Annotated in this window: 51 protein-coding genes, 1 tRNA gene and 4 pseudogenes (1 of these 56 only partly in view); 32 read left to right on the forward strand and 24 right to left on the reverse strand. The window is 58.6% G+C overall.

The features are described from left to right. Positions 1 to 16 precede the first annotated feature (16 nt). The 12 genes from CUJ84_RS02240 (at position 17) to CUJ84_RS02290 (ending at position 12311) form a co-directional block, all read left to right on the forward strand. On the forward strand, positions 17 to 1408 hold the full coding sequence (locus CUJ84_RS02240; RefSeq protein WP_105005012.1) for an O-antigen ligase family protein: 1392 nt from the start codon (positions 17 to 19) through the stop codon (positions 1406 to 1408). 223 nt (positions 1409 to 1631) lie between these two features. Next, positions 1632 to 2807 carry a glycosyltransferase gene (locus CUJ84_RS02245; protein WP_245457511.1) on the forward strand — a complete coding sequence of 392 codons (1176 nt, stop codon included), beginning with the start codon at positions 1632 to 1634 and terminating at the stop codon, positions 2805 to 2807. A 28-nt stretch (positions 2808 to 2835) separates the two neighbouring features. Next, the gene (locus CUJ84_RS02250; protein WP_199788761.1) at positions 2836 to 3951 is read left to right on the forward strand and encodes a DegT/DnrJ/EryC1/StrS family aminotransferase; all 1116 of its coding nucleotides are present in this window, start codon (positions 2836 to 2838) and stop codon (positions 3949 to 3951) included. Then, a complete protein-coding gene (locus tag CUJ84_RS37820; protein WP_158686889.1) occupies positions 3948 to 4730 on the forward strand; it encodes a hypothetical protein in 783 nt (260 codons plus the stop codon). Before CUJ84_RS02250 ends, CUJ84_RS37820 begins: the two co-directional genes overlap by 4 nt. Further along, positions 4727 to 5362: an acyltransferase gene (locus tag CUJ84_RS39150; protein WP_281069958.1), complete on the forward strand. Its 636-nt coding sequence runs from the start codon at positions 4727 to 4729 to the stop codon at positions 5360 to 5362. The genes CUJ84_RS37820 and CUJ84_RS39150 overlap by 4 nt, the downstream gene beginning before the upstream one ends. A gap of 11 nt (positions 5363 to 5373) precedes the next feature. Further along, entirely contained in the window at positions 5374 to 6231 is an 858-nt protein-coding gene (locus CUJ84_RS02260; RefSeq protein WP_105005016.1) for a class I SAM-dependent methyltransferase, read from the forward strand. Between the two features lie 4 nt (positions 6232 to 6235). Further along, positions 6236 to 7525 (forward strand): DegT/DnrJ/EryC1/StrS family aminotransferase, encoded by a 1290-nt coding sequence (locus CUJ84_RS02265; protein WP_105005017.1) that lies wholly within the window; start codon positions 6236 to 6238, stop codon positions 7523 to 7525. Next, entirely contained in the window at positions 7522 to 8649 is a 1128-nt protein-coding gene (locus CUJ84_RS02270) for a glycosyltransferase family 4 protein (RefSeq protein WP_105005018.1), read from the forward strand. Before CUJ84_RS02265 ends, CUJ84_RS02270 begins: the two co-directional genes overlap by 4 nt. Positions 8650 to 8749: 100 nt before the next feature. Continuing rightward, a complete protein-coding gene (locus CUJ84_RS02275; protein ID WP_105005019.1) occupies positions 8750 to 8986 on the forward strand; it encodes an acyl carrier protein in 237 nt (78 codons plus the stop codon). Positions 8987 to 9019: 33 nt separating this feature from the next. Beyond that, positions 9020 to 10912 (forward strand): HAD-IIIC family phosphatase, encoded by a 1893-nt coding sequence (locus CUJ84_RS02280; RefSeq protein WP_105005020.1) that lies wholly within the window; start codon positions 9020 to 9022, stop codon positions 10910 to 10912. An 8-nt stretch (positions 10913 to 10920) separates the two neighbouring features. After that, on the forward strand, positions 10921 to 11868 hold the full coding sequence (locus CUJ84_RS02285) for a class I SAM-dependent methyltransferase (RefSeq protein ID WP_105005021.1): 948 nt from the start codon (positions 10921 to 10923) through the stop codon (positions 11866 to 11868). Continuing rightward, complete coding sequence (locus CUJ84_RS02290) at positions 11868 to 12311, forward strand: VOC family protein (protein WP_158686891.1); 444 nt, start codon at positions 11868 to 11870, stop codon at positions 12309 to 12311. The genes CUJ84_RS02285 and CUJ84_RS02290 overlap by 1 nt, the downstream gene beginning before the upstream one ends. Here the strand turns inward: CUJ84_RS02290 and CUJ84_RS02295 are convergent. From CUJ84_RS02295 to CUJ84_RS02335, 9 genes and pseudogenes are all read right to left on the reverse strand, one after another. After that, positions 12306 to 13601, reverse strand: coding sequence for a hypothetical protein (locus CUJ84_RS02295; protein WP_158686892.1), 1296 nt, complete (start codon positions 13599 to 13601; stop codon positions 12306 to 12308). The two genes, CUJ84_RS02290 and CUJ84_RS02295, sit on opposite strands and share 6 nt — an antisense overlap. Positions 13602 to 13604: 3 nt before the next feature. Continuing rightward, positions 13605 to 14468: an AAC(3) family N-acetyltransferase gene (locus CUJ84_RS02300; protein ID WP_245457564.1), complete on the reverse strand. Its 864-nt coding sequence runs from the start codon at positions 14466 to 14468 to the stop codon at positions 13605 to 13607. Further along, positions 14468 to 15979, reverse strand: a complete 1512-nt coding sequence (locus tag CUJ84_RS02305; protein WP_105005025.1) for a hypothetical protein — start codon at positions 15977 to 15979, stop codon at positions 14468 to 14470. Before CUJ84_RS02305 ends, CUJ84_RS02300 begins: the two co-directional genes overlap by 1 nt. Before the next feature lie 40 nt (positions 15980 to 16019). Next, on the reverse strand, positions 16020 to 17114 hold the full coding sequence (locus CUJ84_RS02310; protein ID WP_105005026.1) for a DegT/DnrJ/EryC1/StrS family aminotransferase: 1095 nt from the start codon (positions 17112 to 17114) through the stop codon (positions 16020 to 16022). After that, positions 17107 to 17574: an acyltransferase gene (locus tag CUJ84_RS02315; protein ID WP_105005027.1), complete on the reverse strand. Its 468-nt coding sequence runs from the start codon at positions 17572 to 17574 to the stop codon at positions 17107 to 17109. The genes CUJ84_RS02310 and CUJ84_RS02315 overlap by 8 nt, the downstream gene beginning before the upstream one ends. Next, positions 17571 to 18635: a Gfo/Idh/MocA family protein gene (locus tag CUJ84_RS02320; RefSeq protein WP_105005028.1), complete on the reverse strand. Its 1065-nt coding sequence runs from the start codon at positions 18633 to 18635 to the stop codon at positions 17571 to 17573. Before CUJ84_RS02320 ends, CUJ84_RS02315 begins: the two co-directional genes overlap by 4 nt. A 244-nt stretch (positions 18636 to 18879) precedes the next feature. Beyond that, positions 18880 to 19719 (reverse strand): glycosyltransferase family 2 protein, encoded by an 840-nt coding sequence (locus CUJ84_RS02325; RefSeq protein ID WP_158686894.1) that lies wholly within the window; start codon positions 19717 to 19719, stop codon positions 18880 to 18882. Positions 19720 to 19776: 57 nt separating this feature from the next. Beyond that, positions 19777 to 20371: pseudogene (locus tag CUJ84_RS02330) on the reverse strand (NAD-dependent epimerase/dehydratase family protein); the annotation flags it as partial. 38 nt (positions 20372 to 20409) lie between these two features. Beyond that, the gene (locus tag CUJ84_RS02335; protein WP_105005030.1) at positions 20410 to 22425 is read right to left on the reverse strand and encodes a polysaccharide biosynthesis protein; all 2016 of its coding nucleotides are present in this window, start codon (positions 22423 to 22425) and stop codon (positions 20410 to 20412) included. 332 nt (positions 22426 to 22757) lie between these two features. Between CUJ84_RS02335 and gmd the strand changes: the two genes are divergently transcribed. The 3 genes and pseudogenes from gmd to CUJ84_RS02350 all read left to right on the forward strand — a co-directional run. Next, complete coding sequence (gene gmd / locus CUJ84_RS02340; RefSeq protein WP_105005031.1) at positions 22758 to 23819, forward strand: GDP-mannose 4,6-dehydratase; 1062 nt, start codon at positions 22758 to 22760, stop codon at positions 23817 to 23819. Then, on the forward strand, positions 23820 to 24770 hold the full coding sequence (gene fcl, locus CUJ84_RS02345; RefSeq protein WP_105005032.1) for a GDP-L-fucose synthase: 951 nt from the start codon (positions 23820 to 23822) through the stop codon (positions 24768 to 24770). Between the two features lie 494 nt (positions 24771 to 25264). Then, positions 25265 to 26011 (forward strand): annotated as a pseudogene (locus tag CUJ84_RS02350) (SAM-dependent methyltransferase); the annotation flags it as partial. A 51-nt stretch (positions 26012 to 26062) separates the two neighbouring features. Here CUJ84_RS02350 and CUJ84_RS02355 read toward each other — a convergent pair. Together CUJ84_RS02355 and CUJ84_RS02360 are read right to left on the reverse strand one after the other, a co-directional pair. Further along, positions 26063 to 26272 (reverse strand): annotated as a pseudogene (locus CUJ84_RS02355) (integrase core domain-containing protein); the annotation flags it as partial. Between the two features lie 176 nt (positions 26273 to 26448). After that, positions 26449 to 27321 (reverse strand): SGNH hydrolase domain-containing protein, encoded by an 873-nt coding sequence (locus tag CUJ84_RS02360; protein WP_158686895.1) that lies wholly within the window; start codon positions 27319 to 27321, stop codon positions 26449 to 26451. 119 nt (positions 27322 to 27440) lie between these two features. Here CUJ84_RS02360 and CUJ84_RS02365 point away from each other — a divergent pair. Continuing rightward, positions 27441 to 28204 (forward strand): annotated as a pseudogene (locus CUJ84_RS02365) (IS5 family transposase). An 8-nt stretch (positions 28205 to 28212) separates the two neighbouring features. On the opposite strand, the gene CUJ84_RS02370 reads toward CUJ84_RS02365, so the two are convergent. From CUJ84_RS02370 to CUJ84_RS02375, 3 genes are all read right to left on the reverse strand, one after another. Beyond that, positions 28213 to 29178 (reverse strand): acyltransferase family protein, encoded by a 966-nt coding sequence (locus tag CUJ84_RS02370; RefSeq protein ID WP_158686896.1) that lies wholly within the window; start codon positions 29176 to 29178, stop codon positions 28213 to 28215. 105 nt (positions 29179 to 29283) lie between these two features. Next, complete coding sequence (locus tag CUJ84_RS38195; RefSeq protein WP_199788762.1) at positions 29284 to 29421, reverse strand: hypothetical protein; 138 nt, start codon at positions 29419 to 29421, stop codon at positions 29284 to 29286. 813 nt (positions 29422 to 30234) lie between these two features. Continuing rightward, positions 30235 to 30308 (reverse strand) — tRNA-Gln (locus tag CUJ84_RS02375). Positions 30309 to 30550: 242 nt separating this feature from the next. On the opposite strand from CUJ84_RS02375, the gene CUJ84_RS02380 reads away from it, so the two are divergent. From CUJ84_RS02380 to CUJ84_RS02390, 3 genes are all read left to right on the forward strand, one after another. Next, entirely contained in the window at positions 30551 to 32119 is a 1569-nt protein-coding gene (locus tag CUJ84_RS02380) for a Ppx/GppA phosphatase family protein (protein WP_105005035.1), read from the forward strand. Between the two features lie 14 nt (positions 32120 to 32133). Then, positions 32134 to 32853 (forward strand): RlmE family RNA methyltransferase, encoded by a 720-nt coding sequence (locus tag CUJ84_RS02385; RefSeq protein ID WP_105005036.1) that lies wholly within the window; start codon positions 32134 to 32136, stop codon positions 32851 to 32853. A gap of 158 nt (positions 32854 to 33011) precedes the next feature. Then, positions 33012 to 33395, forward strand: coding sequence for a VOC family protein (locus CUJ84_RS02390; RefSeq protein WP_105005037.1), 384 nt, complete (start codon positions 33012 to 33014; stop codon positions 33393 to 33395). A gap of 109 nt (positions 33396 to 33504) precedes the next feature. Here CUJ84_RS02390 and CUJ84_RS02395 read toward each other — a convergent pair whose 3' ends face one another. Next, the gene (locus CUJ84_RS02395) at positions 33505 to 34929 is read right to left on the reverse strand and encodes a DHA2 family efflux MFS transporter permease subunit (protein ID WP_105005038.1); all 1425 of its coding nucleotides are present in this window, start codon (positions 34927 to 34929) and stop codon (positions 33505 to 33507) included. Between the two features lie 242 nt (positions 34930 to 35171). Between CUJ84_RS02395 and CUJ84_RS02400 the strand changes: the two genes are divergently transcribed. The 5 genes from CUJ84_RS02400 (at position 35172) to CUJ84_RS02425 (ending at position 39936) form a co-directional block, all read left to right on the forward strand. After that, positions 35172 to 36164, forward strand: coding sequence for an MBL fold metallo-hydrolase (locus CUJ84_RS02400; protein ID WP_105005039.1), 993 nt, complete (start codon positions 35172 to 35174; stop codon positions 36162 to 36164). Positions 36165 to 36443: 279 nt separating this feature from the next. Continuing rightward, the gene (guaB, locus tag CUJ84_RS02410; RefSeq protein WP_105005040.1) at positions 36444 to 37928 is read left to right on the forward strand and encodes an IMP dehydrogenase; all 1485 of its coding nucleotides are present in this window, start codon (positions 36444 to 36446) and stop codon (positions 37926 to 37928) included. A 2-nt stretch (positions 37929 to 37930) separates the two neighbouring features. Then, positions 37931 to 38485 (forward strand): hypothetical protein, encoded by a 555-nt coding sequence (locus CUJ84_RS02415; RefSeq protein ID WP_105005041.1) that lies wholly within the window; start codon positions 37931 to 37933, stop codon positions 38483 to 38485. A 168-nt stretch (positions 38486 to 38653) separates the two neighbouring features. Then, positions 38654 to 39070, forward strand: coding sequence for an MAPEG family protein (locus CUJ84_RS02420; RefSeq protein ID WP_105005042.1), 417 nt, complete (start codon positions 38654 to 38656; stop codon positions 39068 to 39070). Between the two features lie 224 nt (positions 39071 to 39294). Continuing rightward, the gene (locus tag CUJ84_RS02425) at positions 39295 to 39936 is read left to right on the forward strand and encodes a TetR/AcrR family transcriptional regulator (protein ID WP_075224352.1); all 642 of its coding nucleotides are present in this window, start codon (positions 39295 to 39297) and stop codon (positions 39934 to 39936) included. 6 nt (positions 39937 to 39942) lie between these two features. Here CUJ84_RS02425 and CUJ84_RS02430 read toward each other — a convergent pair whose 3' ends face one another. After that, entirely contained in the window at positions 39943 to 40899 is a 957-nt protein-coding gene (locus CUJ84_RS02430; protein ID WP_032986695.1) for a LysR substrate-binding domain-containing protein, read from the reverse strand. Positions 40900 to 41114: 215 nt separating this feature from the next. Here CUJ84_RS02430 and CUJ84_RS02435 point away from each other — a divergent pair, with 215 nt between their 5' ends. Then, the gene (locus CUJ84_RS02435; protein WP_105005043.1) at positions 41115 to 41414 is read left to right on the forward strand and encodes a DUF1127 domain-containing protein; all 300 of its coding nucleotides are present in this window, start codon (positions 41115 to 41117) and stop codon (positions 41412 to 41414) included. A 312-nt stretch (positions 41415 to 41726) separates the two neighbouring features. Here CUJ84_RS02435 and CUJ84_RS02440 read toward each other — a convergent pair whose 3' ends face one another. The 5 genes from CUJ84_RS02440 to CUJ84_RS02460 all read right to left on the reverse strand — a co-directional run bounded on the left by CUJ84_RS02440 (position 41727) and on the right by CUJ84_RS02460 (position 47354). Continuing rightward, positions 41727 to 42593, reverse strand: coding sequence for a DUF937 domain-containing protein (locus CUJ84_RS02440; RefSeq protein ID WP_105005044.1), 867 nt, complete (start codon positions 42591 to 42593; stop codon positions 41727 to 41729). Between the two features lie 307 nt (positions 42594 to 42900). After that, complete coding sequence (locus CUJ84_RS02445) at positions 42901 to 44274, reverse strand: glutamate--cysteine ligase (protein WP_105005045.1); 1374 nt, start codon at positions 44272 to 44274, stop codon at positions 42901 to 42903. Positions 44275 to 44420: 146 nt separating this feature from the next. Beyond that, a complete protein-coding gene (locus CUJ84_RS02450; protein ID WP_105005046.1) occupies positions 44421 to 45158 on the reverse strand; it encodes a 16S rRNA (uracil(1498)-N(3))-methyltransferase in 738 nt (245 codons plus the stop codon). Positions 45159 to 45279: 121 nt separating this feature from the next. Next, positions 45280 to 46779: an inorganic phosphate transporter gene (locus CUJ84_RS02455; RefSeq protein WP_105005047.1), complete on the reverse strand. Its 1500-nt coding sequence runs from the start codon at positions 46777 to 46779 to the stop codon at positions 45280 to 45282. Between the two features lie 62 nt (positions 46780 to 46841). Next, on the reverse strand, positions 46842 to 47354 hold the full coding sequence (locus tag CUJ84_RS02460) for an NUDIX hydrolase (RefSeq protein WP_105005048.1): 513 nt from the start codon (positions 47352 to 47354) through the stop codon (positions 46842 to 46844). Positions 47355 to 47587: 233 nt separating this feature from the next. Between CUJ84_RS02460 and CUJ84_RS02465 the strand changes: the two genes are divergently transcribed. Continuing rightward, a complete protein-coding gene (locus tag CUJ84_RS02465) occupies positions 47588 to 48496 on the forward strand; it encodes a LysR substrate-binding domain-containing protein (protein ID WP_105005049.1) in 909 nt (302 codons plus the stop codon). 98 nt (positions 48497 to 48594) lie between these two features. Continuing rightward, a complete protein-coding gene (locus tag CUJ84_RS02470) occupies positions 48595 to 49752 on the forward strand; it encodes an adenosylhomocysteinase (RefSeq protein WP_105005050.1) in 1158 nt (385 codons plus the stop codon). 18 nt (positions 49753 to 49770) lie between these two features. Here the strand turns inward: CUJ84_RS02470 and CUJ84_RS02475 are convergent, their stop codons facing one another. After that, complete coding sequence (locus CUJ84_RS02475; RefSeq protein ID WP_105005051.1) at positions 49771 to 50766, reverse strand: zinc-dependent alcohol dehydrogenase family protein; 996 nt, start codon at positions 50764 to 50766, stop codon at positions 49771 to 49773. Between the two features lie 138 nt (positions 50767 to 50904). On the opposite strand from CUJ84_RS02475, the gene CUJ84_RS02480 reads away from it, so the two are divergent. Beyond that, complete coding sequence (locus CUJ84_RS02480; protein ID WP_105005052.1) at positions 50905 to 51756, forward strand: LysR family transcriptional regulator; 852 nt, start codon at positions 50905 to 50907, stop codon at positions 51754 to 51756. A gap of 13 nt (positions 51757 to 51769) precedes the next feature. Here the strand turns inward: CUJ84_RS02480 and CUJ84_RS02485 are convergent, their stop codons facing one another. Further along, positions 51770 to 52666, reverse strand: coding sequence for a LysR family transcriptional regulator (locus CUJ84_RS02485; RefSeq protein ID WP_105005053.1), 897 nt, complete (start codon positions 52664 to 52666; stop codon positions 51770 to 51772). A gap of 161 nt (positions 52667 to 52827) precedes the next feature. Between CUJ84_RS02485 and CUJ84_RS02490 the strand changes: the two genes are divergently transcribed. The 4 genes from CUJ84_RS02490 (at position 52828) to CUJ84_RS02505 (ending at position 57348) form a co-directional block, all read left to right on the forward strand. Continuing rightward, on the forward strand, positions 52828 to 54267 hold the full coding sequence (locus CUJ84_RS02490; protein WP_105005054.1) for an FAD-linked oxidase C-terminal domain-containing protein: 1440 nt from the start codon (positions 52828 to 52830) through the stop codon (positions 54265 to 54267). Next, complete coding sequence (glcE, locus tag CUJ84_RS02495; protein WP_105005055.1) at positions 54264 to 55463, forward strand: glycolate oxidase subunit GlcE; 1200 nt, start codon at positions 54264 to 54266, stop codon at positions 55461 to 55463. The genes CUJ84_RS02490 and glcE overlap by 4 nt, the downstream gene beginning before the upstream one ends. 68 nt (positions 55464 to 55531) lie before the next feature. Further along, the gene (glcF, locus tag CUJ84_RS02500) at positions 55532 to 56842 is read left to right on the forward strand and encodes a glycolate oxidase subunit GlcF (RefSeq protein ID WP_105005056.1); all 1311 of its coding nucleotides are present in this window, start codon (positions 55532 to 55534) and stop codon (positions 56840 to 56842) included. Positions 56843 to 56907: 65 nt separating this feature from the next. After that, positions 56908 to 57348, forward strand: a complete 441-nt coding sequence (locus CUJ84_RS02505) for a hypothetical protein (protein WP_105005057.1) — start codon at positions 56908 to 56910, stop codon at positions 57346 to 57348. Between the two features lie 116 nt (positions 57349 to 57464). Here CUJ84_RS02505 and CUJ84_RS02510 read toward each other — a convergent pair whose 3' ends face one another. Further along, positions 57465 to 57671: the 3' end of an outer membrane protein gene (locus CUJ84_RS02510; protein ID WP_105005058.1), read on the reverse strand. 468 nt of this gene lie beyond the right edge of the window; the window shows 207 of its 675 coding nt (coding positions 469-675); its start codon lies off the right edge, out of view — the gene reads right to left on this strand; the stop codon is at positions 57465 to 57467.

A 57671-nucleotide genomic window follows, 5' to 3' on the forward strand; every position in this document is an offset into this window, starting at 1 on the left:
ACAAAGGCAATGTATCTTGAACCTTGAGTTAGCAATAGTCGCCGACGTGCGTCGAAAGATAAAGGCATTGGCATACCAAGTAATGGGGCCGGCTTTTGCGGCATTTGCCTCGGTGTTGGTGTTTTTTAATTACCTTTTTTTCTTAAAATGGTTTCCCCTCACTGAAGGAAGGTGGTGGGTATGCTTAATTATCATTGTAACATTTCCATTTGCTATCTTTTTCATCCAATATATCTTGCGTGCGCGGTTTTCGTTCGGTGCGCTTATATTGTTTTGCGCCGTTATTTTTGTAAACTTCTATGTAAGTAGAAATGAAAGTTATAATTCAACTTATTTATATGGTTTTTTACTTTTATCGGTGCCTTTTTTTGTTCTAGGGGCGGTAGCCGGACATTGGCCGAAGGCAATAATTCTCGTTTTATATGTCGCCGTCGGTTCGTTCAGCGTCGCCATCCTGGTTGGCTATTTCCACTACGGCAACCTTTGGGACGCACTAGGATTTCGCGACATACTTTACATCCCGCGAAAGGCGGGGCGTCCTCCTTTCCAAACTGACTACCAATTGGTTGCCTATGGCCTAGCTTTCGGCGCGATCGTGGCCTGGGCTGCGCTGTCAAAGAAGATGCCCGGATGGGCTCACCATCTATTTGGCGCTGTAATAGCGGTCGCACTGACGCAAATTGGTTCGCGTGGAGCATTGTTGCTCTTCGTCTTGTGCTACCTCCTCCTCCTGGCGAAAACGCAAACTATTCGAATGGCAATTTCTGTAGGTCTGTTGATCATCGCCTTGATGTATGTTGTCGCGGTGGAACTTCCTAATAGCGCGACCTTTGCGCGTGCTGAGTATACCGAAGAGTTTAGCGTCTTGGTGGGGAAGTGTGAGGAGGAAAAAGAAACCAACTGCGTGGGCCATCGTGGCCTGAGTTGGGGAAGGGGCACATTGTATACGTATGCAGTTTTGGGTTGGTTTGAAAGCCCGTCAACTGTACTTTTCGGCCATGGTTTCGGCAGCTACTCAATGAATCTCGCCGATGTATACCCGAACTGGATATTTAAGCCTGCCGATGGCGGCGTATATCCTCACAATATTGTTTTGGAGGCCGGTTACGAACTTGGAATTATTGGCGTAATATCGCTAGTGGCAGTGATTGGCCCTCCTCTTTTCCGCTTGTTACTCGCAAGTTGGAGGCAGGCGACTGCATTCGAGACCGCAGTCGCCGTTCTTTACATTATGGCCTGCGGCCTAGCCATGATTTCCGGCGCAATAGCATACGAATATCAGCTCTATTTTCTTCTGGGGACAGCCAGCGTGTCGGGGATTCCACAGGCACGCTTCCGTAAACCGAACGGGGCGCCAGAGGAAGAAGCAATATTACAAAGCCCAAACCACCTTACAGCAGGCCCGTAGGAAGCGAGCCATCCGCGAACCTCTGAGCCGTCAAACAGGACATTGTCAACGTGAATTGAGGATTTAGTCACGAAGACAAGGACCGCAGCAAACGCTAACGAAATTATCGGAATGAACCAGAGGGGCAACCTTCTTGCAAACTTGCCAATTTGCGGTAATTGCGCAGCTTCAACTTTTCGATGCGGGTGATGATTTATACGGGCACGCCTGTAAGAGCATATAGATGGAATTTCCAAGCGATGTTGTTACGCGGCTGGGTGACAGACTCGACTTCAGATCCCTCGCTACGGAACTCCGAGCCGCAGGTAAGAACATGAAATTGTTTCAGTGCTTTTCCTACTACCCCTCCTACAAATCAGCTCTTCATCTTCTGACGCGACCTTCCGACAGTTTTGAAATCCAAAAAAAGGCGTTTCTGGATGACAGGTTTGGGGCGGCCCATGTTCTGCTGCCCATCGATCGCAAGGACCCTGACGCATTCTTTACGAACTGGGACGATGAGAGGCTGCAGAGAGCCTGGGCGCGGCAAAACGGGATAAAGCCTGCAGCGACGCTGGAGAGTATCCTCCTCGCGCAGATCGAAGCTCATGGAACCGAAGTTTTCTATACGATTGATCCAGTCCGTCTGAATTCGACTTTTCTTAAGAAATTGCCGGGAACAGTCAAGAGAACCATAGCCTGGCGAGCAGCCCCGGGTGATGCCGGTATTTTTGCCAATTACGATCTCATCGTGGGAAATTTCCCGGCGATCCTGCAGCGGATGGCCAAGGAAGGATGCCGCACCGCAGAGTTTTTTCCGGGGCATGATCCGGTGATGGATGAATATGCGGCCAATCATGAGCGAAAGATCGACGTTCTCTTTGTTGGTGGTTATTCGCGCCATCACAAGCAACGCGCGCTCGTTCTCGAACAGGTAGCCCGTCTTGCCAAAGACAGGACAGTTGTCATGCATCTTGATCGCTCGAGGCTGACGGCGATCGCTGAATCCCCTGTCGGTCGTTTGCTCAATCTATCGGCACATCGTCGTCCCAAATCGCTTCGCGCCGTCTCCAGGCCGCCGATTTTCGGTCGCAAGCTATACGCGGCCCTTGGTGCCGCCAAGATTGTGCTCAACGGCGCCATCGATATCAGCGGCATGGAACGCGGAAACATGAGGTGTTTTGAAGCGCTTGGCTGCGGTTCGCTTCTGCTTTCCGACGCCGGGATTTATCCCAAGGGCATGCTGGACGGGGACACTTTAGTCACGTACAAAACCGCCACCGAAGCTGTCAACAGAATCGAAGATCTGTTGGGAAGCCATGAACATCGTCTGGCTATAGCCAGTCGCGGAAACGCGATGGTACGAGATGTTTACGCAAAAGAGCAGCAGTGGGCACAATTCCTGACCCTCGTTGGTTGACGGGTCAGGCTTCAGTAAGAGGCATTTAATGGTTATGCGTCCGATTCCGATTTCCCAGCCTGCAATTGGCGCGCGAGAAGAAGAACTCGTCCTTGAAGCGGTGCGATCCGGCTGGGTTTCTTCCATCGGTAAATATATCGATGCCTTTGAGGAGAGCTTTGCCAGATTCTGCGATGTGAAATACGCCATCGCCGTCAGCAATGGCACGACAGGCCTGCATCTTGCGCTCGAAACTCTGAATATCAAGGCAGGTGACGAAGTCGTCGTGCCGGATCTTACATTTGTCGCTACCGCCAATACGGTCGCTCAGACCGGTGCCGTTCCGGTACTGGTCGATATCGATCCGGAAACGCTCTGCCTCGATCCCGCCTCCGTTGCCGCCGCCATCACTGCGCGCACCAAGGCGATTATGCCTGTTCATCTTTATGGACATGCGGCTGATATGGATGCCCTGCAGGCGATAGCTGACGAGCATGGGCTGGCGATTATCGAGGATGCTGCGGAAGCCCACGGTGCTGAATACAAGGGTCGACGCGTCGGCGGTCTCGGCAACTGCGGCGTATTCAGTTTCTATGGAAACAAGATCATTACGACAGGCGAAGGTGGCATGATCACCACCAACGATCCGGAATTCTACCAACGGGCGCGAAACCTCCGCGACCATGCGATGAGCCCCGAACGCCGCTACTGGCACCACGAGCGCGGCTTCAATTACAGGATGACGAATCTGCAAGCAGCTCTGGGTGTGGCGCAGATGGAGCGCATCGATACATTCATCCAAAAGCGTATCGACATCATGAACTGGTATCGGAAGTCGATTCATACCGATGGTGAGGTGCGCCTCAATCGAGAGATGAACTGGTCTAGAAGCGTCTTTTGGATGGTGTGCCTGGAGGTGGACTGGTTTACCGAAAAGACCAGAAACGACTTCATGGCCGCAATGAAGGCGTGTGGCATCGATAGCCGGCCCTATTTTTGCACGCTTTCGTCAATGCCGATGTATGCGCGCGACCCGTTGGCGGTATCGAAGCGGAAGTCCGACAGCGGCCTCTGCCTTCCTTCCTTCTACGATTTGACTGAGGCGGAGGTTGTAGGTGTTGCGGACACAATCAATGATCTTCTCGAGGAAATGCGCCCACGATGAAGGATGCGCCCGCCGGTCTTCTGTTTCGGATATTTCGTAAGCTGACGATCTTCAAGATGCGGCCGCGTCTTCGAAGCTATCTTGCCTCAATGTCGGCCGATCATCCGTTGCGCGGCATTCCGACTCGGATCGTTGGCGATGCAGCAGCGGATCCGACTGAGTTTTTCACCCACTATGACGCTTTCGGATTCTGGCTGATGGATCGCCTGGCCAGATCCGGCAAGCGTCACCGCGTCCTGGATGTTGGTAGTCCGAAAACGCAAAATGCTATGGTCTCCGCATATCACGACATCACTGCCGTCGTGCTTGCCGATTGCTTCGACCGAATCAGCAATGTGAACTACGTAAGGCACGATATTTCGCGACCGCTGCCGTTTGCTGATGGTTCGTTCGATGTATTCTCGTCGACTGTCACACTCCCGCTGATCGGGCTTGGTCGATATGGAGATGATGTCGATGCCAACAGCCTTCCGAATTTTATCACGGAACTCGGACGGGTGATGACCGAAGACGCGGAACTCGTTATCAGCCTGACGACCGGACCCGATATCCTCAATTTTAACAACGGCTGGTTTCTCGAACTGCCAACGATCAAACGTGTTTTCAAGGGATGGGAGTTGGTGAATGCGGTGGTGGACGACTGGTCGTCGTCGCGGCCGGCAGTCGGTGGCAATCCCGCCGAGCGTTTCGTTTCGCCGGAGCGTGCATCGACAATCCGCAGATGCGATTACCGGGTCATCTTTTGTGTTTTCCGCCGCAACAATGTGGCCACTCAATGAAGCATCTTCTCCTCAAGCTGATTAGCATGCTGCAGAGACGAAGGCTGCGACGTGCTGCGAAGAACCTGTCGATTGATCCTTCGGCGCTTCTGCTGCGCAATTTCGGAGTCCGTTTTTTGGCGACTGCGGAAGACCGTATCTATGTGACCATCGGCAAGCAGAGCATGCTCAACGCCGGCATCATCTTCGAGGCCGGCACGGGGCAAGTGAAAATTGGCGAGCGCTGCTATATCGGCACAAACAGCACCATCATGTGCCGCAATGGTGTAACACTCGGCGACGACGTGGTGATAGCCTGGGACGTCACTATCTACGATCACGATTCCCACTCTCTGGACTGGCGGGATCGTGTGAACGCCGTTCGGCATTTTTACGAGACCTATGGTCAGCCCGATTGTTTCGACAAGATTGATTGGACCGGTGTAGGCTCTGCGCCGATTACTATCGGTGACAGGGTCTGGATCGGTTTCGACGCGGTAATTCTCAAGGGCGTCACCATCGGAGAAGGCGCCGTGATTGGTGCACGCAGCGTTGTCACGAAGGACGTAGAGCCCTATACAATCGTGGCGGGCAACCCCGCGCGCCCAATTCGTAAGATCGAAATTCCGCCCGACAACGCTGCCGTAGAATAGAGCTATCGTTGATGATTGAAAAAGACAGACAGTTTACCCACACGTGGGAAGAGGCGATCAACCTGCTGAGGGCTACACCCGAATATCAGGATCTGATCTACCAAGCCTATCTGACCAGCGATCTTGTCGAAAACGCGCGGCGGTTTGCCGGCAGCCAGGAATTCTCGGAGGTCCTGAAGCTCATCAAGACCAATCGACCGAACGCGCGGGCCGTTCTCGATTGCCCCGGCGGCAACGGCATTGCCACCTACGCATTTGCCAGCAATGGCTTTGACGTCACGACTGTGGAGCCTGATAGTTCAGCCTCGGTAGGACGAGGGGCGATTACGCACGTTTTGTCCGAAACCGGCAGTACGGCTAAGATTGTTGAAGCTTTCGGCGAAAATTTGCCGTTCACCGACAACAGCTTCGATATCGTCTACGTTCGTCAGGGGCTGCACCACGCTCATAACCTCGATGAGATGGTTTGCGAATATGCGCGTGTCCTGCGTCCTGGAGGGCTGTTGCTGGCTTGCCGCGAACACGTTGTGGACAATTACGAAAACAGTCTGCAGGACTTTCTGTCGAAGCAGATCGATCATCAATATTACGGCGGTGAGAACGCCTTCATGCTGGTGGATTATCGCAATGCCATCTTCAAATCAGGATTGCAGCTCAAGCAGGAAATCGAGCCCTATGATTCTCCCATCAATCTTCATCCGAACACTCCGGAGTTGTTGAGGAAGAAGATTGAAGAGTCGCCCCAAGGCATATTGTTGATGAAATTTCTGCCGCGCATGTGGGTTCATCGTCTGGGTCTGTGGCGTCTGCGGCGGGCGAAGTTGGCGGGGCGCCTTTACAGTTTTGTTGCGCACAAGCCCGTGAAATAACCAGATGTTGTATCGTTTACTGCCCCTGCTCGTGAAGTTGCGGACGGTCAGCCCGGGTCTCTACTATTTGGTCATCAGACTGGCGAAGCGCTTCATGGGCGCATCACTGGGCGTCTATCCACGCGTGATGGGAAATGAACTTGCGGCCGTCAAGGCCGTGCTGGAAAGCTCGCAGTGGAACATGGCCTATGGTCGGGGTCTTGCCCATGAGCGTTTGGAGCATGAATTTGCCGACTCCGTCGGTAGTAAATATGCCATTGCTGTGGCAAGCGGCGGCGTTGCCCTTCAGATGTCGATGCGCGCGCTCGGCCTTAAACCTGGAGACGAAACCGTAGTGCAGGTCGATACCTGCTCGGCAACAGCGCTGGCCGTGATGAACGCCGGCGTTACGCCGATATTTGCCGACGTCTCCGCCGAAACGTTCATGCTCGACTTCGACGATGTTCGCAGACGCATCGGCCCATCCAGCAAGGCGCTGATTGCGACCCATATGTGGGGCAATCCAGAAGATATGGCCGCTGCCCGTGCGCTCGCCAACGAGCGCGGCTTGAAGCTGATCGAAGACGCCTGTCTTGGCTTGGGCGCGGTTGTCGGCGGCAGACCGGCTGGTTCTTGGGGCGATGTGGGTGTCTTTTCCTTCGGTTGCATTAAGCCTATTCAGACGGGCGAAGGCGGCATGATCGTGACAAATGACGAGGGTCTTGCACGCGAACTGCGGTCCCTTCGTCATTGGGGCGATCGAGCGATCGAATTCGGTGTACGTGACACCACCACGCTTGCCTGGAACGGTCGCATGTCGGAACTCATTGCTGCGGTGGCGCGCGAACAATTGAAGGGCTATCCGAAGCATCTGGCTGAGCTGCGTAATGCAGTCGAGGATTTCAGGGGTGAGATAGCCAGCTATGCGGGCCTCTCTCTATGCCTGGGATCTGGAGATGCCATTGCATCCAGTGCCTTTACGCAGGTTGTACTGAAACTCGATGAAACACAGCTCGGTGCGAAAAAGGCGGATCTGCTCGCACGTTTTGCTGTGTCCGGTGTACCTGCCTGGCAGGCAAACTTCGAACTGATCAACAGCCTGACCTTCTTCAAGCAAGGCGGCTGGCGGGATTGGATATTGCGCGGAGATATCGAGCGTGTCGCCGATAATTATGCCTCGGCATTTCCGAACGCGGAAAAGCTCTACCAGAGCAACGGCTTTGGCTTCGGCAAACCCAATTTCCTGTCCTCGGGCAATTTCCGGAACATGATCAGCGTGTTGAATAGCGCCATCGAAAACGGACGCAAATCTTGAAGCTCGGTGTCATCACTCGTGCCACCGAGGATGCCGGGGGTACCTATCAATATACTCAGTCCACGCTGAAGGCGCTGCAGCGTGTCAGAGGTTGGGACATTACGCTGTATGGCAATCCTGACGACAAGATCCTTTCAGCGTTTGGCTTTCCCATCCAGCCCCTGGAAGCAACGCGGTGGCAGCTACTCCGGGATCTCATTACCCACGTCGCGGGAATCCGGCTTGCCGATTCGTTCAAAGGAGAGGATGCGGTATTTGCCCCAACATTCTTGCCGGTTCTGTTGCATACGCGCAAACCATTCATATTCTCCCTCCATGATTTGCAGGAGCGCTACTACCCGGAGAATTTCTCCTTTACGCAGCGTAACTGGAGGCATTGGATCTATCGGCACCTGTTGAAGAAAGCGGGCGCTGTGTTGTGCGAGTCTGATTACGTCAAGTCAGACATCGTGAAGTTCTATAACACCGAGGCTGACAGGATCTTTGTCGTTCCCGCGCCGCCGATCAATCTCGAACGCCCTGTCGAAACTGCGGATCAGCTTGCGAAGGTGCGTGAGCATTATCGACTGCCGGATCGCTTCGCTTTTTATCCGGCGCAATTCTGGCCGCACAAGAATCACCTGCGCCTGGTCAAAGCATTTGGCCGCGCTGTGGTGGCTGTTCCTGATCTCAAATTGGTGCTGACTGGCAAGAAACGTGATGACTATGAACTCGTGATGGCTTCTATAAAGACTGCGGGTTTGGAGAACAAAGTCATTCACGTCGGCTATGTCGAAACTGATGATCTCTTCGCGATCTATCGGCTTGCAACCATGCTTATCATGCCGTCGCTGTTTGAAAGCGTCAGCATTCCCGTCTACGAAGCGTTCCTCGCCGAAACGCCGGTCGCCGCCTCGGGAATACTTGCACTTCCGGAGCAGATCGGTGATGCGGGATTACTGTTTGATCCGATGTCGAGCGAGTCCATCGCCAAGGCGATGATTAGCTTGGCAGAAAATCCCGCCCTTTCGAGGGAGTTGGCCGCGAGGGGTAGGCAGAGGATGGCCTTGATGACGGCGGATGCCTATGCGAGCCAACTTGAAGCGGCCTTTGAGAGCTTGAAAATCAACCGGAGGCGGGTGTAGTGGCCGGCAGGCTAGCCCCCACTGGTTGCGCGCAGGGGAAGGCCTTGAACATGCATGCGGCCTTCTATAGAAGAATTTCGCGATATGACGGAGTATTCGAATGACGAAAAATGCCGATATTTTACAGCGGCTGCAGACGATTTTCAGAGATGAACTGGATCTTCCCAATCTGACAATTAATGCCGATGCTACACCTGAAACTGTTGATGGATGGGATAGTCTGGCAACGATCAGAATAATTGCTGCTGCCGAGCGCGAATTCGGCGTCATGTTCGAAGCAGCTCAGATCGAAGATGTCCATTCAGTGGCTGATATCATTTCAGTCATCGAGAGCTAGGACGGCATACAGTCGCGAAATTGGCCGGGTAGTATGAATAAACCTCTGATGAGATGGTTGCCGAACGCGACAGCTCCTGTTGTTGAGGAGGCGCGTAACGCTGCCGAGACGGTGGATATCGGTCAACTACTTCGTCTCTCTCACTATGAATGGGACGCCGCAGGCGCTCGGCGCCTTGGTCGTGCGATACGCAAGGCTGATGGCGCTAAGCTTGCTGACCTGGTTCCGGTCAAGCTTCTGATGTTTGCCAACGGCACAGCGGAGCATCTGGGCGATATCCTGACCGGCACCGGTCTGCGTCATGGTTTACTGATTTCGTCCCTTATCATCGAATATGAAAATCCGGTGGCTTTTTTAGCGCGCGAGCGCCAACGGGTTGATGATTTCGGCCCGGACGTTGTTGTCGTCAACTATGACTGCCACGCTTTTTCCAGCTCCACGGCGCTCGCCGATAAGGCCGCTGCCGAAAACTTGGTGGATCGTTCTGTGGCAAGAATACGTTCGATCCAGGAGATGCTGAGTGCCGAACTCGGTAAACCTGTAATTCTCCAAACAATTTCGCCAGATCCTGCTGAGAGCCGGATGCATGTCGATCGCGTACTGGTCGGATCGTATAAGGACGTGGTTCATCGCACGAATTCCGGGATAGCCGATCTTGCTGGTGCAACCGGCGGGTTGCTGCTGGATGTTGCCTCCCTGGCCGAAGATGTCGGCTTGGACAGTTGGCATTCGGCACGCTACCGGGCGATGGCAAAATATGGTTTCGCCCCTGACGTGTCTCCGCTCTACGCCGAGCATCTTTGCCGCTTGCTTGCAGTGCTGAGAGGCAAATCGAAACGCGTTCTTGTGCTTGACCTCGACAACACGCTCTGGGGCGGAATCGTCGGCGATGACGGGGTGGAGAACCTGGCGCTCGGTCCAGGCAGCCCAGTCGGTGAAGCCCATCTTGCGATACAGCTGATGGCGAAGTCGCTTCGCGAAAGAGGTGTGCTGATCTGCCTTTCTTCCAAGAATGATGAGGCTGTTGCCCTCAATGCGATCCGCTCGCATCCTGAGATGGCGCTGGCCGAAACCGATATCGCCATGTTCCAGATAAACTGGCAGGACAAGGCCGCTAATATCGAGGCCTTATCCAAGTCACTGAACCTCGGCCTCGACAGTTTCGTATTCGTTGACGACAACCCGGCCGAACGTGCGATTGTTCGTATGGCCTTTCCCCAGGTCAGTGTCCCGGAGTTGCCAAAGGACGTCACGGAATGGCTGCCGGTATTACAATCGGCACGGTTTTTCGAATCGGCGGGGCTCACCGCGGAAGACAAGCAGCGTGCAGGCTACTATCAGGCTGAGAGCCGTCGTGCCGCGCAGCTCAAGGACTTTGCCGGCCATGATGACTATTTGAAGTCGCTGGACATGGTTATGGACATCACGCCCTTCGATGCCACCGGGCGAAAGCGCATAAGTCAGCTGGTTTCCAAATCCAATCAGTTCAATCTGACGACGATACGATACTCAGAGGCGGAGGTTGCTCAGCTGGAAGCCGATCCTTCGATGTTGACGGCTCAGATAAGGTTGGTCGACAGCTTCGGCGACAATGGTATGATCTGTGTCGTGGTGGCGCGGGATGGTGAAGAGCATCTGGAAATCGCCGAATGGCTAATGTCCTGTCGCGTTCTCGGCCGACGAGTGGAAGAAGCAACGCTGGACTGGCTGGTTCGGCAGGCAAAATTGCGTGGAAAAGCGTTCGTGACCGGACGCTTTATCCCCACGGCGAAGAACATGATGGTCAAGAACCACTATGAACGCCTGGGCTTTTCTCTCGTTGATGAGGATAGCGCGGGCGCTACCACTTGGGTGCTTGAAGTTGCGGCCTATAGCGAATATGCACCCCCGATACTGATCAAAGACTCGATTTCGGAACAGAGATAGGAATAGGGATGTCTGAACGGAGCTCCGTGGTTGATGGTACAAACTATCCCAACCTCGACGCACTTCTTGCCCTGCAATACAGCGTGACGCCGCAACACAGACGCTATCTCGAAGCGCGCATGGGCGAGGCGAACGGGGATTTTGCGTTCCTCGAAACATTGTCAACGCAGATATTAGCGCTGGGCGGCGAGAGAATGCGCGAGATTTGCGCAAATTATGATTTCATCTGCAGCATCGTCCGCGAGGAGGAAATCTACTTCCGCCGCAATGGAAACTATCGCCTCACGACCTTCGAGGAAGCGAATCGGCTCGTCTATTCGGACAAAGCCTTCATGGGGCGTTACATGGACGGCCTCCTGCTGACACAGGTTTATTGGTCCAACCACTCGGCAAGTTACGCCTTTTACAAGAATGAATTCCTGGCCAAGGCTGTCGAAGGCTATGACTATCTGGAGATCGGTCCCGGTCACGGTCTGCTGCTCTATCAGGCGATATCGGACGATCGGAACGGCTCGGTCTCCGGTTGGGACGTGAGCAAGACAAGCATCGAACAGACGTTCGAGGCCCTTGAGACGCTCGGTTTGCATGGCAAGAAAGTCGATCTGGCTCTGCGCGATCTCTACGCTCCGCGCCAGGATGAGAAGCTCTTCGACTGCGTGACATTCTCCGAAGTCCTGGAACATCTGGAAAAGCCCCAGTTGGCGCTGGAAAGCTTGCTGCAGATTCTGAAACCGGGCGGCCGGCTGTATGTGAATGTCCCGATCAACAGCCCTGCACCGGATCATCTTTACCTTTTGCGTTCGCCTGATGAAGTTCTCGATGCCATTCGCACTGCCGGTTTCGAAATCGAGACTTCCGCTTTCTATCCTATGACCAACCACACGATGGCGCAGGCCTTGAAACATCGGTTGACCATTTCCGCATGCGTAATTGCACGACGGCCGGTGAAAGATTGATGCCTGCCGAATTGGCGCTTCAGTTCGATCATTGCGGGATAGTGGTTAGCGACATCGAGCAGGGTCTTTGGTCGCTCGCGAAGATTCTGCCGATCGTCGGCAAAACCGAGCGCTTCGATGACGCCGGGTTGGGGGTTTCGGTTCAGTTCTTGCAGGATGCCAGCGGCATGGTGTTCGAGCTGATAGCCCCTCTGGGGGATAAGTCTCCGGTAAAGAAGATCGCAGCGACGAAGGTTGGAGTCCTCAACCAAATCGCCTACAGGGTGCGAAGCTTGGAAGCAGGCGCTCATCATTTCCGGGCGCAACAGGCTCTGCCCGTTGGCACCGCTAAGCCGGCAATTGCCTTCGGCGGGGCTCTCGTGCAGTTCTTTTATCTGCCGGCCGGCTTGGTCGTCGAGTTGATCGAAGCTGAAACATTCAGTCATCATTTCAATGTGCTATGAGGAATAAGGCTTAGCTTCCTTCAAGGCACGCAATGCGGTTCCGATGCGATCCTCGGTATCTGGAAGAAATTGCCCGGAAAACCCGAAAATAGGCCTGAATCCCACAACCTCATATCCTCCTTCCCCTATGGCCCTGTTGTCCGGCAGATATCCGAACACGTCGCCGGAATAGCCCACAGGCCAGGCATCGTCACCGAAAATATTCCGGATCAATTGCCCATATGAATTGAAGGGCTCGGCGGATATGCAGACAAGGTTCAAGGCACCGGCTATTTGGAGGTGGTCGAAGGTAAGGTCGCCCTCGGCGCCGTCCCCTGCGATCGAGGAAAGCGCCAGTTTTGTTCTTGTATATGAGAGTTGAGTGATAGCCTCTCCGAAACGCACAGCCTTCAGAGAGTTCGTGAGCACGCTGGTCACGCCCGAGAGGAAGCGATCATAGGTGTTCTGGTCTGGCTCTCTGAAATAGGGCCCGGGAAAACCTGTGACCAGATCCATCGGTTTAGGGATTCGTCCCAAAAATCTCGGCCGAATGTCGCCGGTAAATCCTTGGCAGAACACCACGCTCGCCTTCTGGCCAAGAGTTTCGCGAAGGCCTTCTCTGGCCGCTCCGGGAAACGCCGATGATAGCGAGAGGGGATCGGCGGCAGAAACCGGATGACAAGCCCAGTTCCAGAGGACAGCAGGAGTGTCATTATCTTCTGTTGTTATCGCTAGAGCAGAAAGTCGGGTGTCGATCTGGCGTTTTAACGCCGGAGCGAGGCACATCTCCCTGCGAATGAATGGCCAGCGGCGAGCGATACGAAACCGGGGGCCTCTTCGAGAAATCGCGAACGCAGCGGCATTTTCGGAGGTGGCCGTTCCGACGGACTTGATCGCCGACGCTTCTTTCCTGAGCGTTTCGATCAACCGAACGGCGGCAGTCACCACCTCATCAATGTAACCGGCGGTAAATATACCGAGATTGTGCCGCTTGCGGTCTAACGACGGAGCGTAATGCGTATGACTGGCCAGCAGCAGTAATCTGGGTGTACCCGTCACGCGCGCAGCGATCTCGCCTTCCAGATCTCCGCAGAAGAGAGCATCTAACGACAGGATGATAACTTCGAGCTCGTGAGAGGCAAAGCGGACGCCATTAATTTCCAGCCGCCCGGAACTACTTGTAAAGGGAGAGGTACGATGCATGTAGCCCGCAAGCGGAATGGGTGTCGATGGCGTGATGTCGACATGGGCTGATGAGAACAGCAATTCGCTCGGCCTATTCATGCGCTGATTGCCTTCTGTCGCGTCCAAGTTCTATTTGTACATTGAGATGCCGCGGCGTCCCAGTTCCAGGCCGATCTCGATGGTTTCACGTACTGGCGCAGACCAAATACGGAGATTGGACACACGTCGTTCTTTGAAGATGTCCCGTGGAAAATGCCGGGCGAATTTTCCGGCATCGAAATGTCCGTGCCGATGAAGGAATGTATGTTGCCCTTCAGCCTTTCTGGTCAGACTCTTCCATCGATAGGTGGTACTGCCGTGAAATATTGCCGCGAAGAATGGCAGCTCGTGTCGAAGGATCGCCTCCACGGCGTGAAGCGGCGTCATGCTTGCCAAACGCGGTCCAACCCCCGCGACCACACACAACGCATCCAGTTCCATCAGCCGCTGATAAGGAGAAGCGGCATCCCACGCTGTCTCGGTGAGATGATGGTCACGCGTTAGATATTCCGCATTCGGCCCCAGGGCAATCACCGAAGACGAAAGATGGATGCTGCGTTTGACGCCCGGATATCGGCGAAAGACTTCGCAGATAAGGCCGGTGGAAACTGGCTCGAGTTCGACGACGAACAGCTTCTCAGGTTCGAAGTTCAATGGAATGGCCGGCATGACCAGAGTACCTTCCGGGCCTATCATTTCCAGCAGTAGGTCGATGATTGTCGAAGGCTTCTGATCGTAGTTGTAGAATTCGTTCCAGGAGGTCTGTAGCCAAACGGTGCGACCCTTGGACACCTGCAAGGCGGCGAAAGCCTCACGCAACGCTTCCGTCGAATATTTCTCGCGATAGAACCACTTTTCAAATGCCAACTTGCGCAGACGGATATGGGAACGGACGTCCTTCCGGCCTACGATTTTTCGCAGGATCGCAATTCCCGTTTGGCGCATTGAAAACATCAAGACCGCTCTCCTAAACGCGTGCGCATCAGAAAGAAAAGACCGGCAACGGCAGAACCCGCCGGGAGCGGCAGCCATAGAAGGCTTGCGAGGAAGAACTCGAGGAGATTACCGGGCGGCAACAGGCCGACCGCCAGCTCCGCGCTCGCAAGTGAGATCAGGAAGCCAGCCACGAAGGGGGCGATTATGACAAGCACATATTCCCCAACTTGAACGGCAAAAGCACGTTTCAACTCAAGCGCCAGCGGAATGCTGACGCACACGGCCTCAGATACGAATATGGCAGCGGCAATTCCCCGCGCCCCGAAAATACCGCCTGCCGTTACGCAAAGGATGACGAGGGCAATGAATTGCACCACCTTGCTGTAGCTAATTGAACGGGGACGTCCGGTCAGCATCAGCGAACCAAACGCGGTGATAGAGGGGAAGGCCAGTGCGACATTCCCGAGCATTAGCCCCGTCACCACCGGGTCCGCTCTATAGCCACCCATCGTCCAAAATCGAACCATCTCCTCCTGGAATATCAGGAAATAGGCAATCACCATGCCGGTGGCCGTGCCGACGGCGGCCATGCAGAGGAGAACTGAGTGCCTAGCACTCGCATGGTATCCGGCGGCCCACAGATGCCCAACCTCGGTGACAAAGGCATTTGTGATGAACGTGGCCACTTGACGGACAAAGCTGGCAATCACCCTCGTCAACGATAGCAGCACGACGCCGGTAGCCGAGATTCCGAGAAAGCCCATGACAATTGTCGGGACGCTGAGAAGCACGAGATCGGCCGAGACCGGAATGACGTAGGCGCGGGCCGCTTTTAATACATCGATCGGTCCAATAGTGCTTTGGAGCCAGATGATGCCTCGAAATTGCGACATATGCTTCCGGGTGAGCCATATACCTCCCGCGAGAAGGACAAGCTGTATGGCGAAGTATGCACCAGCGACCTCGGCAATGCCGCCGTCCAAAATCAGCGCAAGGCAAATTGCTGCCGTCGTTGCGATGATCTGGATTAGGCTCCAGGAAGCAAGTGGATTGATCGCGTTCTGGGCGCGCAGGATCGCTGACAAATATGATGACGCCACGGTCGTCAGGCCGCTGAACATCATGAAAATCAGAGCGAACGTCATCTCGACCGAGCTCGCGCCGCTAAGATTAAGCATACCCGGGATCGGCAGCAGAAGACATCCGAAGACGATGAACGCGCCAGCGATGGAGAGCGTCGTTGCATAGGCACGCGCGCTGTTGCCAAGCGTCGCGCTGACCTCGCCCTCGGGATCCTTTCCATCCCGAAGTGCATCATGCAGCTTGAGATATGTCAGCGAATGCAGACCAAGATCGACGACAATCAGCATCGTCGAAATCGACAGGATGATCAGCCAGGACCGATAAAGATCGTCCGACCAATGGGACAGGAACACCGGTACCAGCAGGATCTGCTGAATGACGGTAGTCGCCGCCACAGCCAACTGCATGAAAATTCGGTGCAGCAGCTGGGGATAGGTCAGTCTCATGAAGGTTCCGCTGCTCAATGCATACAAAGTCGTCGATGGCTTAGAAAAACTTTCTTATGGCACCGATCACGATATCCGCATCCGCAATGCTCATGTGCTCGCCGATCGGAAGGCTGAGCAGCGTCTCGTCGGATCTGTTGACGAAAAGGTCCTCCTCCGCCTGACCGTGCGACAGATAGGCGCCGAGCTTGGGAAGCGCAATGGGGTAGTGCACCCCGGTTTGGATGCCCACCTCGGAAAGGTGAGCCGCAAGAGCATCGCGGCGGCCAGTACGCACGACGAAGAGATGATAGACTTGATGTGCCCAATTTTTCCGAGAAGGCAGGATCAGTCCGTTTACGCCGGCCAGACCATCGAGGTAGCGATCGGCAATGGCTATGCGTTTTTTGATCCAGCCATCCAGATGCTTCAGCTTGGCGCTCAGGACGGCTGCCTGAAGACCGTCGAGACGGGAATTGCGTCCTTCGAACTGGTGATCGTATTTGGCGGTTCTGCCGTGATTGGCGATCATTCGCAGACGTTTGCCATAGGCTTCATCGTTGCAGACGATGGCCCCTGCATCGCCATAGGCCCCTAGATTCTTTCCGGGATAGAAGCTAAACGTCCCGACGTCGCCTATCGTCCCGACAGGTCGTTCCTTGTATCGAGCACCGTGCGCCTGGGCGCAATCTTCGATGATCCTGAGCCCATGTTCGCTGGCAATTTCTGCAAGTCCGTCCATGTCACAGGGATGACCGTAAAGGTGCACGGCCATGATAGCGGCCGTTTTCGGCGACAGCTTTGCACGCACGCTTTCCGGAGTGATCGTATAAGAGCCGCTGTCGACATCAGCGAAGACGACCTTGTGCCCCAGCCTTGATACGGCTTCGGAACTTGCGATGAAAGTATTGCCCGGCACGATGACTTCGCTGCCTGTCGGTAGGTCCATAGCCTCGATCGCAATTTCTATCGCATCCGTGCCGTTGCCGACGCCAATGCAGTAGTTCGCACCTGTCCAGGCCGCGAACTCTGTCTCGAAGGCCGCTACGTATTTTCCGCCGATAAATGCCGAATTGGCGATAACATCAGCAATCGCCGCATCGATGTCGTCTTTGATCGACAGATATTGTGCGTGCAGATCCAGGAACTTAACCATCAATATCCCTCATCTTTCGTGCGGGATTTCCCGCGTAGATGCCCGGCGTCGTAATGTCCTTGGTGACGACCGCGCCGGCACCGATGACGACCTTGTCGCAGATCGTAACAGGAAGAATGGTGGCATTACTTCCAATCGAGACGTCGTTTCCAATCGTCGTGGAGCGCCATAGCGATTTGTTGCCTCTGGCGGGGCCCCCGGTCGCAAAAGTATCGTTGACGAACATCACGCCATGCCCGACGAAGACGTCATCCCCGATTGTCACGAATTCGCAAATGAAGCTATGGGACTGGACGCGCGTCCGGTTGCCGATCCTGACATTCTTCTGGACTTCCACGAAAGGCCCGACGAAGACATCGTCGCCGAGAACACAATCATAAACGTTGGATGGCGCAATGATCGTCACGCGCTCTCCGGCGATGACGTCCCGCACTGAAACTTCTTTTTTCGTGGTAGTCACTGGACCGTCTCGCCCAGGCGCGAGATATGCTCGGATGAGCCCAGTTTCACCTCGCGGCCGGTTGCGATGGACTCGTAGATTGCGCTGATCAATTCCAGGCTCTGCCGGCCGGCGCTGCCATCGACCAGTGGCGTCGATCCGCTCTGAATGACATCCACGACATGCTGGTAGTAGGCTGCATGTCCGAAACCATAAACGTTCGGTGGATTGACGGAATACTTCTCGCGGACATCGGCGTCACCATCGATCTCCTTGGCGAAATTCCAGATCTTCATCTCATTGACGGCGAAGCCGCCAATTTCCACGGTGCCACTTTCGCCAAGCATAGAGATGGATCCCTCGATGTCTTTTGGGCGGACAGCGGTCGTCGCCTCGATAAGCCCCAGCGCACCGCTTTTAAATTTCAGGATGACGATGGCCGTATCTTCCGTTTCGATATCGGCCAAAGCCGTCGTGGCCTTGGCGAACACGGTATCGACTGGCCCCATCATCCATTCGAGAAGATCAACATGGTGACTTGCCTGATTGGCAAGAACGCCGCCATCGAGTGCCCAGGTACCGCGCCAGCTTGCCTGGTCGTAATATTCCTGAGTGCGGCACCAACGTACACGAACAGTGCCCATCACCAGTTTGCCGAACCTGTCGGCTTCCAATGCTTCGCGAAGCTTGACGACGGGGACGTTGAAGCGGTTCTGCTTGACGACGAACAGGGTGACACCCGCATCGGCGCAGGCCTTGGTCATTGCGTCCGCATCGGACAAAGTCAAAGCCATCGGCTTTTCTACGACAATGTGCTTCTTGTATTGCGATAGAGCAATCACATGCTGGGCATGATAGCCGCTTTCCGTCAGAACCACTACGACATCAATGGCTTCTTTTGCCATCATCTCGTGCATATCCAGATACCACGGAACACCAAATCTTTGCCCGATCGTCTTCGCACTTTCTTCGATAGTATCGCAAACAGCGGCAAGCCGAGCACCGGTTATTTCACCATTGCCGAGCAGATCCGAATGTCGCTTGGCTATTCTACCGCATCCAACAAGTGCAAAATTAAGCACAATTCCCCCTGCGTTCTATAGACGCAAACGCCTCATTCAAACTTCGGACTCGCCTCGGTGCCGATCCGGCTTAGCACTAATGCATCGCCTTATGGCATACAAGCGTCAAGATCTGTCAGCTCGAAATACCCGCAGTTGTCCAAAACCGGTCATTGTTTGCCAAAAAGAGGAATGTCCTCAGAGAGTGGCGAGCGGCGACTTGAACCTGTCCAGCATAATCTGGACCAGGCCGTTGCCTGCATGGCTACTCAGCATCCGCATTCGGTTTGAAGCGCTGTCCCGAAAGGGAAAGGAGCCTCCCGCGTATCAGCTCCACCACTCGCAGCAGGTATCGGAAGTTGAGACAAAAAGGTTTGATCTTCTCGCCGTTTGTGGTGAGGCTCCTTAGAATCTCCGCCGATGACGTGCGGGTCGCCGTCAGGCCGTCAGTGCTGACGCCGCCGACGCGCATGATGGTTATCAGTTCGCTGACATAGCAACTGGTGAAACCACTGATCCTGAAAAGTCGGCGCACGAGATCGAAATCGCCGGCGATCTTATAACTGTGGTCAAAACCACCCACAGCCCGAACGCGAGACGTCCTGACATAAAAACTCGGATGCGGAGGCATCAGCCCCAATGTCATTCGCGATGGCTTGAACCATTCGCCGCTTATCAACCGCTTCGGTACGCCCTCGTCATCCACTTGCAGGACATTGCCCCATGCCGCGTCGGATTTTTCAAGCGCCGAAGCTAACAGCGCCAGAGAGTTGGAGGAAGCAAAATAGTCATCCGCGTTCAGGAAACCAATGAATTCGCCTTTGGCCAGCGCGGCGCCTTTGTTCATGGCATCATAGATCCCCTTGTCACGTTCACTGATGATCGCAGCAAACTTATTTTGATAGCGATCGACGATAGCCATCGTACCATCCCTCGAGCCGCCATCGATCAGGATATGCTCAAGCTCAACCCCCTCCTGCATTTGGACGGAGTGGATTGTATCCTCGATCGTCTTTTCGGCGTTGTAACTCACGGTAACGATGGAAAACTTCGGCATTAGCGCTTTCACAAGTCGATCGGCCACTTGCCACAGCAATTCGGCCAACTGCTTGCGCTGGTTCCGGCCGAGGCTACCGTTGGCCCGATGTTATAGTTGGCGTCTTTACGCCGTCATCAACTGCGACGCATTCTGCAAAAACCAGCCATAGATTTTGCGAATGCCATCGCGAAGGAAGATGCTCGGCGACCAGCCCATGTCTGAGAGCTTCTGCGCACTCATCAATTTGTGATAGGTGCCGTCCGGCTTCGAAAGGTCATGAACGATCTGTCCCTTAAAGCCAGTGATCTCGCAAATCAACTCGGCGAGCTCAAGAAAGGAACACTAATGCGTCGGCGCAATCATCCGCATGCAGGAATTTACGTCTCGGCTTGCCCGTTCGTCGCCGCAGCGTCGCCGACTGTCTTCGCATGGTGGACCTTGTGGATGAGCACAGGCATGACGTGGCTTGGCGCAAGATCGAAATTATCCCCCCGGCCATAAAGATTGGTTGGCATTGCGGAGATAAAGTCACGGCCATGCTGAGTGCGATAGGCCTGTCCGAGCTTGATCCGGCAATCTTTGCGATAGCATAAGCTTCGTTGGTCGTTTCGAGCGGCCCCGTAAGCAACGCGTCCTCTGGAATAGGACGCGGTACAATCTTCGGCTAGATGCAAGATGATCCAAGAAAAAGCAGCTTTTCAACGTCATTCCGATGCGCCGGAGCTGACGTCCTGGCACCCCTTGAGCCTGCAGACCCTACAACGTGCTTTGAATTGGCTGAGGCAGCCGTATTGGCTCGGCGCCGCTGAAAGCCAGATCCGAGACCTCACCTGTTGAGGAATAGCCGGAGACGAGTTCCGCCAACATCGCACGTGCCGCGACCATATCGCTCCGATCCAATACCGCATTGAGCGAGTTGAGCTTTTTCGAAAGCTCCGACCAGAAGAGGAAATCCTCGCGCGCCTTCATAATGCGCGGATGTTCGGTTGTTTCAGGGTTGTCGCCGATCAAAAGTTCTTCGTAGAGCTTCTCGCCGGGCCGAAGACCGGTAACGGACAGCTCGATATCGCCTTCGGGATTGTTCTCGTCGCGGACGGCCAGCCCGGAAAGCTCGACCATCTTGCGGGCGAGATCTGCGATGCGGACGGGCTCTCCCATGTCGAGCAGGAAAACATCTCCGCCCTCGGCCATCGCACCGGCCTGTATGACGAGTTGAGAAGCCTCCGAAATGGTCATGAAATAGCGGGTTATATCAGGATGGGTCAGGGTAACGGGGCCGCCTTCCTTGATCTGTTGCCTGAAAAGCGGCACGACGGATCCGGAGGAGCCGAGGACGTTTCCGAAACGGACCATGGAGAAATTCGTTCGCATTCTGTCGGTTGTAGGCTCCGCTGCGAGCGCCTGCAGAACCATCTCCGCCAGCCTCTTGCTGGCGCCCATCACATTTGTCGGACGCACGGCTTTGTCTGTGCTGATCAGCACGAAATTCGAGACGCCGCATTTATTCGCCGCGCGTGCCGCAACCAGCGTACCCATCACATTGTTCTTGATGCCTTCCACGGCATTGTGTTCGACAAGGGGAACATGCTTGTAAGCGGCGGCATGATAGAGCGTCTGAGGTCGCCAGCTCTGCATGATATGTTCCATGCGATCCTGATCCCGGACGGAACAGAGGATCGGGACGATCTGCAGATTTTCATGTCTGTACAGTTCGGCCAGCTTCCGCAATTCGGCGTCAATATTATAAAGCGCAAACTCGTTCTGATCGAGAAGGATCAGGCTGGAAGGCTCGTTGCGCAGAATCTGGCGGCATAACTCGCCGCCGATCGAGCCACCAGCACCCGTGACCATCACCACCTTGTTCCGCATCGCCTTGTCGAGCAACTCCTGCCGTGGCGCCACCGCTTCTCTTCCGAGCAGATCTTCGATCTCCAGCTCTCTGATGTCGGAGACGGCGATGCGTCCCTGAGCCAGGGCCGTGAGATCCGGCAACGTGCGAACATTGACCCTGGCTTTACGGATGTGTTCCAGGATTTCATTGCGACGCTGCCGCGATGCAGATGGAAGAGCAAGAAGCACGTTGTGCACGCCAAGGGCTCCCGCGAGCACTGGAAGATCCGAGGGGTCGTAGATCGGCAAACCACCCATGACGCCGCCTTTGAGACGCGGGTCATCATCAAGATAGCCGACGACATTGAGTTCGGCACTGTTGATCAAGGCACCGGCCAGTTGCCGCCCGGCCGTCCCTGCCCCATAGATCAGCACCTTGGCGAGTATATTGTTGTGAAGGATGCGCTGGTAGGCATCCCCGAGCCAGTAGCGGATGCTCAACCTCGACAGCCCGATCGCAATCAACAGCAGGAAGGGCTGGAGGATGCCGACGGTTCTCGGAACACCCGGCACGCTGAGGGCAGTAAATATCGTCATGAAGGCGACGCCGTAGATCGCAATGGCCTTCAGAACAGTAATGAAAGCAGCCATATTGGCATAACGGAAGATCGCCCGGTACATGCCCATGACGATGAAGATGGGAAGGGCCATGCACAACGAAACGACGACCGGCAGCCACTGCACACCGGTCAGCACCGTCCATTCGTTGAGGCGGAAACAATAGGCGAGCCAGATGGTCAGAACACAAAAGCTTGAATCCACCAGCAAAGCCAGAGCACGTTTGGCAACCCGCGGCATCGCCAGCAGAGGGGCGACGAGCGCTTGCAGCGGCATTAAGAACCATCCCGAGCGCGGCGTCTCAGTGGGCGTATTTTCGGGCATTGCTTACCAGCGTCTCGCAGATCAATAGACAACCACCTTCTTGTCGCTTTCTGCAACGAGCGCAACTGAAATAATCGGAAAGTAAGGTCTCCAACGCCGCTTATCTATCAGAAGTAGGCTATATAATGGCCATCTGCCCGTCCTCCCCATTACCTTGCCGCCGGGACGGCAGGTGATTTCCACGCTTCAGTCCCACTGCGCCTGACCCGCGTCAACCACAGAGCTCCATCATGCTCATGTCGGTGGATTGGGCTCAGTCATATGGGGGTTGCGCTCGTTCGGTCGTTTCCATAAACACATTCCGAGGATCGCATTGAGAGACGACGTAGAAAATGACAAAAACCGCACTTATCACTGGGGTGACTGGTCAGGATGGAGCCTATCTGGCCGAATTGCTTCTGAGCAAAGGCTATACGGTGCATGGTATCAAGCGGCGATCCTCGTCTTTTAACACTGGCCGTATCGAGCATATCTACCAGGATCCGCATGAAGCGCATCCGCGCTTCATTTTGCATTATGGAGATATGATCGATTCCACCAATCTCCTTCGGATCGTGCAGCAGACGCAGCCGGATGAAATCTACAATCTCGCCGCGCAAAGCCATGTCGGCGTGAGTTTCGAGACGCCGGAATATACGGCCGACGCAGATGGAATCGGCACCCTCAGGTTGCTCGAAGCGATCCGTATCCTGGGGCTCGAGGCAAAGACCCGGTTCTACCAGGCATCGACGTCGGAACTCTACGGTCTTGTGCAGGAAGTGCCGCAGAACGAGAAGACGCCCTTTTACCCGCGTTCTCCCTATGCCGCAGCCAAGCTCTATGCCTACTGGATCGTTGTGAATTATCGCGAGGCCTACGGCATGCATGCGTCGAACGGCATTCTTTTCAATCACGAAAGCCCGCTTCGCGGCGAAACCTTCGTCACGCGCAAGATCACGATGGCGGTGGCTGCCATCCATCTGGGGCGGCAGGATAAGCTTTTCCTCGGCAATCTCGACGCCAAGCGTGACTGGGGCCACGCGCGTGAATATGTCGAGGGCATGTGGCGCATGCTGCAGCAGGACAAGCCGGATGACTACATCTTGGCGACCGGTGAGACGACGAGTGTCCGCCAGTTTGTGGAGTGGGCTTTTGCCGACGTGGGCATTGCCTTGGAATGGAAGGGATCCGGCGTCGATGAAAAGGGCTATGACGCCGCGTCCGGTGCGTGCCTTGTGGAAATCGATCCTCGGTATTTCCGCCCGACGGAAGTCGATCTTCTGCTTGGCGACCCGACTAAGGCACGTCAGAAATTGGGCTGGCAGCACAAAACACCGGTTCGCGAACTCGCGGCCGAAATGGTGCGGGAGGATGTCAAGCACTGGAAGGCTCAAAACAGCCGGAAAGAGATCTGAGTGTACGAGCTGTCCAACAAGAAAATCTGGGTTGCCGGCCATCGCGGTATGGTCGGCAGTGCTCTTGTGCGCCGGCTTCAATCCGACGATTGCGACGTCATCACGGCCACGCGCCGGGAGGTCGATTTGACACGGCAGGAGGAGGTCGAGAAATTTGCTGAAGCAATCCGGCCTGACGCGATCATTCTCGCCGCTGCCAAGGTTGGCGGTATCCTCGCGAATGACAGCTATCCCGCAGAATTTATCTATGACAATCTGATTATCGAAGCGAACATCTTCGAAGCCGCCCACCGGGCGGGAGTGGACCGGCTGCTGTTCTTGGGTTCAAGCTGCATTTATCCCAAGCTCGCTCCGCAGCCGATTCCCGAAGAAGCTCTGTTGACCGGTCCGCTTGAGCCGACCAACGAATGGTACGCGATTGCCAAGATCGCCGGTATCAAACTCGCGGAAGCATATCGTAAGCAATATGGTCGGGATTACATTTCGGCCATGCCCACCAATCTATACGGCCCAGGCGATAATTTCGACCTGAATTCCAGTCATGTGCTGCCTGCGCTTATTGGCAAGGCGCATGCCGCGAAACTTCGCAACGACCCGCATATGGTGGTCTGGGGTACAGGGACCCCGCGCCGAGAATTCCTTCACGTCGACGACTGCGCCGACGCGTTGGTGTTTCTCCTCAAAACCTATTCGGGCTCGCAGCACGTCAATGTCGGCTCGGGTGCAGATCTCGAAATTATCGAATTAACGCGTTTGATATGCCGCGTTGTCGGTTACGAAGGTGAGATCATTCACGATCTTTCCAAGCCCGATGGCACGCCGCGAAAGTTGATGAGCAATCGGAAGCTGCAGGACATGGGCTGGAAACCGCGCATTTCGCTTGAGGATGGCATCAGAGCCACTTATGCTTGGTTCCTGGAATTCGAAAATGGAGCCGATCCAGCGGTCTGATACCAGGTCGGTTTTTGCTCTTTCCTCATCGATGTTCGCCGCATGGGAGCGTCGCCAGCCTCCAATCCGTCATCGTGTCCCGTGAATGGCGGCCAGATCCGCATGGCAGCCGGAGCGCGGGGTGACCAATGACCTTCGCTTTGTCACAACAGGCGGCGATGCCCCGCAGCTGCTCCAGGCGGTTAATTTTAGTTCCATTCGGTTTCGGTCCTTGTCTGCTCGAAAACCACGTTCTGGCGGTTGTCAAATCCGAAAATTGCATTGTCGCCTGAAGTTTCACTTCCCGTCAGCATGCAGCCGAACGGATAGTTCGCTCTGCAGCCTGCGAGGAAGAGCAACTGCATCATTGTTGGCGGCCGCAGGACAGCTCTCCCATTGCAGCGGGGGAACCCGATAGGGATAGCGTGGTGGGTATTGTAGGCAGGGTGAATATACGCATAATTTCCGCGGCTGGCGCTGCCAGAAAAGATCGCTCGAAACTCTTAGGGGGTTCCATGGAAGCAATCGTCGAGGACGCCCATGCTGGTGTCGTGTCGCCCGAACTCGTGGTCGACGCACTGTTTGCATGGCGGAAAACGCGGCGATCAGGGCGGCCAACGAGCTTGAGCTCTCTACTCATATCGGCGAGGGCAAAACGGCAGCATTGCTGGCGTCGGCAACAGGCGCCTCGGAGCGTCGGATGCGCATCCTGTGCGACTACCTCGTGGTCCACGGTTTCCCGACAAAGGAGAGCGGACAGTACCGGGTGACGCACGCCCTCGACCAAAATGTTCCTCGATCGCAATTCGCCAGCCTATATGGGCTCTGCCGTCGAGTTCGTCGCTGCACCCGAAATACTCGATAGTTTTCTGCGCGATCCGGCCGCCGTCGTGCGAAACGGCGGTTCGGCTGGGCTTGCAAACATTTCGGCAGACAACCCCGTCTGGTTGAAGTTTGCGCGCGGCATGGGCTCTTTTACCGGGCTCAGCGCCAAATACTGGCTGACGAATCTCCGGTTGGACTAGGCATCCCAAGAAGGTGTTGGACACCGCTGCAGGTCCAGGCTTTTTCGGGATCGAAATTGCGAAGGCCCTTCCATCGGCGGAGATCGTCGCCGTCGACTGGGCCATGCGGAAAATGCCGGCGTGTCTGACCGGTACCAGACAATTGCTGGCAGTGCTTTCGACGTGGACTGGGGCACGGGCTATGATCTTGTCCTGCTCCCTAATTTTCCGCACCACTTGGATTTGCCGACATGTGCCCTGAGGTGCTCCCGGATTTTGGGCCAGAGTTGGAATTTTCGGGGTTATGGCTCAGCTCGGCGGGGGTGCCGATGAGCCGTTCATAAGCGAAATCGGTACCTTGTTGCCGATCGCGCTATGTGGCCGGAACTCGTTATAGTCTCTACGCCAATCCTCCATCTTCGCACGCGCGTCGTCAAGGCTCACGAACCAATTGGCGTTCAGGCACTCGGCGCGGAACTTGCCGTTGAAACTCTCGATGTAGCTGTTGTCGGTCGGCTCGCAAATCAAAAAGGAACCCCGCCGAGACGGGGCAATATTGGTATAGATGCGAAAGCACCCATGAAATCGCTGAGGTCGACGTCCGTTGGACACAGAAGGCAATTGACGACGCCGCCGATCTGGAGGCGCACTCGCGGCAGCATTGATAAACTGGCTCGAAACAGAAAGTGTACTCGCTACTGATGGTGCTTAAGGATGGAGCGGAAGTCATCGGTAAAGCCGGCCGAGAACGTGCCTGTGATGTGATTATAATCGCGATAGGCAATCTCGCCGCCGATCACCACCGAGCATTGCTTCTCGTCGCAGAAGCGATCCGTGAAGTCGATGACATTTACGGCATTGCCGAACTTATGCGCTATCTGTGCATCGTCCGTCAGCCCATCTAAAGCAAGCGCTCTGGCCCGATGGCAATCATCGCTGTAACTCAGGCATGCGCGATAGTTCGGGTGCATTCGAGGGGTGTCGCGGATAAGCCAGACTTCGGATTGCGGCGTCAGCCTTTTGAGTAGCTGGATAAGTGCTGTCTCCCAGAGTTGCTGGGCACGTGATCGAGATGCCGGGAGAGAATTCTCTGCAATCCACCCATCATATCCGGAAGAGTTTGCCAGTATGATGATGTCGGGTGGCGCTGCTGCAACCTCCTCCAGCACCGATGCTCGCCATTGTTCGCATTCCTTATAGATGGCCGCTTTGGACGGATACCAGATCGACACCTCAAGTAAGGGGCACGATGTCTTGGTCCTTGAGATGAACTGCCATCTTTCTTCGTCGGCAGCCATTCGAACAGGATCAAACCATTGGGCGGCGTGGCTATCGCCGATCAGCATTATCCTCCCATTTTCATTGTTGCCGAAGGTACATGGCGGACTGGAAACGCCAGCTAGATTGACATGGCAATTGGTTGTGCTGGATCCCCCGTTATCAAGCCTTGCCGCTTCGATTAGTGCCGCGCGGGCAACGGTTTTCTCTGATTGTGGTATGTGCACGAGACCAACGGAGGCGATTGCAACCGCAGCAACTCCGATGCCGCCCAAACCGATTAGTTTCAAGTCACCTTGTAGATTGGCCTTTCGTGCGGGTTGCTCTAGGTCCAATCGACATTCAGGATTCACGTCAGACTTAATGTGTGATTCATAGGTCTCCGGATTGATTGATCTGGAGACCTCAGATGGCCAAGCGATATGAACTGACTGCCTCTCAATGGCGCCGTATCTGCGATCTTTTGCCGGGCAAGCCCGGAGATCCTGGCCGATGCGGGCAGGATAACCTTTTGTTTGTGAACGCGGTTTTGTGGGTGTTGCGGTCCGGAGCCCATTGGCATGACCTGCCTGAGCGCTACGGCAAGTACAAGACAGTCCACAAGCGCTTCACCCGGTGGGCCAAGGCGGGAGTCTGGGAGACGGTGTTCGATCATCTCGTCAAGGATCCCGACAACGACTATGTCGCCCTCGATTCTTCACTGGTGCGCGCCCACCAGCAGGCGGCCACCGGAAAGGGTGGCGGCCAAAAAGGGGGGACCAAGCTTTGGGGCGCTCCCGAGGAGGACTGACCACCAAGATCCACATGGCCACCGATGGCAGAGGGCGGCCACTCAGGATCATCCTCACTCCTGGCCAGCGCGGCGATGTCACCCAGGCCCCAGCCTTGCTCGAAGGACTAGAAGCCCGCCGCGTTCTCGCCGATAAAGCCTATGATTCTAATGCATTGCGACAAGTCATCAGCAATCTGGGTGCCGAAGCCGTCATCCCATGCAATCCGACGCGTAAGCACCTCATCCCATACGACTTCGACGCCTACAAAGCTCGAAACCTCATCGAGCGCTGCTTCAACAAGCTCAAACACTTCCGTCGCATCGCAACCCGTTACGACAGGCGCGCCGTCAACTTCCTAAGCTTCATCCACCTAGCCGCCGCCCTCGTCTGGATGCGATGAATGTCGATTCAGCCTAGCAGTTCGAACGTCAAGGCGGCTGGAATGATCGAACCTAGACCGGCTATCCACACAATGATGCGACTGTCTGGATACATTTCCGCGGCGATGGCAATGAACGGCCAATGCCAAAGATAGATGCTATAGGATCTGTCGCCCATCCATTGGCAAAAGGAATTTGAGAGAGCTTTGTTAAGCGGGCCTTCTTGGTTGAAGGCAATCGATATGATCAATACCGAGGCTCCTAGCGTTGGCCCCAACGCTATTACCCCCGGGTAGGCGAAATCAGAGGATATGAAAATCAAGCTTCCGGCGACGACGGAAAGGGCTGAAAGCTGCGCTACGGTCGAAGCTTTGGATGAAATCTGCGGCCTGAAATTCGCCGAAATCGCCCCTGATAGCGCGCCACAGCAAAGTTGCCAGATGCGGTTCTGAGTGAGGAAAAAAGCGTCCGGCTGGGAGCTTTGAAGGTCCGACAGTCCGCTGAAAAACGAGATTATCAGTGTGATCGTGATCAGCGACAGCGCTATTGGCAGCCTCAAGTTCCGCCTGACGAGAGTAGTCGAGAGAAGTAGAAGCGGCAGGAAGATGTAGAACTGCTCCTCTACGGACAGAGACCAAAAGTGCAGAACTGGACTCGGTAATTCGCCAATCTGCATGTAGTCGATGGCTCGATCGGCAAAATGAATGTTTGAGTGTACTAGCGCGGCCGCCCAGATGTCTTCCCCCACGTCGCCTAGTCGATAGTGCGGTAGAAAAAGGTATGAGGCTAAACCGGTGAAGAACAAGACCGCCAATGCATTCGGTAAGAGCCGCTTAATCCTGGCTGCAGTGAACCTAACCAGATTAATCTGGCCGGTCTTGTCGAGTTCAGCGAGCAGCTTCCTGCCTATCAGGTAGCCTGAGAGCACGAAGAAGATATCAACACCGAGGAAACCACCGGGCAGCAACAACGCGTCTAGATGGTAGATCAGCACTGAAAGAACAGCTATCGCCCTCAGGCCCTGGAGTTCTGGACTGTGAGGCATTTTATACGACGGTAGGGACGGCGACCTATTTTCCATTTGGCCTAATAGCACACGCTAGAACTCGAACGTGTCCGGCTTGTAAACCCGGCGAAACTCTGCGTCCCATGGATCGAAAAATTTCTCGCCTTTTGGAAGGGGCGGCTTGGTCGGCCGCTCGTCTTCGTCTCTGTTTTGGTCTTTCGAATCGTTCATAGTCACCTTCTACCGAGGTGAATCGGATGCGTCGACCGTCAGCGGAACACGTTTTGTGGACGTCGATAGATTGTGTGATTGGACGAGATGCCGGCTTGATCGAACCGATGGTCATCTACTGGTAATAAGGGCGCCGACGGCAGCACCAAGCGACGCACAGAAGGTAATGCCAATCACAGCGTCATCAAAAATCACGCTGCCGACGGCGGCGCCTATTCCAATTCCGATCGTTGCGCCCAGGGCCATGTGATTTCATCTGTAAAAAGACCGGTTGCCGGTCAGATGGCAGCACATTGCCTTAGTAGCGTGGCCAAATCAGGGTGCGCCCCCGCTGATCGGTAAGCGCTGTCACTCTGAAAATTGATCCTCCGCTGAATAGCTCAATGGCTGTTACGCTATCAATCATCGCATTCCATGTCGGCGATCGTCTGCCAACACCACAGCGTGCTCCGACAGTCGAAAAAGCTGTTCCTGCTTAGCTTTCGACTTCCCGATATAGAAATGTGGATATGCAATGAGCCGGGCATCTTAAAACAGCCGTTGGCACGGGTAGCGTGAGGGCCGCTTTCTCGGCTCCCTAAGAGCGGTCCTTTTTACGCAGGACGCCCGGTGTCGACGTTAGCGGCACCGGGCGTAGCCTACAGAGTTCCTGATGACTCGCAACATGTTGCATTTCATGTCGCGTGGATTTGCCGCTACCTATTGGAAATCGTTGGAGATCAACGGTAGCGTGTTGCAAAACGACGCGACAAGAACTGCCTCGATCGAACAATCAAGCGCATGCTAACTATTTGATAACGTTTGGAAAAACTTTGGCTGGGGAACCTGGATTCGAACCAAGATTAACGGAGTCAGAGTCCGTCGTTCTACCATTGAACTATTCCCCAGCATAAGCGAACCGGCGGACGGTCGGCTGGTGTGTGGCGCTTATAACCAAAAGCCGGGGGATTGCAAATAGCTGTTTTGAAAAAAATCGGTGCTGCCGCGGAAAGGTGAAACCGCTGCAAATCCCCTGTCCAAAAAAGAATTTGGCGATTTCGGCGGGCGCTGATATTCTTGCCGCAACGCAAAAATCGAATGAGCGCCTGCTGCATATCTCAAGACTTGCGCGGCGCGATGGAAAAACAACGTGGAAGACCCCGAAGGCGGCGCAAAGCTGCAATTTGACGGGGCGTCGGCGGCAGGGCGCAAGGACGGCAAGAAGTCCAGGCGCCGCAAGGGCAAACGTGGCGGGCAGTCCCGCAACGGTGCTCATCCCGCTTCGCATGAGCCTTCCGGCGGTGCCGGACAGCCTGCGCGCCCGATGGAAGATGCAGCCGGCAATCCGGCACGCAAGCGCAAGCGTCGTCGTCGTGGCGGCCATGGTGCTGTGCAGGACGGTTCACCTCAACCTCATATGATGGAACAGGCCGGAGCGGCAGATCCTGCCGCCCGCTCCGATGGCGATTCGGCGCCCAGCCGTCGCAACCGCCGCAAGCATCGCGGCAAGCGCGGTCTGCAGGGCCGGCCGCTGACACCGGCAAAACCATCAGGTGTCTCGCAACAGGAACGCCGCGCGGAAGAGACGGCGCTCGGTGGCGAACTGCGTGAAACACTGAATGGTGCGAGCGCCAACCGCAGGGGCCGCCAGGAAAGCCATCCCCATCCCGGGCATCAGGGGGATCGCCAGGCCGGCGAGCATGTGTGGCCGGAGGAGCTCTATGCTGCCCTCGATCTCGGCACCAACAATTGCCGTCTCCTCATTGCCCAGCCGACTCGTCCGGGACAATTTCGCGTCGTCGATGCTTTTTCCCGCATCGTACGCCTCGGCGAAGGCCTTGCGGCCAGCGGACGTCTGTCCGACGAGGCGATGGAGAGGGCGATCGAGGCGTTGAGGATCTGCGCCTCCAAGCTCAGGAACCGGGAGATCCGCCGCATGCGGCTGATCGCCACCGAAGCCTGCCGCCAGGCGGTCAATGGCGAGGAATTCCTCAGCCGGGTCGTTGCCGAAACCGGCCTCGCGCTGGAGATCATCGATCGCGAAACCGAAGCGCGGCTTGCCGTCTCCGGCTGCTCCTCGCTGGTCGGTCGCGAGACGCGCTCCGTCGTGCTCTTCGATATCGGTGGCGGCTCGTCGGAGATTGCCGTCATCCGCATCGGCGACAATCGCTTCAGCCGCCTCGCCAATCACATCACCCACTGGACCTCGCTGCCGGTCGGCGTCGTGACGCTATCGGAGCGCCATGGCGGGCACGACGTCACGCCGCAGGCCTTCGAAGGCATGGTGCGCGAAGTCGAAGGCATGCTTGGACGCTTCGATTGCCCGGAGATCGAGGTCGCCCAGACCGGCGACTTTCATCTGATCGGCACATCGGGCACGGTGACGACGCTTGCCGGCGTGCATCTCGACCTGCCGCGTTATGACCGGCGCAAGGTCGATGGCATCTGGCTGTCCGACGATGAGGTCTCCGCCATGCAGGCAAAGCTTCTCTCCTGGGATTTCGCAAGCCGCGCCGCCAATCCCTGCATCGGGCCTGACCGGGCCGATCTGGTGCTCGCCGGCTGCGCCATTCTCGAGGCGATCCGCCGCCGCTGGCCGAGCCCGCGCATGCGCGTCGCCGATCGTGGCTTGAGGGAAGGCCTGCTCACCGACATGATGGCCGATGACGGCGTGTGGCGGCGCAACCGCAACCGCCGCGGCCAGCGCGTGAGATCGTGAGATAAGGAATAGGCATGACCAAGGCACCGATCGCGGGAAACCGCACCGGCCGCAAGCTCGGCCAGCGCGTCAAGAACAAGAAGATGAAGGCCTCCTCCCGCCAATGGCTGGAGCGCCACATCAACGATCCCTATGTGCAGCGCGCCCAGCTCGAAGGTTATCGCGCCCGTGCCGCCTTTAAGCTGCTGGAGATCGACGAGAAACATCATATCCTGCGCGGCGCCAAGCGCATCATCGATCTCGGCGCTGCGCCGGGCAGCTGGTCGCAGATCGCAGCCAAGGTCACCGGCTCGACAGATGATGATATTCGCGTGGCTGCGATCGATTTCCTTGAAATGACCCAGCTGCCGGGGGTCAAGATCCTGCAGCTCGATTTCCTCGATCCGACCGCACCGGAAAAGCTGTTGGAGGCCGTCGGCGGCACGCCTGACCTCGTCATATCGGACATGGCGGCGCCCACCACCGGCCACCACCGCACCGACCATCTGCGCACCATGCATCTGTGCGAAGTCGCGGCCCATTTCGCCGTCGAAGTGCTCCAGGAAGGCGGGCACTTCCTTACCAAGACTTTTCAGGGCGGCACCGAGCGTGAGCTTCTCGCCATGCTGAAGCAGAACTTCCGCCAGGTCGTCCATGTCAAGCCGAACTCGTCGCGCGCCGAATCGGTCGAGATGTTCCTGCTGGCCAAGGGGTTCAAGGGGCGCAAAGCTGAAGGCGACGCTGAAGAAGCTTGATCTTCGGGCCGGTCCTGACGGATGATGGCAATCGACTGCATAGCTCCTTAAAACGGTATCGATTTAAGGATGAGATATGCAGCAATGGAAAGCGTTGCCGCGACCTTTGCGCATCTGAAAGGGCGCGCGGCGCTGTCAGGATTTGAACCGCCGATCCCATGCTTCTTTACGTCACGCTCGGAACCAACGACCTCTATCGCGCAGGGCATTTTTATGATGCCGTGTTGCCTGTGCTCGGCTATCGCCGCCAGCGTTCTTCCGAAGAGGAAATCGGTTATGCCGTCGAGGGCGATACGCGCTGCCGCTTCTGGGTGGTGACGCCCTTCAATCGCCGCCGGGCGACCGCAGGCAATGGCGCCATGATCGCGCTTGCAGCCGAAACGCGGGCGGATGTCGACGCCTTCCATGCGGCGGCGATCGCGGCAGGCGCCGTGGATGAAGGCAAGCCCGGCCTGCGCTCCTACCATGCCCATTTCTACGCCGCCTATGTACGTGATCTCGACGGCCACAAGCTCTCTGCCGTCTGCGAAAGCCCGGAGTAACGGCTGCCTCAAGCGCGTCGCATCTTTCAGATCGCTCCTCGCGCTTTAGGTCTTTGTTTCCACGCATGTCGTTCCCGCAAAACCGCTGCACACTTTTGCGCGACATGCTTTATTTCACCGCGTGCTGTTCGGCTTCAACAGTTGCTGCTGTCATCGTCTTCAAGCGGTGGCCGGAAACGAGCGCACCGGCATTGCGGTCCATCCGGATGAAGGGAATGGTCGCAATGACAGTCAGTCCGGCAATGATATAGAAGGCAAGGTGGAAATCGGCCACCTGCAACGCTTCGCCGCTGATATAGATCGAGCTCTCCAGGATCGCGGCGGCGACCGCAACGCCGAGCGCCAAGCTGACCTGCTGCATCACCGAGCTCATCGATGTCGCCTGGCTGGCTTCGGCATCATCGATGTCGGCGAAGGCAAGCGCATTGACCCCGGTGAACATGAAGGAGCGGGAGAAGCCGCCGAGCAGCAGCACGCCGATGATGACGAGGTGCGGCGTCGACGGCGTGAACAGGCCGGTGATAACGGTCACGGCAGTCGTGACGACGGCCGCACCGAGAAGCGTGGTGCGGAAGCCGGCGGCGGCGAAGACCCGCTTTGCCATGAACTTGGTGGTGATCGCCCCGATCGCGCCGGCAAAGGTGATGAGGCCGGATTGGAACGGCGTCAGCCCGAAGCCGAGCTGCAGCATCAACGGCGTCAGGAAGGGCATGGCGCCGACGCAAATGCGAAACAGCGTGCCGCCCAAGGTGGAGGCCCGAAACGTCGGGTTCTTGAACAGGTTGAGGTTGAGGATCGGTGCCGGGTGACGCTTGGCATGGCGCACGTAAAGGAAGCCGCAGGTGAGGCCGATCAAGGTGGCGGTGACGCCGATGATCGGGGGCAGGGCCGGCAGACTGACCACCGACAGGCCGAAGACGACGCCCGCAGCCGAAAGCGAGGTCAGCACGAAACCGGTGAAATCGAGCCGCGGCGGCGCCGTCGCTTCCACCTCCGGCAGGAAGATCGTCGCAAGCCAGATACCGATAATGCCGACCGGCACGTTGATCAGGAAGATCCAGTGCCAGCTGAAATAGGTGGTGATGAAGCCGCCGAGCGGCGGTCCTGTGAGCGGGCCGACAAGGGCCGGGATGGTGAGCAGCGCCATGGCCGAGACCAGATCGCTGCGCTTCGTGGTACGCACCAGCACGAGGCGGCCGACCGGCGTCATCATCGCGCCGCCCATGCCCTGCAGGAAGCGGGCGAACACGAATTCGACGAGGTTGGACGAGATGGCGCAGAAGATCGAGCCGATGACGAAGACGGAGATGGCAAGCCGGAAGATCTTCTTGGCGCCGAACCTGTCGGCCATCCAGCCGCTGACCGGGATGAACACCGCCAGCGCCACCATGTAGGAGGTCAGCGCCAGCTTCAGCGTGATCGGCCCGACATGCAAATCCGCCGCGATCGCCGGCAGCGCCGTCGCAATGACGGTCGAGTCCATCTGTTCCATGAAAAGGGCGACGGCAAGGATCAGCGGGACGATGCGATTCATAGGCGGGAGCCTTGATGGGGCAGCGGATTGGAGCTGGGAAGGCCCGTGCTGTTTAGTCCCAGCTGCGGGTTATGCCAATCCCCAAATCCGGGTCGACGACACGTTTGCTTCACGTCTGCGTGAGACGGCTTGCGCATCAACGTCGCGTGTCAAGATTGAGATATGTCGACTCCGCCGGGCAGGAAACCCGGCGGAACTGACATCGGGGGCCGTGCGGCGACGCACCGCACGTCATAAGGCATATGGCAATTTCATCGGGAATAAAGCGGCGCACCCTTTTTGCCGCAGGCCTTGGCCTGCTGGCGGCGCCGGCAATTTTTAAAGAGAGGGCCGAAGCGGCCGCAACTGGAGAAAACAATCATATGGATGGAACGCCTTTGCCCGAGATCAATCAATTCAAGCTCGGTTCCTATAAGTTCAGCGTCGTCCGCGACGGCACCAGCATTGTCGAAAAGCCCTATGAAACCTTCGGCACCAATCAGGATCCCGAAACGGTCAAGGCGTTGCTGACTGCAAACTTCCTGCCGGCCGACAAGTTCATGAATGGCTATACGCCGGCTCTCATCGATACCGGTTCGGATGTCATCCTCGTCGATACCGGCTTCGGCGCCAGCGGCCGCCCACGCGGCGCCGGTCAGCTGACCGAAGGCCTGAAGGCGGCGGGATATTCGGCCGACGACGTCACGCTGGTGGCGCTGACCCATCTGCACGGCGATCATATTGGCGGTCTGATGGAAGACGGCGCGGCTGCCTTCAAGAATGCCCGCTATGTTGTCGGCCAGGCCGAATATGATTTCTGGTCGGACAAGGCGCGTGAGGGCACGCCGGCCGAGGGCGGCCACAAGGCGGTGCTCGCCAATGTCGTGCCGTTCGCCGAAAAGACCACCTTCGTCAAGGAAGGTGATAGCGTCGCACCCGGCATAACGGCGATGCTGGCGGCCGGCCACTCACCGGGGCATATGGTGTTTCACGTCGAATCCGAGGGCAAGCGCCTTGTGCTGACCGGCGATACGGCCAACCATTATATCCTGTCGCTGCTGCGGCCGGATTGGGAGGTGCGCTTCGACATGGACAAGACGCAGGCGGCGGCCACGCGCCGCAAGGTCTTCGAGATGATTGCGAGCGAGAAGATCGCCTTCCTTGGCTACCACATGCCGTTCCCGGCGGTCGGCTTCGTCGAGCGGCAGGATGGCGGTTATCGCTTCGTGCCGAAGACCTATCAGTTCGACATCTGATCTGGAGCGGTTCAGCCTTTCACGGAAGCGCTGGACCGCTCTAGCTGTTTGTTTTTACCCAATTCCGAGCGGAAAAGCACTAAGCGCTTTTCCTGCAATGCTCTTGGCGCATGGCACCCATGACGAGCCTGGCGGGCATGCCGGGCTTTTTGCTATTTCCTTCCTGTCATAGACGTGTTACCAGCCCTCGCCAACTTCCAAGCAACCCATGCAGACCGCCGGGGCGGACGATTCGTTTCCGGACAGGGTCGCATTTTTATCAAATGAAGGAATTTGGCCATGGCACGCATCATTGAAACGGCAACTGGCGCAGACGCGCTTACCTTCGACGACGTGCTGCTGCAGCCAGGACATTCCGAGGTCATGCCCGGCCAGACGAATATCTACACCCGCATCGCCCGGGATTTCGAACTCAACATCCCGATCATCTCATCAGCCATGGATACCGTCACCGAGAGCCGCCTGGCGATCGCCATGGCCCAGGCCGGCGGCCTCGGGGTCATTCATCGCAATCTGACGCCGATCGAACAGGCCGAGCAGGTCCGGCAGGTGAAGAAGTTTGAAAGCGGCATGGTCGTCAATCCGGTGACGATCGGCCCGGATGAAACGCTTGCCGATGCGCTCGGGCTCATGAAATCCTACAGCATTTCCGGCATCCCTGTCGTCGAGAAGTCCGGCCGCCTCGTCGGGATCCTGACCAACCGCGACGTCCGCTTCGCTTCCGATCAGGAACAGAAGATCCATGAACTGATGACCAAGGACAATCTGGTCACCGTCAAGGAAAACGTCGATCAGCAGGAGGCCAAGCGCCTGCTGCATTCGCATCGCATCGAGAAGCTGCTGGTGGTCGATACCGAAGGCCGCTGCGTCGGCCTCATCACCGTCAAGGATATCGAGAAGTCGCAGTTGAACCCGAACGCTTCCAAGGATGCGCAGGGCAGGCTTCGCGCTGCCGCCGCCATCAGCGTCGGCGATGACGGCTTCGAGCGTGCCGAGCGACTGATCGAGGCCGGCGTCGACCTTCTGGTTGTTGATACCGCCCATGGCCACTCGCAGCGCGTCCTCGATGCCGTCAGCCGGGTCAAGAAGCTTTCGAACTCGGTGCGCATCATGGCCGGCAACGTCGCCACCTATGACGGCACCAGGGCGCTGATCGATGCCGGTGCCGATGCCGTCAAGGTGGGCATCGGCCCGGGTTCGATCTGCACGACGCGCATCGTCGCCGGCGTCGGCGTGCCGCAGCTCGCCGCCATCATGTCGGCGGTGCAGGCCGCGAATGATCAGGACGTGCCCGTCATCGCCGATGGCGGCATCAAGTTCTCCGGCGATCTTGCCAAGGCGATCGCCGCCGGCGCTTCCGCGGTCATGATCGGCTCGCTGCTTGCCGGCACCGATGAGAGCCCGGGCGAGGTCTATCTCTACCAGGGTCGCTCCTTCAAGGCCTATCGCGGCATGGGCTCCGTCGGCGCCATGGCCCGTGGTTCGGCCGACCGCTATTTCCAGGCGGAAGTGCGCGACACGCTGAAGCTCGTGCCGGAGGGCATCGAGGGCCAGGTTCCGTACAAGGGGCCGGTTTCGGGTGTTATCCACCAGCTCGCCGGCGGCCTCAAAGCGGCCATGGGTTATGTCGGCGGCAAGGACCTCAAGGATTTCCAGGACCGCGCCACGTTCGTGCGCATCTCCGGTGCCGGTCTTCGCGAAAGCCACGCGCATGACGTGACGATCACCCGCGAGAGCCCGAACTATCCGGGCGCCGGCCTCTGACCATGAAGGCGGGCAGCGGGATTCCTCTCTGGATCGTCGCGCTGCTCGCAGCCCTCTGTCTTGCAGTGCTCGCCTGGACGACCTTCGGCTTCGTCGTTCCGTTCAAGCACGAAACCGGCCAGGCGGTGCTCGACACCTATTTCGCCGGCTACGACGAGTCTGCGGTCTTCCACATGCAGAAGCTGCTCGATGAGAACGAGACGGCGACCAGATTGCTGCGCGCCATGTATTTCGGGCCGGAGCTGATCTTTCCGGCATTGCTGACGGCGCTGCTGTTCCTCGCCTTCCTCAAGCTCGGTTCCGGCGGCGCATGGTTCGGCCGATCGGCGCATCCGCTCGTTGGCAAGGCGGTCTACCTGCTGCCGTTCATCTACGGCATCGCCGACTACGGCGAAAACATCTCGAGCCTGATCGCCTTCGGCGACGGTGCGTCCGCAAGTCTTGCAACCCAGCTGCTGCCGTGGATGACACGGCTGAAATTCGCAAGCCTTGCCATCTGCTTGATCCTCATCGCCCGGCTTGCCATCGCCCGCTGGCTCTCGCCGCGCCAGGACTGAGGCGCCGGATTCCATCCAGCTCCATGTCGAAAAGCCGAGACACCTGCGCCGACGTGCCTTAGCGACGCAGGTGCCGATGGGGCGTTGCCCTATGCTGGTATCCAGCTCCCCTTTCGGCTAATGCTCGCGTCGAAAGCGGAAGCGGAAGCGGAAAGGAAACGGCCACACATGACCGGCTATCAAATCTTCTGGCCACTCCTCGCCCATGTGGCCCTGATCTATGGTCTTTATGCGCTTCTTGGGCTTCGGCGCGCAAAAATGATCCGCGCCGGCAGCATCGCAAAATCGGATTATCGCGAAAACCGTGACGAGCCGGCCGAAAGCCTTGTCGTCAAGAACTGCCTTGCCAACCAGTTCGAACTTCCTGTGCTCTTCTACGCCTGCTGCATTATTCTCTATGTCGCCGAGGCCGACAATATCGTCGCCCTCGGCCTCGCCTGGGCCTTCGTCGCCCTGCGTTACGCCCACGCCGCCATCCATGTCACCAGCAACGACCTGCGCTATCGCAGCCCGATCTTCGCTGCCGGTTACCTGGCCCTGGCCGCCATGTGGGTCTGGCTCGCCATTTGGATGGCGATGGGGTGAAGCGGCAGACGAGTTGGCCCATCAACCGTCATGCGGACCAGATCGCTTGGATCTGGTTGTGAGTCGATAAAACCGCAGCCTGAAATCGCGATTTCACACGCTTTTCCCGGCCGTTAAAATGCGAACGTTTCCATTTACGGCGGATGAAGACCTGCATGTCATATCGACCCGACGCGGTGGTTTGGCACATGCCTTCCGCCGCGAACAAAAAGAATGGGAACGACATGGGTGCGGAAAGCATGGATCGGATAGGCCTGCGCAGGAAGCCGAAGCAGGAGCGCAGCATCCAGAGGCTGGACCTCATTCTCGCCGCCGCCGCCAAGATCATCGCCGAAAAGGGCGTCAGCGCCATGCGGATGACGGAGCTCGCCGCCGCCGCCAAGGTGCCGATCGGCTCGGTTTACCAGTATTTCCCGGAGAAGGCGGCGATCGTCAAAGCCCTGTTCGACCAGCACGCCTCGGCGATCCAGGCGAAGATGGCGGCGATGTTCACCAACGTACAGTCACTCGACCAGGCGCTCGACGTCGTCTGCGCCACCATCGACTGGTATTACGATTCCTACCACAACGATCCCGTCTATCTCGGCGTCTGGATGGGAACAGAGACCGACCAGGATCTGTTGCAGCTGAATATCGAGCATAGCGGTCGCGTCGCCGGCATCTTCCATGACGCCGTGCGCCGGCTGGCTCCCGACCTTTGCGATGAAGAAATGTATGCGCGCACTTACCTATTCAGCCACCTGATCGGCGCCGTCATCCGGCTTGCCGCCGTGAGCGAGGAGGCCTTGGCGCGGCGTATGCTCGATGAGTGGAAGCGCGTCATCCGCGCCTCCCTTTTCACCACGACCGTGTCGCGCGCCGCCTGAGAACTCTTACCAGCTTGGGACCATATTGGCCGCCTTCAGCCGCGGATAAAGGCGCGCCTGGGCGGATTTGACGTCCGCCTCGAGGCTGTCGTCGACGACAGTAGGCGTGATATTGTCGAGGCAGGCGGTGATATGCGCCGTGATCGCGTTCATCAGTGAGAGCGAAACGCCCGGTCGCTTCATGATGCCGATCTGCACCGGCGGCAGCGCCGGAAAGCCGTCCGCCTGGCTCAACACTTTCATGCCCGTCCGCAGCGCCGATTCCGGCATCACCGAAACCGCCATGCCGGCAAGCACGGCAGCGGCAACGACGGTGCAGGACCAGCTGGTGAACAGGATCTGGTGCTCGCGTCCCACCGCATCGAGCGCCGAGCAGGCGAGCTGGCGCCACTGGCAGTCGCGCCGGCCGACGGCAAGCGGCACCGGCGCGTCGTCGCGGATCGGATGGTTGGCCGAGCCCACCCAGCAGAGCGGCTCGGTTCTCACCACATCGGACATGCGTTCGCGCGGATTGTGAGTAACGAGCGCAATGTCGAGCTCACCCTTGTGCATGCGTTCGGCAAGATCCACCGAGGGCTCACAGACGATATAAAGCTCGACATTCGGATGCGTCTTGGCGAAGCGGCCGATGATTTCGGGCATGTAGCGGTCGGCATAATCGTCCGGCGTGCCGATCCGCAGCGTCCCCTCCAGCCTGTTGTCGTCGAAAGCGGCGATCGCCTCGTTGTTGAGGCGGATGATGCGCCGGGCATAGTTGAGCAGCTTTTCGCCCTCGACCGTCAGCCGGTTGCCGCGCCCGTCCTTGATGAACAGCTGCTTGCCGATGCGTTCCTCGAGACGGCGCATCTGCATGGAGACGGCCGATTGGGTCTTGTAGACCCTGTCGGCGGCCTTGGTGAAGCTGCCGGAATCGACGATGGCGATGAAAGTCTGCAATTGGTCGAGATCAAGAGGCGCGGACATGTTGTCACCCATAAAGATAGCTGATGATAATCATTAGAAACATTCGTTGGACTGATCAATAGCTCTTTGGCATCTTCGGGATGCAAATCAAGCAAAGTGAAGGACAGACACCCTGCCTGTCCGAGCCCAATTCAGCCTTCCTCCTTCCCGTGCGACCTCGCGGGAGGGGTGGGTTGTTGCGCGCGTAAAAGAAAATCGAAAGAAAGGAGAGTCCCATGCGGATGACAGACAGAACAATAGAACTCGACTGCGGCAAGCTCACCCCGACGTTTTCCCAGCGTCTGGCAGCAGGCCTCGCACCGTTGACCTCCCTCTTTCGCGGGTTCCGCAATCGCATGGAGATCAACGCGCTGCACGATCTGAACGACACGCAGCTGAGGGATATCGGCCTTAGCAGGGCCGACCTGACCTCCGCGTTCCTGGCGTCGACCTTCTTCGAGGACCCGTCGGAACATCTGACGCGCTCGGCGCGCAATCACTGGCGCCTGTCGCTCTTCCGCTCCCACGAAGACTAGGAGCGTCGAGTTTCCCCGCAGGGTGATAGCCAATAGCCCTGCCGCTTAACCCGGTGATCGGCTTTCCCAAGCCATCTCCGGGTTTTTTTATGCCCCAGCGCATCGGCCCGAAAACCGGACTCGATTTTCGGAAAGCACGATGCGAGGATTGAAAGAGTTAGAGCAATTCCAGGAAAAGTGCGAAGCGGTTTTCCGTCCGGAATTACGTAAAAACAAAGGGTTAGAGCGGCTCTGCGCTTCCATGAAAAGGAGAGCCGCTCTAGAGCGTCCTTTATGCGCCCGAAAGGGCGCTCCAATGCGCCGCTTTCGGGGTTATTCGCTGGTCTCAGAGGAGGGCTTCGGCCGATAGGTTTCGAAGATCGCTTCCAGGTTCCTCTGGTAGTTCTTCTGCACTTCCAGTCCGCTGTCGAACATGGCGTTCAGCATCTCGGTATAGCTGTCGGCATTGACCTTTGCCTCTTCCTTCGGCGCCTCCGGCGTCTTGGTTTTAGTCTGGGCCGCCGGCTGCTGGCCAAGCCCGCCCATCATCTCCTGGAAGGCCTTGGCGAAGGGATTGTCGAGGAAGGGGTTCGGCTGAGATGACGCTTCCGGCTTCGGCACCGAAAACATCAGCTGCATCGCCTGCGTGAAGGGATTGTCGAAGATGCTGGGTTCCGGAGCCGTCTTCGGCTTCGGCGCAAAGCCGGTGCTTTCCAGCCATTTCTGGATGGTCTCGTTCATCGCGGTGTTGACGAAGGGGTTGACCGGCGAGGCCATTTGGCCGGTCGTCTGCTTGAAGAGCCCGCCCATCAGCGTATCGGCCAGCACCGGCAGCATCCGTTTGTAGATATCCTGGCCGATGCCGGTCATCTGTGCGGCCTGGGCGGCGACCGCACGCGAAACCTCCTTCGAGCCGAAGAGCTGGGCAAGGATATTGTTGCCGTCGGAAATACCCTCCGGCGTGAACGCCCGGTTCATATCCTCGAAATATCGCGCGTAATTGCCGGAGGAGACCGCCTGCATCAGCCCGACGAAATCATAGGGATTGCTGGTGCTGCGCTTCAGCCCGGCGGAAAAGGCCGGCATCAGCGCCGCCATTGCCTTCGTCGCCTGTTCCTGCGCGAGGTTGAACTGCCGGGCGACCGCCTCCATCGCCGCGCCGTTCTGCGCCTGCATCATCATGTCGAAGAGTGGCAGCATGGAAGTCCCTTTCCCCGGGTCGTGACGCGTTGTAACGCCACTATAACCGGAAATGGCAATGAGCAAACTGCTTTTTGCCATAAGAACTTAGGGAGGAATTTAGCGAGAGCATGCGGCCGAGGCTCCAGCGGCAGGTCGTTGGAGCAAGAGTGCGCCGTGCGTGCTTTCGGACACACAAAGGACGCTCTATCTCTTTCAATCCTCGCATCGTGCTAGGTCGCCGGCCTTCATTTCCGCTGCTCGGAAACAGCCGAAAATAGGGGCGTCAGAGCGATTCCGATAAAAGCGGAACCGCTTTGGGTCGGACTCAGTACTGATAGTCCTCGAAGACCGGTTCCACGGAGCCGTGCCAGCGGCCGTGATAGAGCGAAAGCAGATCCTCGGCGAGCGTCGCCTTCTTGGCGAGCACCTCGTCGAGCGGCGCCAGGAAGATCGTCTCGTCCTGGCCTTCCCGGTTGAGCTTGCCGCGCGCCTTGAGACCGGCCCGTGATATGCCGACCACTTCGCGCGCCATGTCGAAGAGCGGATGTCCGCGAAATTGCGCCTTCAACCCTTCGGCGGGAACGGCATTGCGCAGGGCGCTGATCTCGGCAAAGCTCCAATCCTTCGTCAGCTCGTCGGCGGCCTCGAGTGCCGCATCATCGTAGAGCAGGCCGACCCAGAAGGCCGGCAGCGCACAGATGCGGCGCCACGGGCCGCCGTCGGCGCCGCGCATTTCGAGGAAACGCTTCAGCCGCACGTCGGGGAAAAGTGTCGAAAGATGGTTCGTCCAGTCACCCATCGTCGGCGCCGGATCGGCGACCTCGCCCTTCAATGCGCCGTTCATGAACTGGCGGAAGGTGACATGGGTACAGTCGTGATAGCGGCCGTCACGGACGATGAAATACATCGGCGCGTCGAGCGCCCATTCGGCATAGTCGCGGAAGCCGAAGTCGTCGCGGAAGGTGAAGTCGAGCAGGCCGGCGCGCCGGTTGTCGACGTCGCGCCAGATATCGCCGCGCCAGGAGAGCAGCCCGTTCGGCTTGCCCTCGGTAAAGGGCGAGGATGCGAAGAGGGCGGTCGCCAGCGACTGCAGCTTCATCGAGACGCGCATTTTCTTGCGCATGTCGGCTTCCGAGGAGAAGTCGAGGTTCACCTGGATCGTGCAGGTGCGGTACATCATGTCGAGACCCTGGGTGCCGACCTTCGGCATATAGCGGGTCATGATCTCGTAGCGTGATTTCGGCATCTGCGGGGTTTCCGCATAGGTCCATTTCGGACTGCCGCCGATGCCGAGGAAGCGGATGCCCATCGGCTCGGCGATTTCGCGCAGCGTCGCCAGATGCTGGTTCGATTCCTTGCAGGTCTCGTGGATCGTCTCCAGCGGTGCACCGGAGAGTTCGAATTGGCCGCCGGGCTCGATCGAGATCGCGCCCATGCCATGCTGCTCGGCAAGGCCGATGATGTTGCCGCCGTCGGTGATCGGCTCCCAGCCGCTTTTTTTCTGCAGGCCGGTCAAAAGGGCCGAAATGCTGGCATCGCCGAAATAGGGAACCGGGCTGTTGTCGGCGCGGAAGAAAGCGAATTTCTCGTGTTCGGTGCCGATCCGGAAGCGCTCCCGCGGCTTGTTGCCCGCGGCGATATAATCGGTCAGATCCTGGACCGAAGAGAGCGGTGTCTGGTCGGTAGTGTCGCGGGCCATGCGGGATACCTGTATTCAAAAAGCGCCCAGGGGGCCGGGCAATTGGAAGGGTGATTAGGACCCAAGCCACCCATGTTGCAAGTGAAATTGTTTCAACGATGCATCAAAAAAATAACAGCGATTTCCATGTCAACCCGTTTTCGACCTTAGTTCCAGTCGCCGATCGCCGCCTGGACCACCGCCAAGGCCGCAACGGCTGCCGTATCGGCCCGCAGGATGCGTGGCCCGAGCGGAATGGCGGTGACGAAATCGAGGCTTCGAAGCCGCGCCCGCTCTTCTTCCGAAAAGCCGCCTTCCGGCCCGACGAGCAGAGCGAGATGTCTCTCCCTGATCGCTGAGAGCACCGGCAGCGGGTTTTGCCCGGCATCGCCCTCGTCGCAATAGATGATGCGGCGCTCGCTTGGCCAGCTGTCGAGCAGGTCGAGAAGTCTGACCGGCTCGGCGACATCGGGAATGCCGAGAATGCCGCATTGCTCCGCCGCCTCGACGACATTGGCACGCAGCTTGTCGAGATTGGTGATCTTGCCCTGGACGTGTTGGGTCATGACCGGCTGGAGCAGGCCGGCCCCCATTTCGACGGCTTTCTGCACGAGATAGTCCATGCGGCCGACCTTGAGCGGCGCAAAGAGATAATGCAGGTCGCAAGGCTGCGGCTGCGGCCGCGTCTGTTCGGTGGCCGTAAGCTGAATGCGTTTGCGCGTGGGGAAGGAGAGGGTAGCCTTCCACTCGCCGTCGCGGCCGTTGAAGAGCAGGATCGCCGCACCTTCCTCCATCCTCAGCACATTGGCGAGATAGTTGAACTGATCGGCATTCGCCTCCACGACGGCACCGCTGGAAAGCGGCGCTTCGACGAAAAGCCGTTGCATACGGAAATTGGCGCGCATTTAAAAAACTCGGGGTCTTGAAGCATGTCTCGCAAAACTGTGCAGCGGCTTTGCGACAAAGACATGCAGAAAAACAAAGACCTAAAGCGCGGCACGCGGATCTTCAAGATCGTGACGCGCTTTAGACGAAGAGCGCGAACATAACCCAATAAATCATTGCCGCAAGCGCTGCCGAAACCGGCACTGTGACGATCCAGGCGGCGATGATCGTCATGAAATGCGAACGGCGCACGAGATAGCGCCGCCGCGTCTCGTGGATATTCGGCTCCTCCGGCTCGTCGATATCAAAGCTCTCGGCCTTGCGCCTGATATAGGCGATGCGGCGCTTCGAATGGCGCGTGTACCATTCACGGAAGAATCCGACGCCGAAGACGGCGCCGACGGCGATATGTGTGGTGCTGACCGGCAGGCCGAGCCAGGAGGCGACGATGACGGTAAAGGCCGTCGACAGCGCGACGCAATAGGCCCGCATCGGATTGAGCTTGGTGATCTCCTCGCCGACCAGGCGAATGAGGCGCGGCCCGAAGAGCAGCAGGCCGACGGAGATGCCGAAGGCGCCAATCAGCATCACCCAGAGCGGCGGATGCCCGATGCCGTCGCCGCCGCCGATGCCGACAGAATGGACGATCGCCGACAGCGGCCCGACGGCGTTCGAAACGTCGTTTGCGCCATGCGCGAAGGACAGCAGCGCCGCAGAGCCGATGAGCGGCAGCCGAAACAGCGTCCGCAGCGAGCTATTGCGGTTTTCGAGATCCCGCGCTTGGGCGAGCACGAGCGGCCGGGCGGCAAGCCAGCTCACCAGCCCGATGCCGATCCCGATGAGGAGGACGGTCAGCGGCGGGAACCTGCCCGTGGGCGACAGCTGCAGCACCATATAGGCCATAAAGCCGCCGGCCATCACCGCGACCAGCACCGGCACCCAGCGTTGGGCCGCGGCGACCTTGTCATCGCGATAGATAATGAGGGTCTTGACGAGATAAAGCAGCCCGGCTGCAATCAGCCCGCCGATCAACGGCGAGGTGATCCAGCTCGAGGTGATCTCCAGCATCACCTGCCAGTTCACCGGCTCCGGCCCGACCGCTGAGATGCCGGCCCCGATCACCGCGCCGACGATTGCATGGGTGGTGGAAACCGGCGCGTTCATCCAGGTTGCGAGGTTGATCCAGAGGGCCGCCGCCATCAGCGCCGCCATCATAATCCAGCCAAGCAGCGCTGGCGGTACCTGAACGGCGTCGACGATGTTTGAGGAAATCGTCTTGACGACCTCGCCACCGGCGATCGTGGCGCCAAGAACTTCGAAAATCGCAGCGATGACCAATGCCTGGCCCATCGTCATGGCGCGCGCGCCGACGGCAGCACCAACATTGTTGGTCACGTCATTGGCGCCGATGTTCATCGCCATATAGCCGGCAAGGGCTGCCGCCGCCACGACGAGCATCGCTCCCGGCCGGTCGAACACATAGACGCCGGCAAAGAGCATGGCGAGACCGACGAAAATCAGCCCGAGACCGGGCGCCACCAGCCGCCGCAAAACATGCTTCGCGGCATCCTCGGCATGAGTGATCTTGTCGAGGTCCTTGTCGAGCGTGCGTTTCGTGAGGACTGCGGGACGTGGCGGCATTCTTTTTCCTGAGGATGACTCTGCTTCTACGCTGCTTTCCTAGCAGTGCAAGATGGCAGGATTCATTCCGCCGGAATTTGCTTTGCCGCTGCGACCGAAAGCCGGTCGGTCATCGTCCGCTTAAAGGCGAGCAAGAGGTGGCGGAGCTCCGGTTCACGCACGCGCCCGGCCGCATCGTCGAACGAGACCCATTCGATGCGGCGCTCGCCTTTTTCCTTGAAGTTCTTCGCCATGTCGGTGACTTCGAGTGCATAGACCTGGACTTTGCAGATCACCTGCACCCCGTCGCGCAGCACCTTCGAATAGCTGTAGGCGCCAAGCGTTTCCGTTTCGACTACGCCGCGGACACCGGCTTCCTCGAAGGCTTCCTGCATCGCGACCTCATGGGCGCATTTGCGCGTCATCGGCCAGCCTTTGGGAATGACCCAGCGGCCGGTGTCGCGGCTCGTCATCAACAGCACCTCGGCCTCGCCGCTCTTCTTCTTTACCCGATAGCACAGCGCCCCATATTGCTGCCGCGGCGGACGCCGGAACATCAGTTGCACATCAGAAGCCAGTCGGGCGAGAAGAGTCAATGGTCGGGTCACCTTCGCAGTCGTCGTTAGGAATCACTCATATACGTATATCACGGAAAGCTTACGCAATTCAAAAGGCGCAGCACGACTCGAAACGCGATTTGATCGCCGTTCATAGGGGAAATCGAGGTGTGACAGGTTCGGAAAATCCGTCACACCCTGTCTCGAATGCGTCACATTGCACAGCTGTACAATATGGCGTGATCTTGCCTTTCGTTCAATGGCGAGATCTAGTGATCCACTGTGATTTTGTGAATGTCGTCCTCATGCGTCTTCCACCGCTCAATGCCATCCGCGCCTTCGAGGCCGTCTGCCGTCATGGCAGCATTCTGAAGGCTGCCGAAGAGCTGAATGTGGTGCGCGGCGCGGTACGCCAGCAGATCGCCACGCTGGAGAATCACTTCGGCCGCAAGCTCTTCACGCGTGACGGCCGCAGGCTGGTCCCGACCCTGCAGGCCAGCGCTTTCGCCGAGGCTTCCAGTGCGGCTTTCGACATCCTGCAGCGCGCCGCTTCCGAGCTCGAAGGCACCGTGCCGAGCCGCATCCGTCTCGGCGTGCCCTCCGCCTTCGCGGTCTGGTGGCTGATGCCGCGTATGGCAGGCATGCAAGCGAGCCTCGGCGATACCGTCGACATCGTGCCGATGACCGTGGTCGAGCCGCTGCAGATGCACCCCGAATTGGACGCTGTGATCATGGGCGGCGAATATCGGCCGGCCGCAGGCATTGCCGCCCTGCGGTTCATGGCGGACGAGTTCGGCCCGGTCGCCACGCCTTCGCTTGCCGCGACACTATCGAGCGACCCGGCGACGATGGGCGCGCTGACGATGCTCGCCAGCCGCAGCGTTCCGAAGCTCTGGGACGAATGGTTTGCCGAAAGCGGCACGCCGCCGGTCGTCTTTTCCCGCGTCCAAGAATTCGAGGATCTGCTGCTGGCGCTGGGTGCTGCCCGCTCCGGGCTGGGCATGGCGCTTGCACCACGCGCCTCGATCGAGGACGATCTCAAGCGCGGGCATCTGGTCGCGCCCTACGGCTTCATCTCCCGGCCATCAGGCTACCGCCTCTGCTGCCGCACGCCGGATGCGAAACGGCCGGCCTTTGCGGCCTTGTCCGGTTGGCTGCTTCGTTGTGGGACGCCGGCCTGAAAGAGCAGATTTTCTGCACTCTCGCCAGAATTACTTCCATACTCGCAGCCCTGTTGCTCCGCTAAAAACGGCACCAACACTCACGTAGGAAAGAGATGATGGAAAAGAGCGCAACCCGCATCGACTGGATCGGTAACAGCTGCCGGCTGCTCAGGGCGACGGCCGCCGAATTCGAGCGGACGCTCCCCTTCGAGGGCCTGTCGATCGGCACTGGCATTCATCTGGAGCCGAAGACGGTGGCGCTGCTGATGACGCTTCGCGCCGGCGGCGCGCGTCTCGTCTGCACCGGAAATCTCAACAGCACCCAGCCTTCGACGGTCGAGTTCCTGCGTTCCCAAGGCATCACGGTCTTCGCGACGCAGACGACCGATCCCGCCGCTCACCATCAGAACCTCGAAGCGGTCATTGCCGAAAAGCCGGATCTGCTGCTCGACAATGGCGGCGATCTCTTCGCCATCGCGGCGGAGAAGCCTTACGCCAATCTCCGCGGCGGCACCGAGGAAACCACCTCTGGCCGCACCCGCCTGTTGCCGCTGGGCGCGCGCCTGAACCTGCCGATCCTCGTCATCAACGACAGCCCGATCAAGCAGTTCGCCGAAAACAGGCATGCCGTCGGCCAGAGCCTGTTCGAAAGCTACCTGCGCTTCACCAACCGCTCCACCAACGGCAAACGCGTGACGGTCTTCGGCTACGGCGCCTGCGGCAAGGGCACGGCCGCCTGTTTCCGCAATGCCTTTTCCACCGTCAGCGTCGTGGATATCGATCCGGTGACGACGCTCGAAGCTCATCTCGACGGTTTCGCCACACCGCTGCGCGACGCGGCGATCCGCTCGGCCGATATAATCCTCACCGTCACCGGTTTTGCCGGCATCGTGACGGCAGCCGACCTGCCGCTCATCAAGGACGGCGCGATCCTAATGAATGGCGGCCATTTCCCGCATGAGATCGATGTCGAAGCCTTCCATGGCCATTCCGATGTCGTCGGCATCGATCGCTACGAAGCCGACCATATCGAGACCTTCCATCTCCGCGACGGCCGCTCCTTCCATGTGCTCGGTGGCGGCCACATGGCCAATCTCGCCGGCCCGCGGCCGCTCGGCAATACGGTAGAGTCCATGGATCTCGGCTTCACCCTTCAGGCCCGCTGCCTGGAGCGCATCGCCAAAGGCGAGGCCGGCCCCCAATCCTGCATCGTGCCTGTGCCCGCGGATATCGATGCCATGGTGGCGAACGCCTACCTCGATCTGGCGCGTTAATTCCGCGGACGGATTAGATCAGTCGATCTCGACGACGAGCTTCCCGTCCGCCTGCCGGGTTTCGATCAGCCGATGCGCCTCATCTGTATCGGCAAGGGTGAAGCGGCGTGGGTCGAGCTTCGGCATCACCTTGCCGGCTTCGGCGAGCTTCGTCATCTCCCGCATGATCTCACAGTGATGGGCGCGTCCTTCGCCGGTCAGAAGCGGCAGCAGCGTGAAGACGCCGGAATAGGTGGCGGCCTTGAAGGAGAGCGGCGCCAGCGCATGGCTTCCCCAGCCAAGGCAGCTCACGACGTGGCCGAACTGGCCGACGGCTCGGAATGCCGTATCGAGCCCCTGGCCGCCAACCGTATCGTAGACCAGATCGAAACCCTTGCCGCCGGTGTGTCTTGCGACATAGGTTTCAACCGTTTCCACGTCACGATCGATCGGTGTTGCGCCAAGGCCGGCGAGATAGTCCGCTTTCGAAGCGCCGTCGACCACATACACCTCGGCTCCGGCAGCCTTGGCGATCTGCGCGACGATATGGCCGACACCGCCGCCGCCAATCACCAGAACCTTCTGGCCGGCCTTGACGCCGGCGCGGTCGACAAGCCCCTCCCAGGCGGTGATCGAGATCAGCGGCAGGGCGGCTGCCTCGCGCATCGACAGATTCCGCGGCTTTGGCGCCAGCAGCGCGGCGTCGACAGCTGCAAATTCGGCAAGCGATCCCTGAATACCGCCGACCCCGCCGGTCATGCCGTAGACTGCGTCGCCGCGGCGGAAACCGCTGACGCCAGTTCCGATCTCTTCGACAACGCCGGCCATATCGATACCGACAATGGCGGGAAGCGGATGGCGGGCATGGGCCGCATTGCCGGCCCGGATCTTGAGGTCGAGCGGATTGACGCCGCTTGCCATGATGCGCACCAGAACTTGGCCTTCGCCGGGCACCGGTTTTGCAATATCGGCGATGCGCAATGGCGAATTTGGCGCTTCAGCCAGCAGCGCTTTCATCGGTGATTCTACAGGCATGGAACTCTCCTTCGTTCGCGGTGCGGCGTCTGCAGGGACACCGCAATTGGCGTGGAAGAAAAATGGTTCATTGAAACGCGAATGAAAATGAAAGATAACGGCTGAAGTCCATGCATTTTTGTTTGGCGGATGCGAGCGATGGAATGGAGCGACCTCAAGCTGTTTCTGGCGATCGCGCGGTTTGGCACGCTGGGGGCAGCAGCCCGCAACCTCGGGCTGACGCAGCCGACGATGGGTAGGCGGCTGCGTGCCCTTGAAGCCTCTCTCGGCCAGACGCTTTTTCAGCGCACGACGGATGGATTCGTCCTGACGGACGAAGGGGCAGCCGTGTTCGCCGGCGCTGAACGCATCGAGGAGGAGGCGCTCGCCATGGAGCGCGTCCTTGTCGGCGGCAGCCGCCAGCTCGATGGTTTTCTCAGGCTGTCCTCATCCGATTGGTTCGGCGCACATGTGCTTTCGCCGGTGCTGGCGGAATTCTCGCAAGTCCATCCGAAGGTGGTGGTCGAATTGTTGACCGACAGCCGGCTTCTCAGCCTGTCGCGACGCGAAGCCGACCTCGTCTTCCGCATCCAGCCCTTCGCGGAAGCGGACGTCATATCGCGCAAGCTCATCCATATCGAATATGGCCTTTACATCAGCCGCGGCGCGCTGCACCCCGAAGCCGGCGACGGCGCGGGCACCCGCCTCGTCACCATGGACGAGGCTTTCGGCGATATGCCGGATGTCGGCTGGCTGCGGCGCCTGTTGCCGCGGGCCGACATCGTCATGCGCAGCAACAACCGCGATGTGCAGGCTGCGCTCTGCGCCAACGGAGCCGGGCTCGCCGTCCTGCCACGGCCGCTCGGCGATTCCCTTGCGGCCATCGAACTGGTCGATCTCGGTGAACCGCCACCCGGCCGCGACACCTGGGTCGGCTATCACCGCGACATGAAGCGCTTGGCGCGGCTGCGCGCCCTGCTGGATCTCGTCATCGAGAGGCTGGCGCGCTGAATCGGCGCTGCCATCAGCGCTCCCAATAGGGGACGGGGCCATAAAGCTCTGCCAGATAGTCGATGAACAGCCGCACCTTGGCCGGCAGGAACTGCCGGCTGGGATAAACGGCCGACAGCGCGACATTGTGCGAGCCTTCATAGGCCGGCAGCACCTGCAGCAGCCGGCCGGCCTTGAGCTCTTCGCCGATATCCCAGGTGGAGCGCAGCGCGATCCCGAGACCGCCGATGACCGCCTCGCGGATCACCTCGCTGGAATTGGTGATCAGCAAGCCTTCCGGCCTGAGACTCAGCGCTCCGTCCGGCCCGTTCAGCCGCCAGGTGTCGTTATTGTGGGCCGGCAGGCAGCGATGGTGTTTCAGCTCGTCGATGTGCTTCGGCTCGCCATGCACTGCAAGGTAGTCCGGCGAGGCGCAGAGCAGCCGGCGCACCGGCGCCAGACGGCGGGCGACGAGGCTCGAATCGGTGAGTTCGGCGATGCGGATCGCCAGATCGAAGCCGCCGCCGACGATGTCGCTGAATTCGTCGGTCAGCACCAGGTTGATCGCAAGCTCGGGATGCGCCTCCATGAAATCCTTCAGATGCGGCGCGATGTGCATGCGCCCGAAGGAGGTCGGCGCCGAGATCTTCAGCGTGCCGTGCATCTGCGCCGAGCGGCCGGAAATATAGAATTCTGCCTCCTCCAGTCCGGCGAGAATGCCGAGAACGCGGTCGTAGAAGCCCTGTCCGGCTTCCGTCAGCGAGATCTGCCGCGTCGTGCGCTGCAGAAGCCGGGTACCCAGCCGGTCTTCCAGCCGCTTGATCCGTTTGGAGACGACGGCCGGGGAAAAGCCGAGCGCGCGGCCGGCGAGCGACATGCTTCCCGTTGAAACGACCTTGGCAAAGATTTCGAGATCACCCAGATTGGTCATAAGGTTTTGTGACTTTTTCCCCTTTTGGCATAAGTGCTTAGCATTTGCGCCACTTTCGGGAAAGTGCTAAGCCGGTTTATCGGCGGCAGGGAGGTTCGCGGCCGGTTTCCGCTGCCATCTTCCCGCTGTCATTCCCCCTCGTCAGGGCCAGGGAGAACGCCATGTCCGACGCCATTTCGTTTCTCAGCCCCCGTGCCGACGTGCTGGCGCGCCGAGCCCAGATCGTTGCCGATCTGACCGATCTTCTGCCGCCGGAATGCCTGGTGCATGAGGCGCGCGAACTGGTGCCGTTCGAGACCGACGCCTTCGTATCCTACCGTCGCCTGCCGCTCGCCGTCGCCCTGCCGCGCACCACGGCTGAGGTTTCGGCCGTCATGCGTTACTGCAATCGCTACGGCATTCCCGTCGTGCCGCGCGGCGCCGGCACCTCGCTCTCCGGCGGCGCCATTCCGCAGGAGGATGCCGTCGTGCTCGGCCTGTCGAAGATGAACAGCATCCTCGAAATCGATCTGCCGAACCGCGTCGCCGTGGTTCAGGCCGGCGTCACCAATCTCAATATTTCCGAATCCGTCTCCGCGGACGGCTTTTTCTATGCGCCCGATCCGAGTTCGCAGCTCGCCTGCACCATCGGCGGCAATATCGGCATGAATTCAGGCGGCGCCCACTGTCTGAAATATGGCGTCACCACCAACAATCTGCTCGGCGTCAGGATGGTGCTGGTCGACGGCACCGTGATCGAGCTTGGCGGCAAGGCGCTGGATGCGGCAGGCTATGACCTGCTCGGCCTCGTCTGCGGCCACGAAGGCCAGCTCGGCATCGTCACCGAGGCGACGGTGCGGTTGATCGCCAAGCCGGAAGGCGCGCGCCCCGTGCTTTTCGGCTTCGAGAGCTCGGAAGAGGCCGGCGCCTGCGTTGCCGATGTCATTGCCGCCGGCATTATCCCGGTGGCGATCGAATTCATGGACAAGCCGGCAATCGAGATCTGTGAAGCCTTCGCCCATGCCGGATACCCCCTCGATGTCGGCGCGCTGTTGATCGTCGAGGTCGAAGGGTCGGAAGCGGAGATGGACGCCGCGCTGAAGGACATCGTCGAGATTGCCCGCCGGCACGCTGTGAAAACCGTGCGCGAGTGCCAGTCGGCGACAGAGGCGGCGCTGATCTGGAAGGGCCGCAAATCCGCCTTCGGCGCCACCGGCCGCATCGCCGACTATATCTGCATGGACGGCACCGTGCCGCTCAGTCAGCTCTCGCACGTGCTGAAAAGAACCGCCGAGATCGTCGATCATTACGGCTTGCGCGTCGCCAACGTCTTCCATGCCGGCGACGGCAACATGCACCCGCTGATCCTCTTCAACGCCAATGATCCCGAGGATGCCGCCCGTGCCGAGGCGGCCGGCAACGATATCCTTCGGCTCTGCGTCGATGCCGGCGGCTGCCTCACCGGCGAACATGGCGTCGGCATCGAGAAGCGCGACCTGATGCGCCACCAATATTCCGAGGTCGATCTCGCCCAGCAGATGGCAGCGCGTGCTGCCTTTGATCCCGGCTGGCTCCTCAATCCGTCGAAGGTCTTCCCGCTCGAGGGGCGCCCCGCCGCATGATCGATCTGATGCCGACGAGCGAGGAAGAGGCCGCAGCGATCGTCCGCGCCCATGCGCAGAGCGGCCGGCCGCTGGCGATCTGCGGCGGCGAGACCCGCTCGGGCTTCGGCAATGCCGTTGCCGCCGAGAACCGGCTGCGCTCGACCGGGCTTGCCGGCATCGTCGCCTATAATCCCGGCGAAATGGTCATGACCGTCCGATCGGGCACGCCGCTTGCCGAGGTCGAAGCGGCACTTTCGGAGAGCGGCCAGATGCTCGCCTTCGAGCCGATGGATCATCGCCCTGTGATGGGCACATCCGGCGAGCCGACCATCGGCGGCGTCTTTGCCGCCAATGTCTCCGGTCCGCGCCGGCTGATCGGGGGTGCCGCCCGCGACAGCCTACTCGGCGTGCGCTTCGTCAACGGCAAGGGCGAGATCATCAAGGCCGGCGGCCGGGTGATGAAGAATGTTACCGGCCTCGATCTCGTCAAGCTGATCGCCGGCTCGCATGGCACGCTGGGCTTCCTCACCGAAGTCACCTTCCGCGTGCCGCCGCGCCCGAAGACGGAGCGGACGGTGGTGCTATCAGGCCTCAACGACGCCGAGGCGGCAAACGCCATGGCGGCGGCGATGGCGCTGCCGGTCGAAGTCTCGGGTGCTGCCCATCTGCCCTTGACGGTGACGTGGAAATTCCTCGCCGGCAAATTGCCCGAGGGCGAGGCGACGGTTCTGCGCATCGAAGGCCTGCCGAGCTCGGTCGACGTGCGCATCGAAAAGCTTGCCGCGGCAATGTCGGGCCTCGCCACGGTCACGCGGCTGGAACAGCCGGAAAGCTCCAGGCTCTGGCAGGAAATTCGCGATGTGCTGCCCTATGCCGACGGCACCGCGCGGCCGGTCTGGCGCGTCTCGGTCGCCCCCGGCACCGGCCATCAGCTGGTCGCGGCCCTCCGCCTGGATGCCGGCGTCGACGCCTTCTACGACTGGCAGGGCGGCCTCGTCTGGATGCGCTTGGAGGCAGGCCCGGAAGCCGAGCTGGTCCGTCGCTACATCAAGGCGCTCGGCGGCGGCCACGCGACGCTGATCCGTGCATCTGCCGAGGCGAGGGCGGTCACATCTGCGTTCCACCCCGAACCCGAGGCGGTGGCGATGCTGTCGCGGCGGGTGAAGGAAAAATTCGATCCGGCCGGCATATTCAATCCGGGGAAGATGGGGTGAGGGACAAGATGGATCAGTGTCTGCGTATCTCCAGCAAAACCTCCAATACCCATGGGGGATCCCGCTAGATGCAAACCAACTTCACCCCGACCCAGCTCCTCGACCCTGATGTCGCCGAATCCGAGCAGATTCTGCGCAAATGTGTTCATTGCGGCTTCTGCACCGCCACCTGTCCCACCTATGTGACGCTCGGGAACGAGCTCGACAGCCCGCGCGGCCGCATCTACCTGATCAAGGACATGCTGGAAAACGGCCGGCCCGCCGATGCAGAGGTCGTCACCCATATCGACCGCTGTCTCTCCTGCCTTGCCTGCGTCACCACCTGTCCCTCCGGCGTCGATTACATGCATCTGGTCGATCACGCCCGCGCCCATATCGAAAAGACTTACAAACGCCCGTTCATGAACCGGCTGACGCGCGCCATCCTTGCCGCTGTGCTGCCCTATCCCGGCCGTTTCCGCCTGGCGCTCAATCTCGCCCGCCTCGGCCGGCCCTTCGCCGGTCTGATGCGGGGTGGCGCGCTGAAGCCCTTCGCCGCCATGCTGGCGCTTGCGCCGCGGCGGATCCCGGCCGCTTCGGACTTCGCAAAACCCGGCAGCTACCTGCCCGAGACGGAACGGCGCGGCCGGGTGGCGATCCTCTCCGGCTGCGCCCAGCCGGTGCTCGATCCCGGCATCAACGCGGCGGCGATCCGGCTGTTGACGCGGCTTGGCGTCGAGGTCGTGCTGCCGGAAGGGGAGGTCTGCTGCGGCTCGCTGGTGCATCACATGGGCCGCGCCGAACAGGCGCTCGAAAGTGCGCGCGCCAATGTCGATATCTGGATGCGCGAGATCGACGGGCAGGGCCTCGACGCGATCATCATCACCGCTTCGGGCTGCGGCACGACGATCAAGGATTACGGCCACATGCTGCGCCTCGATTCCGCCTATGCCGCAAAGGCGGCCAGGGTCTCGGCGCTGGCCAAGGACGTCACCGAATATCTGGCAACCCTCTACCTGCCGGCACACATGCCGAAGGGCATCACGGTCGCCTATCATTCCGCCTGTTCCATGCAGCACGGCCAGCGCATCACGCTGGCGCCGAAGCAATTGCTGAAAGCGGCGGGTTTTACGGTGCGCGATCCGGCCGAAGGCCACCTTTGCTGCGGCTCCGCCGGCACCTACAACATCATGCAGCCGGAGATATCGGCCACGCTGAAGGCGCGCAAGGTCAAGAACCTCGAGGCCACCAAGGCCGATATCATCGCCACCGGCAATATCGGCTGCATCACCCAGATCGCCACCGGTACCGGCATGCCAATCCTGCATACGGTCGAGCTTCTCGATTGGGCTTATGGCGGCGCTGTGCCGGAAAAATTAACAGGTTTGCCGTTAGGCTGAGACCTATGACAGCGCCGCGCATCTTTTCGAGAGCCGCAAAGGACGCCGTCTCGGGAGATTGAGCGATGTGGCGTGGAATGATTGTGCTTGCGGGACTGCTCGGTGCGGCAGACACTGCCCATGCTGACAGTCGTCTTTTCTGTTCCGCCGATGACAAGGAAGCGCGCTTCACGCTCGAAAGCGGTTTCGAAAGCGCTGCCGGCCACAAGCTCAACCATTTCCGCGGCGCGCTGATCGTCAAGGATCCGGCCCAAGAGGCCGTGTTCGGAAAGCGTGTTTTCGAATCACAGCACCTGACCAACCATTGGTCGCGTAACGGCGAACTGCTCATGGAAGTCTTCGACGGCGGCGAAGATGACACCAACGGCGCAACGCTGGATCTCGTGGTTGTCGCCGGCGAACGCGGCAAGCCGGCGGCAAATTTCAGCGGCAGCTATTCCCTGACGATCGAAGGCGGTGAAAAACCCTATGTCGTCGAGGGCAAGGTCAGCTGCGGCACCAAATAGAGCAATTTCAGGAAAAGTGCGAAGCGGTTTTGCCGGAAATTGCGTAACAATAAAAGGTTAGAGCGGTTCTGCGCTTCTATGCGCTGAACCGCTCTAACGCCACAGCCGAAATTTATTTACCAGTGGAACGATACGCCGACGTTGACGGCATTCGTGAAGATGTTGGTCTTCAGGTCCACGCCGCTGTCGATCGGAACGTCGATGCGCGAATAGGTGCCCTTGTATTCGACGAAGGTCGACCAGCGCTCGGTCACCTTGAAGTCGACGCCGGCCTGGGCCTGCAGCGTCACGCCGCCGAATTCATAGGCCCAGGTCTTACCCTC

This window comes from Rhizobium leguminosarum, assembly GCF_002953715.1.
GTDB lineage: Bacteria > Pseudomonadota > Alphaproteobacteria > Rhizobiales > Rhizobiaceae > Rhizobium > Rhizobium leguminosarum_V.

Excerpts from the sequence above, each read along its gene's own strand:
- CUJ84_RS02245 (WP_245457511.1), top strand. The coding sequence starts at position 1,632 with ATGGAATTTCCAAGCGATGTTGTTACGCGGCTGGGTGACAGACTCGAC.
- CUJ84_RS02250 (WP_199788761.1), top strand. The coding sequence starts at position 2,836 with ATGGTTATGCGTCCGATTCCGATTTCCCAGCCTGCAATTGGCGCGCGA.
- CUJ84_RS37820 (WP_158686889.1), top strand. The coding sequence starts at position 3,948 with ATGAAGGATGCGCCCGCCGGTCTTCTGTTTCGGATATTTCGTAAGCTG.
- CUJ84_RS39150 (WP_281069958.1), top strand. The coding sequence starts at position 4,727 with ATGAAGCATCTTCTCCTCAAGCTGATTAGCATGCTGCAGAGACGAAGG.
- CUJ84_RS02260 (WP_105005016.1), top strand. The coding sequence starts at position 5,374 with ATGATTGAAAAAGACAGACAGTTTACCCACACGTGGGAAGAGGCGATC.
- CUJ84_RS02265 (WP_105005017.1), top strand. The coding sequence starts at position 6,236 with ATGTTGTATCGTTTACTGCCCCTGCTCGTGAAGTTGCGGACGGTCAGC.
- CUJ84_RS02275 (WP_105005019.1), top strand. The coding sequence starts at position 8,750 with ATGACGAAAAATGCCGATATTTTACAGCGGCTGCAGACGATTTTCAGA.
- CUJ84_RS02280 (WP_105005020.1), top strand. The coding sequence starts at position 9,020 with ATGAATAAACCTCTGATGAGATGGTTGCCGAACGCGACAGCTCCTGTT.
- CUJ84_RS02285 (WP_105005021.1), top strand. The coding sequence starts at position 10,921 with ATGTCTGAACGGAGCTCCGTGGTTGATGGTACAAACTATCCCAACCTC.
- CUJ84_RS02290 (WP_158686891.1), top strand. The coding sequence starts at position 11,868 with ATGCCTGCCGAATTGGCGCTTCAGTTCGATCATTGCGGGATAGTGGTT.
- CUJ84_RS02300 (WP_245457564.1), bottom strand. The coding sequence starts at position 14,468 with ATGTTTTCAATGCGCCAAACGGGAATTGCGATCCTGCGAAAAATCGTA.
- CUJ84_RS02305 (WP_105005025.1), bottom strand. The coding sequence starts at position 15,979 with ATGAGACTGACCTATCCCCAGCTGCTGCACCGAATTTTCATGCAGTTG.
- CUJ84_RS02310 (WP_105005026.1), bottom strand. The coding sequence starts at position 17,114 with ATGGTTAAGTTCCTGGATCTGCACGCACAATATCTGTCGATCAAAGAC.
- CUJ84_RS02335 (WP_105005030.1), bottom strand. The coding sequence starts at position 22,425 with ATGCCCGAAAATACGCCCACTGAGACGCCGCGCTCGGGATGGTTCTTA.
- gmd (WP_105005031.1), top strand. The coding sequence starts at position 22,758 with ATGACAAAAACCGCACTTATCACTGGGGTGACTGGTCAGGATGGAGCC.
- CUJ84_RS38195 (WP_199788762.1), bottom strand. The coding sequence starts at position 29,421 with ATGAACGATTCGAAAGACCAAAACAGAGACGAAGACGAGCGGCCGACC.
- CUJ84_RS02385 (WP_105005036.1), top strand. The coding sequence starts at position 32,134 with ATGACCAAGGCACCGATCGCGGGAAACCGCACCGGCCGCAAGCTCGGC.
- CUJ84_RS02390 (WP_105005037.1), top strand. The coding sequence starts at position 33,012 with ATGCTTCTTTACGTCACGCTCGGAACCAACGACCTCTATCGCGCAGGG.
- CUJ84_RS02395 (WP_105005038.1), bottom strand. The coding sequence starts at position 34,929 with ATGAATCGCATCGTCCCGCTGATCCTTGCCGTCGCCCTTTTCATGGAA.
- CUJ84_RS02400 (WP_105005039.1), top strand. The coding sequence starts at position 35,172 with ATGGCAATTTCATCGGGAATAAAGCGGCGCACCCTTTTTGCCGCAGGC.
- guaB (WP_105005040.1), top strand. The coding sequence starts at position 36,444 with ATGGCACGCATCATTGAAACGGCAACTGGCGCAGACGCGCTTACCTTC.
- CUJ84_RS02415 (WP_105005041.1), top strand. The coding sequence starts at position 37,931 with ATGAAGGCGGGCAGCGGGATTCCTCTCTGGATCGTCGCGCTGCTCGCA.
- CUJ84_RS02420 (WP_105005042.1), top strand. The coding sequence starts at position 38,654 with ATGACCGGCTATCAAATCTTCTGGCCACTCCTCGCCCATGTGGCCCTG.
- CUJ84_RS02425 (WP_075224352.1), top strand. The coding sequence starts at position 39,295 with ATGGGTGCGGAAAGCATGGATCGGATAGGCCTGCGCAGGAAGCCGAAG.
- CUJ84_RS02430 (WP_032986695.1), bottom strand. The coding sequence starts at position 40,899 with ATGTCCGCGCCTCTTGATCTCGACCAATTGCAGACTTTCATCGCCATC.
- CUJ84_RS02435 (WP_105005043.1), top strand. The coding sequence starts at position 41,115 with ATGCGGATGACAGACAGAACAATAGAACTCGACTGCGGCAAGCTCACC.
- CUJ84_RS02440 (WP_105005044.1), bottom strand. The coding sequence starts at position 42,593 with ATGCTGCCACTCTTCGACATGATGATGCAGGCGCAGAACGGCGCGGCG.
- CUJ84_RS02445 (WP_105005045.1), bottom strand. The coding sequence starts at position 44,274 with ATGGCCCGCGACACTACCGACCAGACACCGCTCTCTTCGGTCCAGGAT.
- CUJ84_RS02450 (WP_105005046.1), bottom strand. The coding sequence starts at position 45,158 with ATGCGCGCCAATTTCCGTATGCAACGGCTTTTCGTCGAAGCGCCGCTT.
- CUJ84_RS02455 (WP_105005047.1), bottom strand. The coding sequence starts at position 46,779 with ATGCCGCCACGTCCCGCAGTCCTCACGAAACGCACGCTCGACAAGGAC.
- CUJ84_RS02470 (WP_105005050.1), top strand. The coding sequence starts at position 48,595 with ATGGAAAAGAGCGCAACCCGCATCGACTGGATCGGTAACAGCTGCCGG.
- CUJ84_RS02475 (WP_105005051.1), bottom strand. The coding sequence starts at position 50,766 with ATGCCTGTAGAATCACCGATGAAAGCGCTGCTGGCTGAAGCGCCAAAT.
- CUJ84_RS02480 (WP_105005052.1), top strand. The coding sequence starts at position 50,905 with ATGGAATGGAGCGACCTCAAGCTGTTTCTGGCGATCGCGCGGTTTGGC.
- CUJ84_RS02485 (WP_105005053.1), bottom strand. The coding sequence starts at position 52,666 with ATGACCAATCTGGGTGATCTCGAAATCTTTGCCAAGGTCGTTTCAACG.
- CUJ84_RS02490 (WP_105005054.1), top strand. The coding sequence starts at position 52,828 with ATGTCCGACGCCATTTCGTTTCTCAGCCCCCGTGCCGACGTGCTGGCG.
- glcE (WP_105005055.1), top strand. The coding sequence starts at position 54,264 with ATGATCGATCTGATGCCGACGAGCGAGGAAGAGGCCGCAGCGATCGTC.
- glcF (WP_105005056.1), top strand. The coding sequence starts at position 55,532 with ATGCAAACCAACTTCACCCCGACCCAGCTCCTCGACCCTGATGTCGCC.
- CUJ84_RS02505 (WP_105005057.1), top strand. The coding sequence starts at position 56,908 with ATGTGGCGTGGAATGATTGTGCTTGCGGGACTGCTCGGTGCGGCAGAC.